This window comes from Chryseobacterium jejuense, from assembly GCF_900100075.1.
Lineage (GTDB): Bacteria > Bacteroidota > Bacteroidia > Flavobacteriales > Weeksellaceae > Chryseobacterium > Chryseobacterium jejuense.
Genome location: NZ_FNEG01000002.1, coordinates 57,672 through 115,342, shown reverse-complemented (window position 1 = coordinate 115,342; position 57,671 = coordinate 57,672). Strand labels below are relative to the sequence as shown.

Here is a 57,671-nt window from a genome sequence, read left to right as displayed (position 1 = left end):
AGAAAGAATGTTTGATGTGATGCTCAGATTCGATAAAGAGTATCGTGATACTCCTGAAAAGATGGGAAATATTCTGATCCCGACCCAGGATAATAAAAAAGTACCATTGAAAGAAATTGCAACCATTGATTATCATACCGGGCCATCATTTATTTATCGCGAAGGAAACAGCAGATATATTGGGGTAGGATTCAATATTGAAGGGCGTGATTTGGGAAGTACCATTAAAGAAGCCAAAGAAAAGGTAGAAAAAGAAGTAAAACTTCCGAAAAGCCATAAAATGACTTGGGCCGGTGAGTTTGAAAGTAAGGAAAGAGCAGCAAAGCAGTTGGCTATGGTAGTTCCTATTTCATTGGTACTTATTCTGATGCTGCTGTATTTCAACTTCGGGAATGTAAAAGATACTTTGATTTCCTCCATTACATTAGCCTTTGCATTCATCGGAGGGTTTTTATCCCTTTGGTTTACGGGAACCATCTTTGGAATCTCCGCAGGAATTGGTTTTATCATCCTTTTTGGAGTGGCTACTATTGATGGTATCGTTTTGATTGGAGTGATGAAGGAAAATCTTCAGAATAGAATGTCTCTTAAAGAAGCAATTTCTGATGGGGTAAAAAGCAGAATCCGTCCGGTTGTGATGATTGCACTAATGGGATCTATGGGACTTCTTCCGGCAGCCATGTCCAACGGAATGGGGTCAGAAATTCAAAAACCTTTAGCTATTATGATTGTAGGTGGATTAATTATCTGTATGCTGCTGTCATTTACCATATTACCAATTGTGTTCTATTATGCTTATCGTAAAAAGCATAAAGAAGCAATGTAGTTTCTTTTTATTTGTTCATTATTTGGCCGGGGTCCGTGAGGAAGATCCCGGCCTTTTTGTTTTCGTTTAAACTGTTTTCGCTGATTCCAGTATTTCAATATTCTTTACAATATCACTGCTTTCACATTTCTTAAGTTCTTTAAGCAGGGCAGGGGTGAGAATTTTTGGATTTAAAATTTGGGTAGCAACCTGTGCTGCAGCATAATCCACGATGTTAATTACCTGGTCTCTCAGAAAATTAGGTGTATTAGATGCAATGATGGCTGTTGCCCATGAAGTATCTCTCGCTTTGGAAATGGCAAAATCTAAAATAACATTGTCTTTCCCATTGGAAAGCTGATCGATGAGTTGTACCGGATAACATATTTTGTTCAGAGAATCCTGTACTTTCTGATTGATGGATGCAATTACATTATTAATATTCTCAAAATCCTTTTTTAAGGGATTGATTTTTCGGTATGGCATAATAGAAGCAGCAGAAACCCCAAGATCAAGATTAATATGGGCGTTCATCCCAAGAAAAATATGCTGTAATATCAGCAGATTTTTATTTTGGGTTGCTTCAAAGGCAATGTACCAGGAGTTGGTGCATTTTTTACCCTTGCTGTAGTTCTCCCATGCTTCAAGATAACGTTGTGCAAATGCAATATCCAATAGGGTCATTCGGGGATTGTCTTCGAATTTTTTTTGTTGAATTCCTTTTAAAACCTGAGCGGTCATAATACGGTAAGTACAGGCGAAATATCCAGCAGGACTTTTATTTTCTTTACACCAGATAATGATTTCATCAAGTCTTTTCAGAACTTCTTCAATAGTTTTCATGGTAGGTTTTGTTTACTTAAAGATATAAAAAAAGTGAGCTGGAAAGCTCACCTTATTTGTTATTTGTCAGATTATGGAGTGACTGTAATTGGACCTGGAAATGGTTCAAGAACCAATGGTTTGCATCTTGCAGCTGGTTCACATCTTCCCCCCATACATATAAAATTAGTCATAGTGGTTGATCCGTCGGGGCATCTGATCATGCCTTCACCAGGGCATCCTCCGGGACATTCTGGCAGATGTAAATATCCACCAAATACCTCTTTCAGATCTGTTCTCGAAAGTGGAGATAAGTTTGTTTTTTTCATGGAATTGATTTTTTAGTTTATGGTGTTTGTAACTTACTTATATTCAGTTTTGTAAGTTTATTTTTGATATAGCTAAAGTAATGAAAAATAATTCTTTATACTAGGAGATATTATTAAATTAAATGCTTTTGTTTATTTATATTTGTTTGGAATATAAATAATTAAGTAATTATTGGCGTGTTTAATTCTAAATAAAAAGCAATAATCAAAGAGATATCCGAAAATCTTAAAGAGTAGGAATAAAACCCAAAAAGAATGGCTATGAAAAATTTAAAAAACTTAAACAGAAAAGATTTGAAAACTGTTTTAGGAGGGGTCGCTTCAGAATGTGAAACTCCTGTAGATGGAATGTGTCCGGTAGGCTTTACATTCTGCAGTAACCCTTATTGTTGCTATCCGGTGAGAAGACCACATATCTGTATAGACTAAAAATAAAAAAATCCCTCAATTGAGGGATTTTTTTTAATTTGTTGATAATTGTTTGGAATTTAGCTAATTAAAAAATAAATTGTATATTTATTTTTAGATAAAGAGAAATAAAAGAGGAATCCGAAAATCTTAAAGAGTAGGAAGCTAAAATTAAACTAAATAACTATGAAAAATTTAAAAAATTTAAACAGAAATGAGTTGAAAACTGTTTTAGGAGGTGCTGCAGCTGTATGCCTGGTACCAGTGGATGGAGGATACTGCCCGGCAGGTTATACATACTGTAGCAATCCTTATTGTTGCTATCCACCAAGAAGACCGTTTATCTGTATGGACTAGAAATAAAGAATCCCTCAATTGAGGGATTTTACTTTATTTTTAAGGATTATCTTTTGAAATTTCGTCATGATATTTCAGATACAGAGGCAGAGCTGCTGAACCGTACCAGGGAAATATTTCATAACTGAAAACTCCGGCCTGAACTGCAGGATCCGTTTTCACCCATTGCTCAGCTTCTTCCTTAGATTTTGTATTGAAAATAAACATTCCGCGGTAATTTTCCTTATTCTTCTCCAGAAAAGGTCCTGCTACCACGATCTTCCCTTCATTAGCCAGTTTACCAATATTTTCCATATGCCCTTTCATTAAAGAACCCATTTTGGCTTTATCTTCAATTTTTGCAGTTCCTGTTGTAAGCATTACAATAGTATAAGGCTTCATTCCGTATTGGTCTGCTCCCAGTGAAGTGGCCAGTTCTTGGTTGAATTTGGGTTTATCGATCTTCTTCTCCTGGGCAAAAGATAATGTGAATGTAATTAGAGAGAGTATGAGTAGTATTTTTGAAACCATAATATTTATTTTTATAAAGATAATAAAACCTTATAAGTTTGGGTTGAAAAAGTAAAAGCGGCAGTTTACTGCCGCTTTATCAATATATTTTATGGTATATTACTTCTTAATTGCTTTCAAAGTTTTTACACTTCCATCTTCCATTTGAAGACCAATCAGGTAAAGACCTGAACCTAGATCAGAAAGATTAATTTCATTGCTTGCTTTAAGTGTTTTCAATTGTCTGCCAGCAACATCTGTTACAGTAACTGATTTCACTCCTTTTGTATCAGAAATGTGTAAAATATCTTTAAATGGATTAGGGTAAATAGAAATTTCTGCTTTTTTGTTTACTCCCACTTCAGAGGTTGCCAATGAAGCATCAGTCACAGTAATAGTATAGTCTTCTACTTGCCCTTCACTTACATCAGCGCATGGGTTTGATAATTCTGCTCTTACAGAGGTTGTTGAGTCGTTAAATTGATATTTAACTCTCATTCGGGTATTACCTAAAGTAGCATTAGCCGGTACTGGAATACTTTTATTAGCAGTAATCGTACCACCTAATGCTGCTGCGCCCCCTGCAAAATCGGAGGTTACAAAATAGGCTTCTCCAGCATCAGTGAAGCTTCCGTTCTGGTTCCAATCTATAAATACTGTAAATCCAAAGCGGTTATTGGTTCCTAATCCGGCTCCCTGAAGAGTGATTGGATAAGCAGTGCCTCTGTTTACCGTAGCTATTTTACTAGTGAAATTCTCATGGGCAACTGTTGTTGATGTAGATGGATTAGTCATGTTGCTAAACTGGATATTAGATATGGAGTAGGTTCCAAGTTTAGAGGTAAGAGGTCCACAATAAGGAAGAAGTGCATTAGTTCCAATTGTGAAAGATATTTCCTGGCATCCTGAAGCATCCCCTAAAGAATTAGTTGGAGTAACAGTTACATAAAGAGGTGTATTTTGTGGGAAAGCACCGGCAAGTGTTGGAGTGAAGGAGGTATCTGAGATAGTTCCCGAATAAATATTTGAGCCTCCTGATGTGGTCCCAATTTTTAATTTATACGATTCGGCTCCTGCTACGGTACCCCATGTAATTTTTGGACGTACAGAAACACCTGTTGCACCGCTGATAGGACTGCTTATTGTAGCACAGGCTGGAGCGGCAGTTACTTCTTGTTTAATACGTATATTGTCTATAAAACTATAAAAATCATAGGTAGTTCCTGTAGTTCCTAGCGTCTGTATTCTCAACTTGAAATTTCCATTTACATTTGCGCTTTCCGGGATTGTCCCTGTAAACGTTGCACAGGAAGTGTCTGTGGTTGCAAGGGTAACTGGACTTCCCACAGGTGTATAAGTAGTTCCTCCATCAGTAGAATAGGCCACATTTAGAGTGCCTCCTATGATACTGGCAGTATCATAAGCAAGTATAGAATACGAAAAAGTGATGTCAATTTTTTTACCATTAGCCGTTAGAGTTGAAGGCTTGGTATAAACTAAGTTAACAGTTCTGCTTGAAGTACCACCACCCCATACTTCCGCTCCTATAAATCCATTACCATCACAGGCGGCGGAGCCTGTATAAACACCAGCGGTACCAGTATACCCTCCGCTTATTACAAATGCTGGGTCTAGAGCATTTTCAAAGCTCTCTGTGACTAAAATCTGAGCACTGCCCATTATTGACAATGCTGTGAAACTCAAGAATAGTAGTTTTTTCATAAAATAAAGTTTTTGTTTTTCCGAATGTAACAATATTTTATGTAATTAACAAATAAACACGAATTTTAACAATTGATAATCAACTATTTATTGAATTATTAGTTTTGTTTGATAATTTTTAACACTTTGGGTTTTGGCTTGAAAGTATTAAAAAATGTAATAGTGCAGGAGCTTTGCTTTACCTGCACTAATTATTATAGAGACGTTAGACTTTATTTTTCTATAAGTGCCAGAGAAATAGGATGATGATAATTTTTATTCATCATTTCAGGCTATAGTTAATCTTTTATTCTTAAAAATTCTTTAGCCAGTTCAATCATCTTTGGGTCACCCGTATATTTTCCATGTTCATCAGAAAGTTTTACCGTAGGAATCCATTCTTTATTAGGAGCTTGTACACCGATAAGTTTCATGACTATATTCATCGGTTTTAAGCCAACATCATTGGTAAGGTTGGTTCCTATTCCGAAAGATATACCTATTTTCCCTCTACAATAGTTGGTAATTTCTTCTACTTTTTCAAGATTTAAAGCATCTGAGAAAATGATATATTTAAACATCGGATTAATGCCGTTTTTTTGATAGTGGGCAATAGTTTTATCTGCAAATTCAAGGGCGTCACCACTGTCGTGACGTACACCATCAAAAAGCTTAGCGAATTTTTTATCAAACTGCTGGAAGAAAACATCCGTAGTGTAAGTATCTGAAAGAGCAACTCCCAGATCACCTCTGTAAACGTCTACCCAATGTTCCAAAGCCATTTCATTAGCCATTTTAAAGCCATATTCAGCAGCGTGGAACATAAACCATTCGTGAGCATGAGTTCCGATAGGTTTTACTCCATATTTCATAGCAAAATGTACATTGGAACTTCCGATGAAGGTAGAATCTTTTTTCTGTGTCAAAGCTTCCATTACCAGATTTTGTACCTTATAAGAATGTCTTCTTCTTGTTCCGAACTCTGCAAATGTTACTCCAAGCCGGCCCAAAGAATCTGCTTTCTCAATGGTTTTGCTCATCACTACTTCATTGGAGTCTCTCTCCATATGATTCATTTCATAATGTAGTTCACTTATTAGTGCCAATAGGGGAACTTCCCAAAGAATTGTTCTGTACCAAAGACCTTCAACAATGACAGAAAGATCTCCACCTTCCTGACGAATTTTAACTTCAGACGGATCATAGTGGTAACCTTCCAGGAAGTCCAAATAAGGAAGATCAATATAAGGGCATGTTCTGGCCATGAATTTTTTTTCATCCTTGGTAAGTTTAAGTTCGGCCATTTTATTAACAGCTTCTCTTAATGCCACATCAAAACCTTCCGGAAAATGGTGTTTTCCTCTGTTAATGAATTCATATTTAACAATAGAACTAGGGAAAAGTTTTACCACTGCATTCTGCATGGTTATTTTATAGAAATCGTTATCTAGGATAGAGTTGAGTCTTACGTCGTTCATGATATGTGTAATTTTAACGCAAATATAAAAATTAAAAATAAAATCGCCTAAATGTAAGGCGATTTTTTTGAAATATTTTGATGATCTTATCGGTTTATTTCCCCAAATAAGAATTGTACATCCAAACTTCTTTCTCTTGCTCGGTAATGTAGTCGCTCATCTGAGAGTTGGTACCTTCATCACCTGCCTGATCTGTAATGTCTAAAAGCTCTCTCTGAAGATCAATCACAACTTTGAATGAATTTAGAATTTGTTCAACACTTTTAGTCCCATCAGTTACTTCTTTGCTTTCTTTGATGGTGGCTACTTTTAAATAATCTGAGTAGTTGTGTGCAGGAGTCGCTCCTAAGGTCAGGATTCTTTCTGCAATTTCATCAATTTTTAAAACTAAGCTATTGTAAAGTTCTTCAAACTTTGGGTGAAGCGTAAAAAACTGATCTCCTTTGATATTCCAGTGAGAACCTCTTGTGTTCTGATAAAATATAGAATAATTGGCTAAAAGTGCATTTAATTTTTCTGCTATTTTCTTGCAATCGGCTTCTTTAAGCCCAATAATACTCGCGTTTTTCATAAGTTTATCTTTTATATATCTCAAATTTACGAAATATCATGCCGAATAACTCCGTATATCAATAGATGATAACTATAAGAAAATTTTTTAAAATAGTTTGGAAGTATTAATATTGCAAATGATGAAGGTTTTACCTGTAATAAGAAGGGGAGGACTGAAATCACTGACTGAATTTTCAGCCAATCAATGTTTATATTTAATTTTAAGATGGGAATAATTCGAAATATAGGGTTACGCAGTTTCTTACTGTCTTTTACCCTTTTTTTTTCAGTATGTCTGTTGTATTATATTAATTCTGTTCTGAAAACTGACGGACATTACATCTATCTACTGGATGATGCCTACATTCACCTTGCAATGGCGAAGAATTTTGCATTGTATGAAGTATGGGGAATGACAAGATATCAGTTTTCCTCTACTTCCTCTTCTCCATTATTTACCTACATACTGAGTGTCTTGATTAAGGTTTTTGGAAACAACGATCAAATTCCGCTATATTTCAATGTTATCTTTAGCATTGCAACTCTTTATGTTCTTTCTGAATATTATGCAGAAGTTTTTAAAGAGGTTAAAAAAACAGTTTTAGCCGTACTTTTTACGACATTCTTTATTGTGCTTCCTTTGAATATTCTTTCAGGGATGGAACATGTTTTCCAGATCTTTTTGTTTGTTGTTAATATCCTTTGTCTTTCCCATTATAAAGATAGGAAGCTTGCTGTATTTGGTTTTTATTTCAGTTTGCTGTTAATGGGATTAGTCCGCTTCGAAAGTATGTTTTACTTCGTAATTCTGGCTTTTATGTTTGTTCTTGTCAGAAAATGGAAGGAGGCATTATTCATTTTACTGCTGGGATTCATACCTATCATAGCATTCTGCGCTTACAATTATCAGCAGGATGGTTATTTCTTTCCTAACTCAGTAGTGGTAAAAGGAACAAAATTAAGCCTTGATGCAAATGTTTTAGGACAGCTTAAAGTGATTTTGCTGGATAATCTTTTGCTGAATATTAGTTTTTATAAAATAGGTTTTTTTCCTCTCTTGTTGTGTGTAATATTCATTTACAGAGATGTTAGGATGAAAACATTCAGAGAAGTTTTAAAAGATAACTTTTTATTAATTGTATTCTCACTGGTAATGATCTGTCATGCTATGTTTGCCGATTTAAAAGGACTCTTACGATATGAAGCATATATTCTTACAGGTTTTTGTATGGTATTAATACTAAAATGTAAAGATCTGTTCTTCAATTTTACTAATTATATTAGAAAAGAAAAGCTGGTAAGTTTGCTTATTGCGGCAAATGTTTTTCTTATGCTATATAAATGCTGTGTGGCTCATCCTATAATGAGTAATGGAGGAAAAAATATTTATGAACAGCAGGTGCAATCTGCAAAATTTTTACATCAGTTTTATAATACTTCTAAGGTAGTAGCCAATGATATTGGAGCGATCAGCTATTTTACGAATATTCATTTATTGGATATTGCCGGTCTTGCTTCTGTAGAAACAATTCATTTTAATGAAAATAAAAAAGGGTTTGATCAAAAATTCGGGAATTTTCTTAGTAAGTATTGTCTGGATCATCAATACGATATTGCTGTTGTATATGAAGGTTGGTTGCAAGGTTATGTTCCTTCTTATTGGAAAAAAGCAGGCACTTTAAAAATTGAAGATAAGATAACTGTAGCAAGACTGGAAGTTTCTATATATTCTATAGATACGAAGAACCTGGAAGAACTGAAACAAAATATCAAAAAATTTGATTGGAATAAAAACGTTACCGTTACAATTATAGAATAGATACCAATGATAGTCTTCTTTTCAGATGTTCTTTATTTCCCGTTTTGTTGATTTTCTTCTTAAATTCTTAAGGAATAGATAACAATTTGTTAATAAACCCGGAGATTGAGTTTTCTAGCTTTGCACTCGAAATATAATATAAAGTAAAAAAGCTATGAAGAAGTTTTTCCTGTATTCTGTCTTATCATTTTTTCTGTTTTCATGCAGTAATAATGATACAGAAGCACAGATCATTAAAGACCCTAAAGTTGAAAGTAAATATCAGACTAAAAATGTAATTCTTCTTGTTGTTGACGGCCCACGTATTTCTGAAACATGGGAAGGTACCAATAAAGAGAATATCCCTAACAGGGTTAACCTATTGAATCAGGGTGTTTTCATTAGTAATTTTAAAAACAACGGTACTACAAACACCAATCCAGGACATAGTGCTATGTGTTCAGGAGTATATGAGAATATCGTTAATGACGGAACTGAATTACCAGGATATCCTTCTGTGATGCAGCAATGGTTAAAGTTTACCGGAGCAGATAAAACAAAAGCATGGGTGATTGCTTCCAAAGATAAACTGGAAGTTTTAAATGATTGTAAACTGACAGACTGGAAAGGAAAGTACCAGCCAAGTGTAGATTGTGGAGTAAGTGGAAACGGATCAGGATATAGAGCTGATGCTGTTACTATGACCAATACGAAAGAGATCATGAAAAAGTATAGTCCGAATATGATTGTGATCAACCTTAAGGATGTAGATTCATATGGACATGATAATAAGTATAATGAATACATTCAGGCCATAAGAACAACAGATGCTTCTATTAAAGAGATCTGGGATTATATTCAGTCTCTGCCTGCTTATAAGGATAAAACAACTTTAATTGTTTCTAATGATCATGGAAGACATTTGGATAGTAAAGGAGGATTCAGAAACCATGGAGATGATTGTGAGGGATGCAGACACATAGAGTTTTTTGCCATGGGACCTGATTTTAAAAAGAATACAACTATCAGCACAGGAAACTATGAGCAAATTGATATTGCAAGTACAATGGCAGAACTTTTAGGAGTTCCTGCACAATACATGAAAGGAAAAATAATAAAGGATGCCTTTAAATAAAACTTTGATTTTTTGATACTAACCTCCATTACTTAAAATGATTCAATAACATAAAAGTAATGGAGGTTTTCGGTGGTTTTGGAAACAAATGGATAAAATTTCTTGTAAAATAAAATTCCATAACTGCTTGTCAATTAAAAAAATATTATTATTTTTGCACCCTAAAATAAAAAGCAATTAAATGCCTACTATTCAACAATTAGTAAGAAAAGGAAGAGCCACGCTTGCCAAGAAGAGCAAATCGGCTGCCCTTGATTCTTGTCCACAAAGACGTGGTGTATGTACGAGAGTATATACAACTACACCTAAGAAACCTAACTCTGCACTTAGAAAAGTTGCAAGGGTAAGACTTTCTAACGGTAAAGAAGTTAACGCCTATATCCCGGGCGAAGGACATAATCTTCAAGAGCACTCGATAGTATTGGTTAGAGGCGGAAGGGTGAAAGACCTACCGGGAGTACGTTACCACATCGTAAGAGGTGCATTAGACACAGCTGGTGTAAATGGAAGAACTCAGAGAAGATCTAAGTACGGAGCTAAGAGACCTAAACCAGGACAAGCTGCTGCAGCTCCTGCAAAAGGAAAGAAAAAATAATCATTAAATAAGGTACAAAAGCAATGAGAAAGACAAAAGCGAAAAAAAGACCGTTGTTACCAGATCCGAAATTTAATGATCAATTGGTAACGAGATTCGTAAACAACTTAATGCTTGACGGTAAGAAGTCAATCGCATTCAAAATTTTCTATGATGCATTAGAAATCGTAGAAACTAAAAAAGGAGAAACTGAGAAAACAGCACTTGAAATCTGGAAAGATGCATTAACAAACGTTATGCCTCACGTAGAAGTACGTTCTAGAAGAGTAGGGGGAGCTAACTTCCAGATTCCTATGCCAATCAGAGCTGATAGAAAAATTTCTATGGCAATGAAATGGTTAATTAGCTACTCTAAAAAGAGAAATGATAAGTCTATGGCTTTGAAATTAGCTAATGAAGTTGTAGCTGCTTCAAGAGAAGAAGGTGCAGCTTTCAAAAAGAAATCTGATACTCACAAAATGGCGGAAGCTAACAAAGCTTTCTCACACTTCAAATTCTAATCTGAAATGGGAAGAGATCTTAAATTTACAAGAAATATTGGTATCGCTGCTCACATTGATGCAGGTAAGACTACCACTACAGAAAGGATTTTATTCTATACAGGTGTAAACCACAAAATTGGAGAAGTTCACGATGGTGCTTCTACAATGGACTGGATGGAGCAGGAAGCGGAAAGAGGTATTACTATTACTTCTGCTGCAACTACTTGTTCTTGGAACTTTCCAACAGATCAAGGAAAACCTTTAGCAGATACTAAACCTTACCACTTCAACATCATTGATACACCAGGACACGTTGACTTCACTGTAGAAGTAAACAGATCTTTAAGAGTATTAGATGGATTGGTATTCTTATTCTCAGCAGTAGATGGAGTAGAGCCTCAGTCTGAAACAAACTGGAGACTTGCTGACAACTACAAAGTTGCTAGAATGGGATTCGTAAACAAAATGGACAGACAAGGTGCTGACTTCCTTAACGTGGTAAACCAGGTTAAGAGTATGTTAGGATCTAACGCAGTTCCAATCGTTTTACCAATCGGTGCTGAAGAAGATTTCAAAGGAGTTGTAGACTTAATTAAAAACAGAGCGATAATCTGGGATGAAGCTGGACAAGGTGCTACTTTCGAGGTAGTTCCAATTCCTGAAGACATGAAAGATGAGGTTCTTGAATATAGAGAGAAATTAGTTGAAGCTGTTTCTGAATATGACGAAACTTTGATGGAGAAATTCTTCGAAGATCCGGATTCAATTACAGAAGAAGAAATCAATGCTGCATTGAGAGCTGCTACTATCGATTTATCTATTATCCCAATGACTTGTGGTTCTTCATTCAAGAATAAAGGAGTACAGTTTATGTTGGATGCAGTATGTAAATACTTGCCTTCTCCATTGGATAAAGATGATATCAAAGGTACTGATCCAAGAACAGACGCTGAAATTACAAGAAAACCAGACGTAAACGAGCCTTTCTCGGCTTTAGCATTTAAGATTGCTACTGACCCATTCGTGGGAAGATTAGCATTCTTCAGAGCATACTCTGGAAGATTAGATGCAGGTTCTTATATCTTGAACACTCGTTCAGGAGATAAAGAAAGAATCTCTAGAATCTATCAAATGCACGCTAACAAGCAAAACCCAGTAGAATATATTGAAGCTGGTGATATTGGAGCTGCGGTAGGTTTCAAATCTATCAAAACTGGTGATACAATGTGTGACGAGAAAAACCCAATCATTCTTGAATCGATGGTTTTCCCTGATCCGGTAATTGGTATCGCTGTTGAGCCTAAAACTAAAGCTGACCAGGATAAAATGGGTAACGCTTTAGCTAAATTGGCTGAAGAAGATCCTACGTTTACGGTTAGAACTGACGAAGCTTCTGGACAAACGATTATCTCTGGTATGGGTGAGCTTCACTTAGATATCATTGTTGACCGTATGAGAAGAGAGTTCAAAGTTGAAGTTAACCAAGGACAACCTCAAGTAGAATACAAAGAAAACTTAACAAGAGTTGCTCAACACAGAGAAGTTTACAAAAAACAATCTGGTGGTAAAGGTAAATTTGCTGATATTGTATTTGAACTAGGACCTGCAGACGAAGGTAAAATTGGTTTAGAATTCATCAATGAGATCAAAGGTGGTAACGTTCCTAGAGAATTTGTTCCTGCAATTGAAAAAGGCTTTAAAGCTGCAATGAAGAACGGTCCTTTGGCTGGTTTCGAAGTTGAAGGTATTAAAGTTATTCTTAAAGACGGATCTTTCCACGCAGTGGATTCTGATGCTCTTTCTTTTGAAATGGCTGCTAAATTAGGATTTAAAGAAGCGGGACGTGCTGCTAAGCCAGTAATTATGGAGCCTATTATGAAACTGGAAGTTGTAACTCCAGAAGAATATATGGGTAACATCATTGGTGACCTTAACAAAAGAAGAGGTACTATCAGTGGTCAGGAAGAAAAGAACGGTGCTGTTGTAATCAAAGGTTCAGTTCCACTTTCTGAAATGTTTGGATATGTTACTACTCTAAGAACACTTTCATCAGGAAGAGCTACTTCTTCTATGGAATTAGAGAAGTATCAAGCTACTCCACAAAACGTTGCTGAAGATATCATAGCTAAAGCAAAAGGTTAATTTTTAAATTAAAGAAATGTCACAAAGAATCAGAATAAAACTAAAATCTTACGATTATAACTTAGTAGATAAGTCTGCTGAGAAAATCGTAAAAACGGTAAAGGCTACTGGTGCTGTTGTAAACGGCCCAATTCCATTGCCAACGAATAAGAGAATCTTCACAGTATTGAGATCTCCGCACGTAAACAAAAAAGCAAGAGAGCAGTTCCAATTATCAGCTCACAAGAGACTAATGGATATTTACTCTTCTTCTTCTAAAACTGTTGATGCTCTAATGAAATTAGAACTTCCTTCAGGTGTAGACGTTGAAATTAAAGTGTGATAACTGCATACTTTGCAATGATTATACAATCCGTTCCTTTTTAGGAACGGATTTTTTTTTGTATAAAAACCTTCTTTTATATTCCGAAACGAAATATAAAGTATAATCATACAATCACTTACCTCTTTTTTAAATGCATTTTTTTTGATTTTATTATTGGTATTCATCAGGTAATATGGAAAGGTAATATTCAATGTATGAATAAGTCTGTTAGTATATTGTAAATACAATTGTGACAGCATTGTTGATCTCATATTGTCTGCTGTTAGCAAGGTGAGATATGTCACCTTAGTTTATTTATTTAGAATTATTAAAAATAATAATTTTGCAAAAAAGTTATCAGATGAATAAAGTAGTATCCTTTTCTCTGCTATTATTAGGTGGGGTTTTTGCAAATGCACAGAAGACAAATGATTCAATTAAGCATAAGAAAATTGAAGAAGTAGAACTTTTTGGTGAAAGAAAAAAACAGCCTGAAGGTCTTGAAGCGATTACAAGACTTCCATTGAAGCCCAGAGACCAGATCCAAAGTATCTCAGTGATTTCTTATAAAGTAATTGAAGATTTGGGAGGATTAACAGTGACTGACGTTGCTAAAAATGTTCCAGGAGTTACTCAGTTTGGTAGTTATGGAGGTATCAGAGAAAGTATGTCTATTAGAGGGTACAGAGGAGTTCCTGTTTTGAAAAACGGAGTTCAGATGGATTCAGATTTTCGTACAGGAGCAATGCTTACTGATATGCAGGGAGTAGAAAGTATTCAGGTGATAAAAGGTTCTGCAGCTGTTACACAAGGTATTGGTGATGGTCTTGGTTCTGCAGGAGGGGTAATAAATGTAGTGACAAAAGTTCCTAAGTTTATTAATCAGACTAATGTAGGTTTCAGATATGGAAGTTGGGATTTCTTTAGACCAACAGTTGACTTCCAACGAGTATTAGATTCAGAAGGAAAAATAGCAGTAAGATTAAATGCTGCTTATCAAAATAATAATAGTTTCAGAAGATTTGTTAATACAGATCGTATCTATGTAAATCCATCCATTGCAATCCGTCCGGATGATAAAACCGAAATTGTTGTTGAGATGGATTATATGCACAATAATACCACACCAGACAGAGGAACGGTAAATCTTGCAAAAGGAGATGTTGAGGCAATTTATAAGATGCCAGGAAGAAAATTCCTAGGTTTTTCTACTGATAACGCAAAAATTGAAACATTTAATTTCTCAACTACAGCCACAAGAAAGCTGACTGAGAAGTTAAAGTTAAGAGCTGCTTTTATGAGTTCTTCTTACCAGTCTGAAATTGTTGGTGCAGCGTTAGCTCCTTTGAAAAAAAATAATCCAACAGAATTCCGTAATAGAACTTTAACCAGATCCGATAGAGAGGATTTGAATAAAGTATTTCAATTTGACTTCATAGGAGCAGATGTGATGACCGGGTTTATGAAACATACCTTTCAGGTAGGTTTCGATTGGAAAGAATCGAATGTTACAACAACTTCATATAAAGCAGTAGATGTTGATCAGATCAATGTTTTGAATGAAATTAACAATATTCTTCCTACTGGGGTTGAAATAAAAACATCTACAGCTAGCTCTGTTAATACAGTAGCTCCAACTATGGGATTAATGGCACAGGATGTTATTACTTTCAATAAATATTTAAAAGCTCATTTAGGACTTCGTTATAGCAGATTGATTGGTTCTGATAAAGAAACAGACTTTGCTTGGAATCCATCATTTGGAATTATGATTTCTCCAATTGAGAATATGAATATTTTTGGTTCCTACACAAGTACTACTGCTCTAAGAAATTCCAATAACCAGTTAGCAACAGGAGGTACCGTTGGGGCATCTACTACTAAACAGTGGGAAGCAGGGATCAAATCAGATTGGCTTAATGAGAGGTTAAGATTTAATGTTACTTACTTTAATATTAATACAGACAATCTTTCATACGAACTGTTGGGAAGTAATGGTCAGGGAATAGGGAAATATGCTTTTGCTGGAGATCTAAAAAGACAAGGAGTAGAGGTTGAATTAATCGGTAAAATTCTACCTAATCTTCAGGTTATGACAGGATGGGCATTTGTAGATGCTCAGTATCAGGACAGTCCTTCATTTGTAAATGGCTCAGCTCCGATAAATACACCGAAACATACTGCAAATGCATGGTTAAATTATAAATTTAATACAGGAGTTTTAAATGGATTTGATATAGGGGCTGGAATTTATTATGTAGGAACTAGACCTGTTGATGATTATAAGACTGAGGCAATAATAGATAATGGACACGTGAATGGAACGCAGCCTGGTGAAAGACCATTTAAAATGCCTGATTATACTACCGTTGATGCTCAGATAGGATATACATTCAAAAATGGAGTAGGATTAAGAGGATTCTTCAATAATATCTTTGACTCAGTAGGATATAACTCTTACTTCAGAGGTGGGTATATTGACCAAATTCAGCCTAGAAACTTTGCCGTACAGGTAAATTATAAATTCTAATCAACAAATCAACATTTATGAAAAATATCAAAACATTATTTTTAGCATTGGTTCTTGGAGCTGCAACAATGTCTTGTTCAGGCGACAAAAAGAAAGGTGTAGATTACAACCAATTTAAAACGGAAGTGAAACTTACCCCTGAACAGGAAAAAAGCTTTGATGAGATCACCGCAAAATACCAACAATTGCAGGAGCAAAACTTTCAGGCTGCAAAAGCTCAGGGCGGGAATATGGACCGTGTGGCATTGGGAATTAAAGGAGAAGAACTGAGAACTCAGCAGGCTGTTGAAATGGCTACAGTGTTGGATGTTCCACAAATGGAAAAGTTCAACAAATTTGTTGATGAAAATGCCAGAAAGAGACCGAGATATGACAATGCTCTATTGGAAAGAATAAAATCTGAAGCTCAGCTTTCAGAAGACGAATTCAAAGTGGTAAATGCAGCAAATGATGCTTTTGAAAAAGCATTCAGTGATGCACACGATGTATATCATGGAAATAATGATCTTGCTAAAGAATACTGGGGAAAATTTGATGCGCAGAGAAAAGCTGCCATTCAAAAAGCACTAACTCCGGAACACTATACAACGTTCGAGAAGATTGTAAAAGAAATCCAGTTCAAAGGAAGAAAATAAACGATATTAATACTGGTTTAGAAAGGAGGAATTACTACAGAATCTTTTCTCAAAATTTGTATTAACTTTTTAATTTATTCATATCAAATTAATTTTGTAAACATTAAGATGGCTCAACCATCTTAATGTTTTTGTTATAATACCCTATGAAAACATTGTTTAAAAGCCTTTACAGAAAGAAACGAAAGAATGAATCTGTCATTAAATATCTAATGTGGATCATTCACCTTTGGCTGGGGCTTTTATCATGTGTCATTGTTTTTATAGTATGCCTTAGCGGTTGTCTTTATGCTTTCAAAAATCAGATCATTGATTTTACGAATAGAGAGAAAGTCTATATCAGTAAGACTTTTATTCAGGTAAAGAATCCGGATCTTATCCAGGCAGAATTACTCAAGCAAAATAAAGAATTAACCTCATTGCTGATTCCGGATGATAAAGGACGCAGTTATGTAATTGGATATCGTGAAAATAAGTTGGATAAAAGTACGTATTATAACCAATATACCGGGGAAATTTTAGGCCAGCCCGTAGTAGGATCCAGCCGTTTTTTTGAAATCGTTTTGGATATTCACAGAAACCTGATGATGGGAAATGCAGGTCGCCAGATTCTGGGAGCCGGAGTATTGATGTTTTGTGTATTACTGATTTCCGGTCTGATTCTTTGGCTGCCAAAAAAACTTAAGTTTCTGAAACAGGGATTAACCGTAATGTTCCGGGCAAAATTCCAGCGTGTGAATTATGACCTTCATAATACCCTTGGTTTTTATACCTTCCTGATGTTATTCTTCATGGCTGTTACCGGATTGTATATAACTTATCCTTGGGTGAAAAATGCACTTATTGTAAGTTTAGGAGGATCATCCATTGATGCTATTTCAAAAGATAAAGACAGTAGCGATGATGCATTTGGTGGGCTGTTGGAAGATATGCTCCAGAAGCAGGATGAAAAGAAAAACCTCAAAGACTCCGAGTCAGCATCCATTGATAAAATTGTACAGCTGGCAGATCAGCATCTTCCTTATTCTGCTGTTACCAGTATAGAACTCCCTAATAAAGATAATCCGAGATACGTTGTCATTAAAACCAATACCCAAAATTTTCTGGGAATAATGCTTCCGGATGAAGTCACTTTCGATAAAACCGGAAATTTCAAAACTAAGGAATTGTTCTCAGGTAAGTCGTTGAATAAACAATTTACTGCTTTAGCCAAGCCATTGCACACTGGAGAAATTATGGGATTACCGAGTATTATTCTTTATTTCATCGTTTCATTAATTGGTTGCTCTTTGCCTGTTACCGGGTTCCTGATCTGGTGGCATAGATTTAGAAAAATGAAGTAGGAGAGGTACTCCTGATGGGTGAAATTTCTTCATTTCTTGATAGTAAGAATATTTTATTGAATACCTTCAATGGCCTTATGCACAACAGTACTTCCATCCTTCAACTTCCAGTTGCCAACCTTATTTTCAATATTCTTTTCACTTGTTCAGGTTAATTGTATACATTTAATATAAAATAATCTAGACTATGAATCACAAAAATAACAATCTCTTTGAAAAATTTTCAAACTGGGCTGTAAAGTTTACAGGAAGCCAGTATGCTTTTATTGGAGCAATATTTGTGGTTGTAGCCTGGGCTGTTACAGGACCTTTTTTTCACTATTCAGAAACCTGGCAGCTGGTTATCAATACAGGAACCACAATTATTACTTTTCTTATGGTTTTCCTCATTCAGAAAGCTCAGAATAAAGACTCAAAAGCTATACAGATTAAACTTAACGAACTCATTGCAGCTCATGAAAAGGCTAGCAACAGGATTGTAGATATTGAAGATCTTACGGAAGCGGAATTAGATCAGCTTCATCATTATTACGAAAATCTAGCTCAATTCGCTAAAAAAGATGTAGATATCCATACTTCCCACTCCATAGATGTTGCACAGATAAACCAAAATTATAAGCACGAATTCTTTAAAAGAAAACATGAAGAATGGCTGCAAAAACAGGAACAACAAAGTAAAAGAGAATGATTTTTCATTCTCTTTTTTATTTAAAATCTGTCTATCGTATGATTCAATTAAAATTGTTAAATTTATGTTAAACTAAAACTGAAAAACCAAACACCATGAAACTAAAATTTAACCTTTTAGCCCTCATATTAATATTGGGACTAAATTCAATTGTTTCCGCACAGCAAGACAAAGAATTAAAGCTTTATAATCTCTATTACCTTAGTAAGGTTATTAATTCTAATAATCTGAAATCTGATCAAATTAATGAAGTATACGCTAGCCTGGTGGCAAATTTAGGAAAAGCGAAAGTTGACTTATTAGCAAAAGATTATAAATCTACTGATGATCCCACGAAGAGAAGCTACATAGGTAATTTTCTTGTTAATAGAAATACACTAAATGAATTAACGAGAAACGATATTATCATGTTATTTAATGCTGGTAAATTTGATAAATATGCTGATGATAAAGTAATAGTTAACAACATTGAAAAGGAATTTACATCTTTAACATTAAGAAGGGAAGTATTAAGTAAAAAAAAAGATGAATTGAAACTAATAAAGTCTCTTTTTATAAATAAGGACAGTATACAGTTTTCTCAGAAATTGAGTACTCAAACTAAAACTTTTGAAAACTTATTTAGTAAAGAGGGGCTTAAGATGTTAAAGGATAATTCATTTCGACTATTTATTAAACAAGCTGATTTATCAAAATTAGAAGATAGTCTAAATAGGAATAAAAAAGATAGTGTAGATTTACAAAAACAGTTTGACAAGTATAAGAAAACAGTAACTCTATTTGCAACTGCATATGTAGATAAACAAAAAAGTTCTGAAACTGAGAGACCTTTTAATAATTATTTAGAGGCCTCCCAAAGCCAAATCACTATTAATTCAATTGTTCAGGCTGCACAGCAAAGGACCTCCGCTCAGAGTTTCAATATACCATCAGAATCTCAGATGATCGAAGCAATGGCTATTTTTCTAGCCAACAGAGCAAAACAGGAAACTTTGATCTGGTTTATGGATCAGGTGAGAGAGAGACTCAATAATCCACTTGTTTTTGAAGCATTTCCGGAAACAGCTAAGCTTCTTGCAGGACTTGAAGACTATAAAACCCCTAATTTTAGTAGTTCGTGGCGCTACGCAATTTCTTCAGATTTTATAAAGATGCCTGTGAGTATAGCTGAAAGTAAATGGGTAGAGGAGTTCTTAGTTAAGGATGTTAATAGAAGGAAAGAACTGTTAACGAGTATTAGTTTCGGTGCTGATTTGAATAGGTTGATTTCTGAAAGATATAATTATAGAGATATTGTACGGTATTTTTATATGAATCCTAAGTACAAGGATAACGGAGATGAAATAAAAAAGTATCTTAATCAGTCAATATCTATGCTATATATTTTAACCAATGAGCTCTTTGCGGTAGATATAATAGATAGTAAAAGTTCCTACAGGCTCCTTTCTTTTGAAGAAATTAACAGCTTAAGAATAGATCAATGGAATGTACTGCTAGAGCTAATAGAACTTAAATATGGATCAGAGCTAAGACATATTAAATTTTCAAACTATAAGAATGATGAAAATAATAAAAACCAACTTGCTAAATGGATGGGGAACCTTTTGATTACCCTCAGCCAGTTTGATAAAATAAATAAAGATTCACAAACTGCGCTGGATAGTAATAAAGAGAAAGAGGAAAGGTCAAATTATAATTTTTATAGTGTCTGGAGAATTACTGAGCAGATCATTAGTAATATGGACGCTAATCAATATTTAGTAACAGGAAATTCATCTACCAAGCCTTCAATACAAATAGAGGTCTTAAAAGATGGTATTGGAATATACGAACAGATCCAAATCAAAAATTTTGTAGCAGCAGCCAAAAAAGTACTAAATATTATTGATAAGATAAATCAAGATACTAATAACCCTTTACTGCCTTTTTCGTTTAATTTGAATGAAAAAATAGTTCAGGTAAATAGCGAAAATATTAAATTTTATAACATAGATAAAAATCCCTTTTTAACGATAAGTCAAAAATTTGACAATAATAATCTTGAATTAATATTACGATATGAAGATAAGAAGGAGAATGATACTATTCAATTTAATCAAATTTCTAAATTGCAACCCTTCTTTAAATATATATCAGATGTTAAAAGTGATAACTATACTTTATTAAATGAGCTTGATGATAGGTTTGATGCATTGATTACCCGAGTGGCAGTTAACGCAAAGATTGATAAGATAAATGCTATACATTTACTTAATACATTGTACTTATTGAAAAATGATAAAGACGGTAAAGAAAAAATTGTTGCACTTTTAAAAAGTACGGGTACATCTTATCTTCAGCAGCCAAAATATAGCAAAACAGTAGATAAATTAAAATTGAAGTATCAGGATCAACTCCTTAAACTCACCTCATTTTTTGGAGATGTTTTGTCCGCGAAAGACGAGCATGAATTGGCAAATGTTATTGACTCTCATGCATTGCCTCCAACTTCCTATAAACTTAAAAGAAGAATGGCACATTCTATTGACTTGAATGCTTATGTAGGTGGAAGTTTCTCAGGGTTGCTAACCAATGGAAATACTTCTTTGAAGAAGCAGTTTACCGGTGAAATTATTGCGCCAATTGGAGTGGCTTTTACATGGTCTTCAAAAGGACCGAAGGCAGATAATTTTGGTTTTACCGTTGATGTTATTGATTTGGGAAATATAGTGAACCATTATTTAGTATCTTCTACAGAAGATTATCCGAAAGACGTTCATTTTTCTGAAGTTTTCAGCCCTTCGGTGAGTCTTATTTATGGTATAAGAAATAGTCCTTTTGTATTATTTGGAAGCGTAAAGCTTCTTCCGTTAAAAACCATATATACAGACGATGGACGACTTATTAACAATAAAACATTCGATGCTACTGTGTTCAGTGTAGGAGTGAAAATAGATATTCCATTAATCAATTTATGGTCACGAGATCAGGATAGATAATAGAATGTAAAAATGATATGGTCAATATCAACAAAAAAAGGAATCGTAATGATTCCTTTTTTATTTGAAGTAAGTAACTTTTTGCTTTAACTCCTATCTCATGAAGTAGCTGAAATAGCTACAGCTTCCCATCAGGCTTTTGGTAGTTTCAGCATCTGAATACTGTGCCTTCAGCTGAGCAAAATAGGTTCTGTATTTTTGATTCTTCAGATTGTCCATTTCCTTCTGGCGGGCATCCTCTTTTTCAGACCATTTCGGGTCAGAATAATCAAAATCTTTTGGAGCTTTGGCTTCATACTGATAATATTTACCCTGTTCGGCACTTGCCATCTGGAATAGAATTCTGGCTTTCTCTTCTTTATTGTTCGAAAGCTTAAGCGCTTTTTGGTAATAGTTGATGGCTAGATCAAAATTATCAGGTTCAATATAGGAAGTATCAAGGAAGTTCTTATAGTAATACTTGTAAGGATTTCCTTTATCATTATTCCAGAAGTAGTATTTTCCACCATTGCTGTTATCAATATCCATAACGAATACATGACGGTAATATCCTAAAATGGAAGTATTGTATAGTAGGTTTCCGATAAGTTGATTCGCTCTTGCTGCCTTTTCATCCTTACCATTTCCGATTTTCTTAAGCTGGATCAAAACATCTGTCAGTTCCAGTTTATTCATATTGTCTTTGATGAAAGGGAATTCAGTATACCCCTCGGATTTCATAGATTCAGCATCTGGACTTTGGTAGCTTTCCCATACATTATGTCCGAAAACAAGCCCTGGAATATTATTGAAACCATTATATTCAGAAGAAGCATATTGTTTTTGGGTAATCTTTTGACCGTCTTTTTCAGTCCAGTCATAATTCTCCCTTGGAATTCCGCCAAACTTCTGAACCTTTTCATAATAAGATTTAGCTTTTTCAAAATCTGCAAGTCTCACCGCTCTGTCACCATAGATGGTATTGAAGAATGCATCAACATTTCCTACGCTGTCCATATTTTTAGCAATGATCTGTTGCTCAAACTGGGTTTTGTTTGGCTTTCTGTAAAACTCTTCAACACTTTTCACCAGACTTGAGTTCGGGTTGTACTGAAGGTCAGAAAGCTTATTATTCATCAGGAATGATTTTCCATCTTCTCCCTGAAGGAAGTAACGGTTGGCCATTACATCTTTTAAGAAATCAGCTGTGGAAGGTGCCGTTCCGTAATAATCATAATCACTGTTGACATTAGCCGTATCCTTTTTAACCTCTTTTTCCACAAAATATTCAGCATAATCCTTCATCAAGTGATCTTCAAAAGCAGCATCCACTTTAGGTTGCGAAACAATATCATTCAGAACCTTCATCCTTTTGATTTCTTCCAGATATTCAGGATTGGTTGTTTTGATGTTGTTCAGGATCTCAGTACTTTCCTTATAGTCTTTCTTTAAAAATTTAAGGTAAGCATCGGCAATCTGCCAATATTCATCTTTTGATTTCTCTTTAGCTTTTGAAGTGAACTTTTCAAGGTCATCACGATAATCTTTCGTGTTATCCTCATATCCACCATATCCTGTAGTGTAGAAAGGAATTCTGTTAGGGTTATTCAGTAATTCATCATCACTCTGGCTAGCTTTACTTCCATCACCGGATGGAGCAGATGTAGAACCTCCGAAAAGATTTTTAAAGAACCTTACAATTTTCTGCCATAAAGAGACTTTCTCTTCTTTTACCTCTTTTACTTCCGTTGTTTTTTTATCGGAAGTGGCTTCTTTTGAAGTGTTGTTTTCAGTATTTCCTCTATAAACAGACACTCTGCCATAGGCATCGGAAGTATAATAATAGGTCGGAAGATAACTTCTTTCCAGTTCATTGATACTTCTTACTGCCATTACCTTCAGGATCTCAGAATCAGGATTAATGTCAAACATCTTTTCCATGATAGGAATGGGGTTGTTGAAATCCTCATATCCTAAAAGGAAATAAGCCATGTTTTTTTCCTCATTCGTATTGGCCCTTTTCATAATATTACTGAAAGATGCCGTGTCTGAAAGTTTCATAGAAATAAAAGCAGATTCCTTACGGCTTTTACTATTCATAAAGACCTGAAAGAAATTCCAGTTGGCATCACCATTCATTTCTAATCCTCTTTGGGCACCGGCCAACTGATCCAGAGCCATATAATATACCGTACCTTTTAGCTTGATAGGTTCAACATATGTTTTGAAAGCCTGTAGTGCTGCATCATAGTCTCTGGTATAGTGGTTCAGACGTACAAGCTGATATCCGTAACGTTGCTTGATCTCAGGATTTCTCGCTGCATTGTACAAAGAAGTTAGAGCGGCGATTGTTTTATTATTATCAAGAGAGGTGGCATTTTTCCTGTTCTCGTCTCTGTTATAGTAAAACGAGTTTTCACTTTCAACATAATTGATGCTCATGAAAGGTTCCAGATATTTGGCCTCAATCAAATAATCAATTCCTTCTTTATATTTTGAGTAAAATCCTGTTCCCAGTTTTTGTAAAAGTGGGTTGGAAGGAGTTCCGTTTTTAAGAGCATTAAGATCATTCATGCTTACCTTATACACCAGACTTTGGGTCTCGGCATAATTAAGCTGATTGTTAAAATACTTTTTCCAAGTTTCAATATTATCATCAGGAATCATAGATGGATTGTAGTCACCAAAGAATCTTGAAGAGTAGGTATGAAGAAAAGGAAGATAAGACTTGTCCTTAATAATACTTTGTGTAAAAAGATTGAAGTATTCATAATCCGGATCCGACCACGCACAGGCGTTGGAATTCGTATAGAAAAGAGATACAACCGCAAGTGAAAGAATATACTTTTTCATAGGGTTTGTAGTGTTTTTTTTAGTTTTTTTATAGTTGTTTTGTAATCAATGGTGCTGGCAGAAAATAGGATAAAATGCTGAATCTCTATTCTCTGTCTTCATCTATGCCAGATTTAAAATTTTCGATCTAACACAAATTTACTATCTAATTGATAATAAATAATATTAAAATGCGGGATTTTTTTCTGAAGGAAATGAGTTACATCTTCTAACTGTTCCTTCGATATTTCTTCTACCTTAATGGTAAAGCCCTTGTTCAGATAATTTCCGAAATAAAAGCCGTCTTTCAGTATTTCAACCTTATATTCGGAGATCTTTTTAAAGTTGGGATTTTCAAGATCCTTTTTAGACAAAGCATTGATGAGTTTATGCTTATCCAGATGATTTGTGATTATTCCCCATGAATAAATTGGGAGCGCAACTTCAACTTTCTTAACAGGATAATCTTCCATTCTGGCAAGGTAACTTTTCAGAATATTTACATCCAGGATAGAATTTTTGTCTGATTTATCTAATGGAGAAGAAGTAGAGTAGCACATCAGATAAACCTTATTTACCGGTGGAATTCCTGTCTGCTTTTTATCTTTAACCTGATGAAGGCGTAACGTACAGGTTATTTCCTTCCCTGAAACTTTTTTGAGCTCCTTCAGAAATTTAAAATAATCATCCCGTGTACCGGCAGTCCAGTCACAGTCAATCTGAATTTCATTATTGATCTTTAAATGATATTCCTCTGCTTTTTTTTGAACCAAATGATGAATACCCTCAGCCAGAAACTTGATTTCGTCTTGGGAAATCCCCAGCATCGTCTGGTTGGTGATAAAAACCGTAGGTACAATCTGCTTATCTGTCTGAAAACTCTGATCTTTTGTAATAACGGCAACAGGCTGAAACTTTCCGCCTGCTTTATCAACATCAAAAAATCTTGTGTATAAATAAGGAACGGTTGCTTGATCTAAAACTTTCTTCTCTTGCTGATCCAGTTTCAGATTCGTTTTCCAATAATAAAATGTATAAGGATGGTTCTCGTTTTTACTGCAGGAAACAATAAAAAATAAAACCCATAAAATATTTAGAATTTTCATGCGTAATGGTAGATGATTAATCTCTTAAAAGTAAAGATATTTGTACAGATCGTAAACCGTAAAATCCAGGTGATCTTGTATTCTTGTAATATTAAAATTACTCTAAAAGAATAGCTATATGTGATTATTCGTATAATTCACTTTCGCAATTACAGGTTTCATTATCTATACTTTCCCTGGAAGAACAGCAGCCTTCAAGGGTCTTGGTTTTTCCTTTTTCATCGGTAAGATAAATCTTGTCCTTATCAAATTTTAATAGAAAGGTTTCCTTGTATTTTTTGAATTCTACTTTCATTACTTTATTGGCTGCATATTTTCCTGCATTTACTTCTTCTTTTGTTTCCTTTCCATTGGCTTGATTTACCTGAACATATCCAAAATGTACATCTCCATTTTTTTTCACATCCAAATAATAATGTGGAGTTCCCGTTCCGCTATAGCCTTCCAAAATATCAAAACTTCTATGTCCCACAAAAGGAACATTTACCTGCGCCAGACTAAAAATACTGATGCATAGAATGATTAAACTGAAAATTTTTTTCATATTCTTTTTTTTCAAAGGTAAAGATATCTGCTGAACTCATAAATAGTGGAATCCCGGTAATTTTAACCAAACAAAAAGACCACTCTAAAAAGAGTGGTCTCTATATAATTTAGTTTAAAAATCTGATTTAAAAAACTGTTGCAGCCAGTTGAATTCTCGCATATTTATTAGATGGATTCCACATGGCCATCATAGAAACAGGTAAACTGTAATGATCCGTAATTTTAAGAACTTTTCCGGCTTTTACCCCTACGTTCACGATATCGAAGTTGTTTTTTCCATTTCCATATAAAAAGGTATTCCCATTTAATGAAAACCCAGCTCCTACAAAAGCATCCAGATTTACTTTCTGTCCGCTGATTACAGGATAGCTAGCCTGAACATAAGTAGAATATCTGTTCTTTTTATAGCTTCCGTCAGGTTCCAGAATTACTTCTCCTGCATTAGCACCTCCATACAACATAATGTCTGCTTCAATATTGATTGGGAATGAAGGTCCAAAAGTATAGTTGGTTCTTAAATCAATAATATGGGCTGTTCTTCTTTGCGAATAGCTGAAGATATCATCTGCAGCAACAGCCGTATTGATGTTTCGGGAATTATAAAGATCCCATAATCCAATATAAAAACGTCCGTTAGAATATTGAACATAATAATTGATCTCTTTATAATGCGTATTATCCTTATCATCGGCAAGAGCAGAAGCTCCCCATATTCCCACTTTCCATTTCTTTTCCGCATCCAAAGCATATGAAAGATTTCCCATCACTACAGGTTTGTCTGTAATAATTAGCCCTCTCCACAAATGGTTGTTCTGAATGTTGGCCGTAAAATCTAATCTACCTTCTTTGGTTTCCTTAGGCTCACTGCTTTCCTGTGAAAATAACCTTCCTGCACCTAAAGTAAGCAGCAAGATTCCTTGTAATATTTTCATCATCTGTATTTTTATTTTAATGTTATGAATAATAATGCAGCAATAACAGCTCCTATTACAGGGCCTATCACAGGAATCCATGCGTAACCCCAGTCACTGCTTCCTTTTACCGGAAGAATGGCGTGCATGATTCTTGGAGCAAGATCTCTGGCAGGGTTAATAGCATATCCGGTAGTTCCTCCTAAAGAAAGTCCTATTACCCAAACAAGGAATGTTACAGGAATAGCTCCTATAGAACCCAATCCTACTTTTGCATTAGGATCTACCTGTACATTAATACTTGGATCCGAAAAGTGGAAAATAACAAATACCAGTACAAATGTTCCGATAATTTCGCTGATAAGATTAGACGAAACTTTTCTGATCGCCGGACCGGTACTGAAACAAGCCAGCTTTGCCCCTTCATCCTCTGTAATAGCAAAATGATCTTTATGGAATAACCATACTAAAAAAGCCCCCAACATACCTCCAATCATCTGAGCCGCGATATAAGACGGAACCAGATCCCAAGCAAACTTTCCTGCAGCAGCCAGCCCAATCGTAACGGCCGGATTCAGGTGGGCTCCACTTATTGGCCCAGCAACGGTTACCCCTACAAAAACGGCTAATGCCCAGGCGGTGGTAATAACAATCCATCCGGAATTATTTCCTTTGGTATCCTTCAAGACAACATTGGCTACAACGCCGTTGCCTAACAAAATAAGAAGCATCGTCCCGATCACTTCTGCGATAAATGGAGTCATATGTGTATTTTTAAGGTCGTGAATTAATCTTCAATCCAGCTTTGAGCACGGGATACAGCTTTGTTCCATGAGTGAACCATAGCATCTACTTTTTCCCTTTCCAATTGAGGATGGAAATCTTTGTCTACAATCCATTGCTCCTGTATCTCATCAATATTTTTCCAGTATCCTACAGCAAGACCTGCTAAATAAGCCGCTCCTAATGCTGTTGTTTCTAATGTTTTTGGTCTGGTGATTTTGAATCCGAAAAGGTCAGACTGGATCTGCATCAATAGATTACTTGCTGAAGCACCGCCATCCACTCTTAGTTCAAGACTTGCTCTTCCTGAATCTGCTTCCATAGATTTTACAATATCATATACCTGGAATGCAATACCTTCCAAAGTTGCTCTTGCAATATGTCCGTCAGTTGTACCACGCGTAATTCCTACAATGGTTCCGCGAGCATACTGATCCCAATGTGGAGCACCTAAACCTGTAAGGGCAGGAACAAAGTAAACACCGCCGTTATCTTCAACTGAAGCAGCCAGATCATTGACTTCGTCAGAAGAGTGAATAAGTTTAAGACCATCTCTCAGCCATTGAATAGCTGCACCGCCTACAAATACACTTCCTTCCAATGCATAATTAACCTCTCCGTTAATTTTCCAGGCAACAGTTGTTAAAAGATTGTTCTTGGAAGAAACAGCTTCTTTTCCTGTATTCATTAATAAGAAACATCCTGTTCCATAAGTATTTTTTACCATTCCCGGACTGGTGCACATTTGGCCAAATAAAGCCGCCTGCTGATCTCCAGCAATTCCTGCAATCGGAATTTTGGTAGAGAATAGAGTAGTAGCTGTTTCACCATATACTTCACTGCTTTGTTTTACTTCAGGAAGAATAGCTTTAGGAATGTTGAATAGTTCCAATAAGTCATTGTCCCATTCCAACGTGTGAATATTTAAAAGCATAGTTCTGCTGGCATTCGAAACATCCGTGATAAACATTTTTCCACGGGTTAATTTCCATACTAGCCAGGTATCAACAGTTCCGAAGCATAGTTCTCCAGCTTCTGCCTTCGCTCTTGCTCCATCTACATTGTCAAGGATCCATTTTAATTTGGTAGCAGAGAAATAAGCATCCAATACAAGACCTGTTTTCTCCTTGATAGTTTCTGCGTGTCCCTGTTCTTTCAGTTCATCACAATATTTGGAGGTTCTTCGGTCCTGCCATACAATAGCATTATAAATAGGTTCTCCACTTTCTTTATCCCAAACTATGGTAGTTTCACGCTGGTTGGTGATACCGATAGCAGCTACTTCCAGTCCGGAAATGCCTGCTTTGGCAATAATTTCTGCAGCAACGGAGATTTGTGATGACCAGATCTCATTAGGATCATGCTCTACCCAACCCGGAGTAGGGAAGATTTGTCTGAAGTCCTTTTGAGATACATATTTGATCTCTCCGCTATGGTTGAATAGAATCGCTCTGGAGGAAGTAGTTCCCTGATCCAAAGCGAGGATTAACTTTTCATTCATATGGTGATTAATTAAGGTTGATAACTTTAGGTGAATAAGGAGTTAGTAAATATCCTTTTGCCAATTCAATAAATTCATTTTCCTGTTGCTGAGCCCATTCTTCAGAATATCCTTTTTCCTCAGCAATAATTCTCGCAACATTGTGCGCGCTGTCTATGGCAGCTCTTGCATCAAGAAATAACAGACGAGCTCTTCTTGCTAAAACATCTTCAATGGTTTCTGCCATTTCATTTCTTGCAGCCCAAACTACCTCTGCTACAGTAAATGGATGGTCAGGATGTATTTTTTGTGAAAAACGTGGATTGCTTTCCTGTAAAGCCTTTATCGCAGGAATGTCAGATCCGTATACATATAAATGATTGGTTCTGTCTACCTGTTCAGGTTTTACATTTCCATGAATAGACATGTGTTCTGTTTTAGAAGTGCTATTACCCAGCTTGTGAACTTCCATTGCTTTGTCAATAGTATCTTCAGCCATTTTACGATAAGTAGTCCATTTTCCGCCAATGATGGAAATTAATCCGGTGTCAGATGCAATAACCTTATGGCTTCGGGAAACTTCTTTTGTGCTCTTGCTTCCATCTTTTGGAGCCGCAAGAGGACGAAGTCCGGCAAAAACAGATTTTACATCATCGCGGGTTGGTTTTTTAGAAAGATATTGTCTTGCCGTATTTAAAACAAAACTAATTTCTTCTTCCAAAGCACGAGGCTCAAAACTTTCGTTTTCCAAAAGAGTATCCGTAGTTCCTACCAAAGCTCTGTCATGCCAAGGCACAACGAACAATACTCTTCCATCAGAAGTTTTCGGAATCATGATGGCATCATCACTTTTCAGGAATGATTTATCCAATACCAAGTGAATCCCCTGACTAGGTACTACAAGTTTACCATGTTTAGGGTTATTCATATTAAGGATGTCGTTGGTGAAAACACCGGTGGCATTAACAACCACTTTTGCATGAATCTGATATTGCTGTTTGGAGATCTGATCTTCAGCAACCACTCCAATTACTTTATCCTTATCATCCTTCAGAAGATTCACAACCTTTACATAGTTTACTGCACTTCCTCCTTTTTCAATAATGGTTTGAGTTAAGTTGACTGCAAGTCTCGCATCATCAAACTGTCCATCCTGGTAAACAACACCACTTGCTAAGTGATTTTGTTCAATAGTAGGAAGCTTTTCAATAGTTTTTGACTTACTGATGTATTTCGTTTTACCCAAACTTAATTTTCCTGCAAGGAAATCATATACAGAGAGACCTATTTTATAATAGATTCCTCCCCACCAGGTATAATTAGGAATAATGAAAGATTGATTCTTTACAATATGTGCTGCATTTTTGGCTAAAAGACCTCTTTCTTTTAAGGCCTCCTTCACCAAACCTACGTCTCCTTGTGCTAAATATCTTACTCCACCATGTACCAATTTGGTGCTTCTGCTGGAAGTTGCTTTCGCAAAGTCATGAGATTCAAGCAATAAAGTTTTGAATCCTCTGCTTACTGCGTCTAATGCTGAACCTAAACCACTGGCTCCTCCTCCTATGACAATAAAGTCCCATTCTTTTACATTGGTTAATTTACTGAGTTCTTCGTTTCGTTTCATAAATGTTTCGTTTATGTTTCGTTTTCAAATATATAAATTAAAAATGAAAGCAAAAAGAAAATAAATGAAATTTTAAAATAGGAAATAGCTATGATTTGAAAATGCCTTTTATTACTGAGGGTGACGCGATTGCGTATGGTTTTTAAAAGCAATAAAAATCTAAATGTGAAAAAAAAACGGTAATTTTGATGAAATGAATAAAATGGAGAAACTGATACCAAGACATGATGAAATATTAAAAGAGCTGGACGAAAAAGGACATGTTCTTGTTCAGGATCTGTGCGAAAAACTAAATGTTTCTTCAGTTACGATACGAAAGGATCTGAACTATCTCGAAAGTCTTGGGCTTCTTTTTAGAAATCATGGGGGAGCAAGTAAACAAGTAAGATATGCCTATGAGAAAAATGTAGGAGAGAAGGAAAATATTAATGTGGAAGCGAAACAAGCCATTGCTAAGGCTGCACTTTCGCTGATTCAGGAAAATGACTGTATTATATTAGCATCAGGAACTACCATGCATTATCTTGCAAGGATGTTGATGAACTTCGGACCGCTTACTGTATTGACCTCTTCATTAAGGGTAGCTATTGAACTTTGTAATAATCCTAATATTAATGTCATTCAATTAGGAGGAGAGGTGAGGAAGAGTTCAACTTCAATTGTAGGATCTATTTCGGAAGGTATTCTTAAGCAGTTTTCCTGTAATAAACTTTTTCTGGGAGTAGATGGTATTGATCTGGAGTTTGGAATCAGTACTTCCAATGCTGCCGAAGCTCACCTTAATCAGGTTATGATTGATTGTGCAGATAAAACGGTGGTTCTTGCAGATTCTTCAAAACTGAATAAGAAAGGTTTTGGTAAAATTGCTTCACTGGATCAGGTGGATTATTTGATTACGGATGATGGAATTGCCGCCGAAGATCAGGTCCGACTGGAGGAAATTGGGGTTAATGTGATGAAATAATCTCCGCCAATTCTTTAAATCTATATAATAATAGGTCAAAATATAAAGCCCATGAGTCATCATGAGGCTTTTCTTTTTTTATAGATTGCTCTAATTATATAGTTTGATTTTTTCTGAGAGGGGGGAGATTACGTGTTTCTTGTTTTATTTAAAATGGAAGAATGGATTTTTTATGCTGAAAATTGTGAAATGTTTCATTATCCTATAGTTATGGCATTTTTTTTGTTGATAGCTGTTGGCTTTGAATTGCTGGAATTAGCAATGAGGAAGAAATGTGTATTTTTTATATTAGATTCAATTTTGGAAACCGGTTATTTTTTCTGAAAATGATCTAAATGATTAAAAATCAAAATATTTTACTCAAAATATTTGTCGGTTACAAAATTATTCATAAATTTGCACACTCATTTTAGGAGCGTAGTGTGCCTATATCAAAAGTAGAAATCACTTCAGACTTCCGAAAAATGGAAAAAAATAAAGGATAAATTTTATTATAATATAAACAATGTCAGGTATTATTGGTAAAAAAATCGGTATGACGTCTTTGTTTAACGAAGAAGGAAAAAACATTCCTTGTACAGTTATTCAAGCTGGTCCATGCTCGATTTTACAGGTCAGAACCTTAGAAGTTGACGGTTATTCAGCTGTTCAATTAGGTTTCGATGACAAGAGTGAGAAGAACGTTGGTAAAGCGTTAGCTGGTCATTTTAAAAAGGCTGGTTCTGCTCCTAAAGCTAAATTAGTAGAATTCCACGATGGATTCTCAGATGCTAAAGTAGGAGAGGAAGTGAAAGTTGATCTATTCATCGAAGGTGAATATGTAGATGTAACAGGAACTTCTAAAGGTAAAGGTTTCCAAGGTGTTGTTAAAAGACACGGATTTGGAGGTGTAATGCAGGCAACTCATGGTCAGCACAACAGACTTAGAGCTCCAGGTTCTATCGGTGCTGGTTCAGACCCTTCAAGAGTATTCAAAGGGATGAGAATGGCTGGAAGAATGGGAGGTGAGCAGGTAACTGTTCAAAACCTTCAAGTGTTAAAAGTTGATCAAGAACAAAATCTTTTAGTAGTAAAAGGTGCTGTTCCGGGAGCTAAAAATTCTTATGTAATTATCAGAAAATGGAACTAGTAGTATTAAATACATCAGGAAAAGAGACCGGAAGAAAAGTAACTCTAGACGAAACAGTATTCGGAATTGAGCCAAATCAGCACGCGGTTTACTTAGAAGTTAAACAGTACCTTGCTGCACAAAGACAAGGAACTCATAAAGCAAAAGAAAGAAGCGAAATTACTGCTTCTACTAAAAAGCTTAAGAAGCAAAAAGGATCAGGATCTGCTAGATATGGTGATATTAAATCTCCAACTTTCAGAGGTGGAGGTAGAGTATTCGGACCAAAACCAAGAGACTACAGATTCAAATTGAACAAAGCTCTTAAGAGATTAGCTAAGAAATCTGTTTTATCTCAGAAAATGAGAGACAACAGCATTAAAGTTTTAGAAGATTTGAGCTTTGGTGCTCCTAAGACTAAGGATTTCATCAATGTATTAAATGCATTGGAACTTAACGGTAAGAAATCATTATTCGTTCTTCCTGAAGCTAACAAGAATGTGTATTTATCTTCAAGAAACTTACCTAAAACTAAAGTAATGAACTTCAACGAAATCAGTTCTTACGATTTAGTAAACGCTGGTGAGATCATTTTCTTAGAAGGTGCAGTTGAAAAATTCCAGGAAAATTTAAAGAAATAAGTCATGTCTATTATTATTAAACCAGTTATTTCAGAAAAGGCTAACTACCTTACAGATTTAAGAGGTACTTATTCTTTCTTAGTTAACCCTAAGTCGAATAAAATCCAGATCAAAAAAGCTGTTGAAGCAGCTTACGGTGTAAAAGTAGCAGACGTTAACACAATGATTTATGCTCCGAAGGTTTCTTCAAAGTACACTAAAAAAGGTCTTCAAGTAGGAAAGACAAACAAATTGAAAAAAGCGGTAATCAAACTTGCTGAAGGTGAGGTTATCGATATTTTTGCTGTAAATTAATTATTAATTATAAATAATAGTAATGTCTGTTAGAAAATTAAAACCTATCACCCCGGGACAGAGATTCAGAATTGTAAACAATTTTGAAGAAATTACTACCAACAAACCAGAGAAATCTCTAACAGTTGGTATTAGTAAGTCAGGTGGACGTAACCAAACTGGTAAAATGACCATGCGTTACACCGGAGGTGGACACAAAAAGAAATACAGAATTATTGACTTCAAGAGAAACAAACCAAACGTTGAAGCAACTGTAAAATCTGTAGAATACGATCCAAACAGAACTGCATTTATCGCTTTATTAGAATATGCTGATGGAGAGAAGAGATATATCATCGCTCCAAACGGTATCAAAGTTGATCAGAAAGTAATTTCTGGTGACAGTGTAGAGCCAAATGTAGGGAACGCAATGAAGTTGAAAAACATTCCATTAGGTACTGTAATTTCTTGTGTTGAAATGAAGCCTGGTCAAGGTGCAATTTTAGCAAGAAGTGCTGGTTCTTCAGCTCAATTGACTTCTAGAGATGGTAAATATGCAATCATCAAATTGCCTTCAGGAGAATCAAGAATGATCCTTACTGAATGTTATGCAATGATTGGATCAGTTTCCAACTCAGATCACCAATTGACTGTATCAGGTAAGGCTGGTAGAAGCAGATGGTTAGGAAGAAGACCTAGAACAAGAGCGGTTGTAATGAACCCAGTAGATCACCCAATGGGAGGTGGTGAAGGACGTTCTTCAGGAGGTCACCCAAGATCTAGAAACGGTATGCCGTCTAAAGGTTACAAAACTAGAAAGAAAAACAAAGTGTCTAACCGTTACATCGTATCTAAAAGAAAATAATTATGGCAAGATCACTTAAGAAAGGACCGTTCATTCATCATACTTTAGATAAGAAGGTTCAGGCAAATATAGAGTCTGGTAAGAAGACAGTTATCAAAACTTGGTCTAGAGCATCGATGATCTCTCCGGACTTCGTAGGACAAACTATTGCTGTACACAACGGGAAATCTTTTATCCCAGTTTATGTTACAGAAAACATGGTTGGTCACAAGTTAGGCGAATTTTCTCCAACAAGATCTTTCAGAGGTCATGGTGGTAACAAAAACAAAGGAAGCAGATAATCATGGGATCAAGAAAACAAGATAGTTCAATCGCAAGAAAAGAAGCTAACAAAGACGTTGTAAAAGCTTCATTAAATAATTGCCCATCTTCTCCAAGAAAAATGAGATTAGTAGTTGATATCATTAGAGGAGAACAGGTAGATAAAGCTCTTTATATCCTAAAATATTCAAAGAAGGATGCATCTAACAAGTTAGAGAAATTACTTCTTTCTGCTATGGCAAACTGGCAGGCAAAAAACGAAGGTGCTGATATTGAAGAAGCAAACCTTATCGTTAAAGAAATCTTCGTGGATAGTGCAAGACAATTGAAGAGACTAAGACCAGCTCCACAAGGTAGAGGGTATAGAATCAGAAAAAGATCTAACCACGTTACATTAATCTTAGGTAATAAAGAAAATTAATCAAGGTATGGGACAGAAGACAAATCCAATTGGTAATAGATTAGGTATCATCAGAGGATGGGATTCTAACTGGTTTGGTGGAAACGATTATGGAGACAGAATCGCAGAAGACTACAAAATCAGAAGATACCTTGAGGCTAGATTATCTAAAGGTGGTATTTCAAAAATTTATATTGAGAGAACACTTAAATTAGTTACAGTTACAATTACTACTGCTAGACCGGGACTTATCATCGGTAAAGGAGGTCAGGAAGTTGATAAATTGAAAGAAGAATTGAAGAAACTTACAGGTAAGGATATTCAAATCAACATTTTCGAAATCAAAAGACCTGAATTAGATGCTGTACTAGTTGCTGATAGTATTTCTAAGCAAATTGAAAACAGAATTTCTTACAGAAGAGCTGTTAAAATGGCAATGGCAAGTACTATGAGAATGGGTGCTGAAGGTATCAAAGTTCAAATCTCTGGTAGATTGAACGGAGCTGAAATGGCAAGATCAGAATCTTTCAAAGAAGGAAGAATTCCATTGTCAACTTTCAGAGCTGATATCGATTACCACTGGGCAGAAGCTCACACTACTTACGGTAGATTAGGAGTGAAAGTTTGGATCATGAAAGGTGAAGTTTACGGTAAAAGAGAACTTTCTCCACTAGTGGGACAACAGAAAAAAGGAGGTCAGTCAGACAGAGGAAACAGAGGAGGAGACAGAGACAACAGAAGACCTAGAAAAAACAACAACAATAACAATAATAATTAAAATTTTAGATTAGAAATTTTGAATTTTAAATTACCGTTACTTTTTTAAAATTAAAAAAAATCTAAAATCTAAAATCTAAAATCTAAAATTTAGAAATTATGTTACAACCAAAAAGAACCAAATTCCGTAGAGTTCACAAGATGAAGATGAAGGGGAATGCCCAAAGAGGTAGTCAACTTGCTTACGGAACTTTTGGGATCAAAGCAACTGAGGGGGCTTGGATCACTGCAAGACAAATTGAAGCTGCTCGTATTGCTGCGACAAGATATATGAAGAGAGAAGGTCAACTATGGATCAAAATCTTCCCAGATAAGCCAATTACAAAGAAACCAGCGGAAGTACGTATGGGTAAAGGTAAGGGTGCTGTTGAATACTGGGTAGCTGTAGTAAAACCAGGTAAAATTATGTTCGAAATCGGAGGTGTACCTTACGAAATCGCTAAGGAAGCTTTAAGACTTGCTGCACAAAAATTACCAGTAGTTACTAAATTCATCGTTGCTAACGATTTTGTTAAACCTCTATAATCTTTGAATACAATGAAAAAAGCTGATATTAAAAATTTAAGCGCGGGTGATATTCAAGCTCAATTAACTGAAGCAAAAGCTCAATATTCTAAATTGAAGTTGGCTCATGCAATCAGCCCAATTGAAAACCCGATTCAAATCAGAGATTTGAGAAAAGCAATCGCAAGACTAAACACTGAGTTAACTAACAAACAATAATTTCATTTTACAATGGATAGAAATTTAAGAAAAGAAAGAATCGGAGTGGTTTCCAGCAATAAAATGGAAAAAACTATTGTTGTTAGTGAAACTACAAGAGTAAAGCACCCGATGTACGGTAAATTCGTTTTGAAAACGAAAAAATATACTGCACACGACGAGAACAACGAATGCACAGAAGGTGATACAGTTCTTATCCAAGAAACTAGACCTTTGAGCAAGAGCAAGAGATGGAGATTAGTAAGAATCATTGAAAAAGCTAAGTAATAATGTTACAAACAGAATCAAGATTAAAAGTTGCTGATAACACAGGTGCTAAAGAAGTACTAGTTATTAGAGTTCTGGGAGGAACCAGAAGAAGATATGCTTCAGTTGGTGATAAAATCGTTGTTACGATCAAAGATTCTACACCATCAGGAAACGCAAAAAAAGGTCAGGTATCTAAAGCTGTAGTAGTAAGAACTAAAAAAGCAGTAAGAAGAAAAGATGGTTCATACATCAAATTCGACGACAATGCTTGTGTATTACTAAACGCAGCGGGAGAAATGAGAGGAACACGTGTTTTCGGACCTGTTGCTCGTGAGTTGAGAGACAAAGAATATATGAAAGTCATTTCATTAGCTCCTGAAGTACTTTAATTTTTAAAATTTTTTAAAGAAATGTCAAAGTTAAAAATAAAAAGAGGAGATAACGTAATCATTACTACTGGTAAGAAAGATATCAAAGGTAAGACTGGTGAAGTTATTGAAGTGATTAAGAAAGAAGGAAGAGACCCTAGAGTAATTGTTGCGGGACTTAACATCATCAAAAAGCACGTTAAGCCTTCAGCTTCTAACCCTCAAGGAGGAATCGTTGAAAAAGAAGCTTCTATCCATATCTCAAACATAGCTTTAGTTGGTAAAGACGGAAAAGCTATCAAAATCGGTTACAAAATCGAAGGAGATAAGAAAGTAAGAATCAACAAAAAAACGGGTGAAACTTTATAATTTGAATTAACATGGAATTTATAGCAAGACCCAAAAAAATATACAGAGAGACAATTGTTCCTGCAATGATGGAAGAATTCGGGTACAAGTCAATTATGCAAGTACCTAGATTAGAGAAAATCGTTGTATCACAAGGTTTAGGAGACGCTACTGCAGATAAGAAAATTATCGATTATGCTGTAGAAGAACTTACAAACATCACAGGTCAGAAAGCAGTAGGTACGATCTCTAAGAAAGACGAAGCTGCATTCAAACTTAGAAAAGGTATGCCTGTAGGTGCTAAAGTAACTTTGAGAGCTCACAGAATGTATGAGTTCTTAGACAGACTTACTTCTTCTGCTTTACCACGTATCAGAGATTTCTCTGGTATCAAAGCAGATGGTTTCGATGGTAGAGGTAACTACAACTTAGGTATTACTGAGCAAATTATCTTCCCTGAAATCGTAATTGACAAAGTGAAAAAAATCCAAGGGATGGACATCACTTTCGTAACTACTGCGAAAACAGATAAAGAAGCTAAAGCATTATTAACTCACTTCGGTTTACCATTTAAAAAGAACTAAGAAATGGCTAAAGAATCAATGAAAGCGCGTGAGCGCAAAAGAGAAGCACTAGTTGCTAAATACGCTGCTAAAAGACAAGCTCTTAAAGAAGCTGGTGATTACGAAGGACTTCAAAAATTGCCGAAAAATGCTTCTCCTGTAAGATTACACAACAGATGTAAACTAACAGGTAGACCAAGAGGATACATGAGAACGTTTGGTATTTCCAGAGTAACTTTCAGAGAAATGGCTAACAACGGTCTTATCCCAGGTGTAAGAAAAGCTAGTTGGTAATAATTACTAATTAAAAATCGGGACAATTAAGTTGTCGAGATACTAAAGAATAATAATATCAGACCGAAGATTTCTGACGTCTGATATTGTTCTCTTCAAGTCTTTTCAAAACTGATTGTTCTTTAACCAATAATTTATAAAAGAAAAATGGTAACAGATCCAATTTCAGATTTCCTAACAAGAGTAAGGAACGCACAAAGCGCAGGCCACAAAGTGGTGGAAATTCCTGCATCGAAAATCAAAAAGGAGATTACTAAGATCCTATTTGATCAAGGGTATATCTTAAACTACAAGTTTGAAGATAACGCTGTTCAAGGAGTGATCAAAATCGCTTTAAAGTACGATAAGCAAACTAACAAACCTGCTATTAAGTCTATCCAAAGAGCTTCAAGACCAGGTTTAAGACAGTACAAAGGTTCTACTGAACTTCCAAGAGTACTAAACGGTTTGGGTATTTCTATCATCTCTACTTCTAAAGGAGTAATGACTGACAAGAAAGCTAGAGAAGAGAAAGTAGGCGGTGAAGTAATCTGCTATGTTTATTAATTTTTAATCAGAGGAAAATGTCAAGAATTGGTAAAGCAATTATAACAATTCCAGCTGGAGTTACAGTCACTGAAAATAACGGTGTAGTAACTGTAAAAGGAGCAAAAGGAGAACTTTCTCAAGAGCTTACAGCAGGAATTACTTTAGAACAAAAAGATGGTGAACTTAATGTAAACAGACCATCTGATTCTAAGCAACACAAAGCGCTTCACGGTTTATACAGAGCGTTAATCAACAACATGATTGTTGGTGTAAATACAGGTTTCGAAAAGAAACTAGAACTAGTAGGGGTAGGATATAGAGCTTCACACGCAGGTCAAAAACTTGAGTTAGCTTTAGGATTCTCTCACGGTATCGTATTAGAACTTCCTAGCGAAGTAAAAGTTGATACATTGACTGAAAAAGGTAAAAACCCAATTATTACTTTAACGTCTCACGACAACCAACTTCTAGGAATGGTAGCTGCAAAGATCCGTTCTTTCAGAAAGCCTGAGCCATACAAAGGAAAAGGTGTAAGATTCGTAGGAGAAATTGTTAGACGTAAAGCTGGTAAATCTGCTTAATAAATTATAAGTATTATGGCATTAAGTAAATTAGAAAAAAGAATAAGAATCAAAAGAAGAGTAAGAGGGAAAATCTCTGGATCTTCTGAATTGCCAAGATTATCTGTATACAAAAGTAATAAGGAAATTTACGCTCAGTTAATCGACGATAAAAATGGTAAAACTTTAGCATCAGCTTCTTCTAGAGAAAAAGGTGTAGACGCTAAAGGTACTAAGACTGAAATTTCTGCTGCTGTTGGTAAAGCTATCGCTGCTAAAGCTATCGCTGCAGGAATCGAAAGTATTGTATTTGACAGAAACGGTTTCGTATATCACGGTAGAGTAAAAGCTCTAGCTGATGGTGCGAGAGAAGGTGGACTTAAATTCTAATCATTAAATTTCGGAAAATATGTTAGGACTAGATAATATAGAAAGAGTAAAACCGGGAGGATTAGAATTAAAAGATCGTCTCGTAGCTGTTAACAGAGTAACAAAAGTAACTAAAGGAGGTAGAGCTTTCGGATTTTCTGCTATTGTTGTAGTAGGGAATGAAGAAGGTATTATCGGTTTTGGTTTAGGAAAATCTAAAGAGGTTGCTTCTGCAATTGCTAAAGCAGTTGAAGACGCTAAGAAAAACCTTGTTAAAGTTCCTGTAATGAACCACACTATTCCTCACCAAACTACTGCTAGATACGGTGGTGCAGATATCTTCTTAAGACCTGCTTCTCATGGTACAGGACTTATCGCAGGTGGTGCGGTAAGAGCGGTATTGGAATCAGCTGGTATTCACGATATCCTTTCAAAATCTAAAGGATCTTCTAACCCTCATAACGTAGTGAAAGCTACTTTCAAAGCGTTATTAGATATCAGAAGACCTGAAGAGATCGCAAGAATGAGAGGAGTTTCTCTAAGTAAAGTGTTTAACGGTTAATAGATAAAACAATGGCAACAATTAAAGTAAAGCAAGTAAGAAGCGCTATTGGTAGAACAAAAACCCAAAAGAGAACGCTTGAAGCATTAGGATTAAAAAAACTTCACCAAGTTGTGGAACATGAAGCGACTCCTTCTATCTTAGGAATGATCGCTGCTGTAGGTCACTTACTAGAAGTTCAAAAATAATTTTATAAAAGAGAAATTAAAATGAATTTAAACAATATACAACCAGCAGCAGGTTCTACATTCAATTCAAAAAGAATTGGTAGAGGACAAGGTACTGGAAAAGGAGGTACTTCAACAAAAGGACACAAAGGTCAGAAAGCTAGAGCTGGTTATTCTCAGAAGATCGGTTTCGAAGGTGGACAGATGCCTTTACAAAGAAGATTACCTAAATTCGGATTCAAAAACGTAAACAGAAAAGAGTTTAGAGGAGTTAACCTTGATACTATCCAAACTTTAATCGAGAACAAATCCATCACTGGAGAGATCACGAAAGAAGTTTTAGTAGCAAACGGGATAGTTTCTAAAAACGAATTAGTGAAAATTATGGGTAGAGGAGAATTGAAATCTGCGGTTTCAATCTCTGCTGACAAATTCACTAAATCTGCTGAAGAGCTTATTGCTAAAGCAGGTGGAAAAGCAATTACCTTATAATACTTACTAATGAAAGAATTTATACAAACACTTAAAAATATTTGGAGTCTTAAAGAATTGAGAGATAAAATTCTCTTCACTTTAGGTATTATCCTTGTGTATAGATTCGCATCTTATATCTCACTTCCCGCAATTAACCTTGCAGAGGTGGGAGATCTCTTAGAGCATTATAAAAATCAAGGCGGTAACAAGCAAGGAGCAGGTCTCCTTGGCTTGCTTTCGTCGTTTACGGGGGGAGCTTTCAGCCACGCTTCCGTAATGGCGTTAGGAATCATGCCTTATATTTCTGCTTCTATTATTGTTCAGTTGATGGGGATGGCTATTCCTTATCTTCAGAAGCTTCAGAAAGATGGAGAGTCAGGTAGAAATACATTGAACCAAATTACAAGATGGTTAACGATTGGGGTTTGTCTGGTACAAGCACCTTCTTACTTAACTTCTATTACTCAATTATTCTTACCGTATGCTCAATTCCAATCTGCATATTTTGTAGAACCAAATTCAATCATGTTCTGGCTGCCAAGTATTGTTATCCTGGTAGGTGGTTCAGTGTTTGCAATGTGGTTAGGTGAAAAGATTACCGATAAGGGAATCGGAAATGGTATCTCTATCCTTATTATGGTGGGGATTCTTTCAAGATTACCTGAGGCATTCGTTCAGGAGATGGCCGTGCAGAACGGAAAAGGAGGAATGGGATCTATCATGATCCTTATTGAAGTATTATTCTGGATGTTGGTTGTTCTTTTAGCAGTGATTTTATCAGTGGCTGTTAGAAAAATTCCAATTCAGTATGTAAGCAGAGCTCAAGCAAGAGGAGGTGTAAACAAGAATCTTATGCAGGGCGCGAGACAATGGATTCCATTGAAAGTAAATGCTGCTGGTGTAATGCCGATTATCTTTGCTCAGGCATTGATGTTCGTACCAGGACTATTAACAAAATTCGATGAGTCTAACACTTTTCTTGCAGGTTTCAAGAATGTTTTTAGCTGGCAGTACAATGTATTGTTTGCGCTATTAATTATTATCTTCTCGTTTTTCTATACTGCAATTACAATTCCGGTGAACCAAATGGCTGATGATTTGAAGAGAAATGGAGGTTTAGTACCGAAAGTAAGACCCGGAAAAGAGACAGCAGATTATTTAGATGATATTTTATCAAAAATTACCTTGCCAGGTGCAATTTTTTTATCTATCTTTGCAGTCCTTCCAGCAATTGTGCATGGAAGCTTTGTTCAGACAGATGCGTTTGCCCTATTTTTCGGGGGAACGTCACTATTAATTATGGTAGGTGTAATTTTAGATACAGTTCAACAGATTAATACATATCTGCTGAACCATCATTATGATGGCTTAATGCAGTCTAAACTGTCTAGAACGACTGGATATTAATTTATGGCAAAACAAAAACATATTGAACAAGATGGCGTTATAACGGAAGCACTTTCGAACGCTCAGTTCCGTGTAGAACTAGAGAATGGGCATATACTTATTGCTCATATTTCTGGTAAAATGCGAATGCACTATATTAAACTTTTACCTGGTGATAAGGTAAAACTAGAAATGTCTCCTTATGATTTAACAAAAGGGAGAATCACATTTAGATATTAAAACAATTAGCCAAATGGAATTCTCATTCCATTTGGCATTTGTAAAAAATAAATACTATCAAAATGAAAGTAAGAGCATCAATTAAAAAAAGAAGCGCTGATTGCAAAATCGTACGCAGAAAAGGTGTACTATTCGTAATCAACAAGAAGAACCCAAAATTTAAACAAAGACAAGGTTAATTAAATTATGGCGAGAATTGCAGGTATTGATTTACCAAAAAACAAAAGAGGAGTTATCGGTTTAACTTACATTTATGGTGTTGGAAGAAATACTTCTTCTGAAATCCTTAAAGCTGCCGGTATCAGCGAAGACAAAAAAGTCAACGAATGGAATGACGATGAATTGGCTGCCATCAGAACTTATATCTCAGAAAACGTAAAAGTAGAAGGAGAATTAAGATCTGAAGTGCAATTGAACATTAAGAGATTAATGGACATAGGATGCCAACGAGGAATACGTCACAGACTTGGATTACCTTTAAGAGGCCAGAGAACGAAAAACAACTCTAGAACCCGAAAAGGAAAGAGAAAAACTGTTGCTAACAAGAAAAAAGCTAGTAAATAATCGTTAGGAATTATGGCAAAACAAACTAAAGTAGTTAAGAAGAGAAAAGTAAAAGTTGAAGCTATTGGTGAAGCGCATATTCAGGCTTCTTTCAATAACATCATCATTTCTTTAACAAATAAAAACGGAGAGGTTATCTCTTGGGCTTCTGCCGGTAAAATGGGATTCAGAGGTTCTAAAAAGAATACTCCATTTGCTGCTCAGATGGCAGCTGAAAATTGCTCTGCTGTAGCTCACGAAGCTGGTTTAAGAAGAGTAAAGGTGTTTGTGAAAGGTCCAGGTGCAGGTAGAGAATCTGCTATCAGATCTATTCACAATTCAGGAATTGAAGTTAGCGAGATCGTTGATGTGACTCCAATGCCACACAACGGATGTAGACCACCAAAAAGAAGAAGAGTTTAATTTTTAGAATTTACCCATTATGGCAAGATATATTGGACCTAAAACTAAGATTGCTAGAAAGTTTGGTGCTGCAATCTACGGAGATGACAAAAACTTCGAAAAGAGAAAAAACCAACCGCCAGGACAACACGGTCCTAACAAAAGAAGAGGTGCTAAAAAATCAGAATATGCAGTTCAGTTAGCTGAAAAACAAAAAGCTAAATATACTTACGGTATTTTAGAAAGACAGTTTGCTAACTTATTTGAAAAAGCACACAGAAGCAAAGGAGTAACAGGGGAAGTTCTATTACAACTTTGTGAATCAAGATTGGATAACGTTGTATACAGATTAGGTTTTGCTAAAACTAGATCTGGTGCAAGACAATTAGTTTCTCACAGACACATTACTGTGAACGGAGAGATTCTTAATATCCCTTCTTACTTGGTAAAAGCTGGTGATGTAATCGCTGTAAGAGAAAAGTCTAAGTCTCTTGAAGTTGTTACCAATGCATTGGCTTCTAAGTCAAACTATGAGTGGTTACAATTCAACGATGAGAAGAAAGAAGGTACCTTCATTTCTGCTCCTGAAAGAATCCAAATTCCGGAAGACATCAAGGAGAACCTTATCGTCGAACTTTACTCTAAATAATTTTTTAATCAAATTTTTGCTCAACCCAATAATATGGCAATTTTACAATTCATAAAACCCGATAAAGTAATTTTACTTAACTCTGATGAATTTAAAGGTCAATTTGAATTCAGACCTTTAGAACCAGGTTTCGGGCTTACAATCGGTAATGCTTTGAGAAGAGTGTTGCTTTCTTCTCTGGAAGGATACGCTATTTCATCTATCAAAATAGAAGGTGTAGAGCACGAATTTTCAACCATTCCAGGAGTAATCGAAGACGTTACCGAAATTATTCTTAACCTAAAGCAGGTTAGATTAAAAGCTTCAGCAGAAGGCCAGGCTAACGAGCAGGTTGTTGCTAAAGTTTCAGGTCAAACGATTATTACTGCTGGAGATTTAGGAAAATCGATCAACGGATTCGAGGTTTTAAACCCGGATTTAATGATTTGTAACCTAAATACTGATGTAACTTTCGAAATTACTTTCAATATTGAAAAAGGTAGAGGATATGTTCCTTCAGAACAAAATAAGTCAAACAATGCACCTGTAGGTACTATTGCTATTGACTCTATTTTCACGCCGATCAAGAAAGTACAGTACAGCATTGAAAATTATCGTGTAGAGCAAAAAACAGACTACGAAAAACTTGTATTAGATATAGAAACTGACGGGTCTATTAGCCCTCAGAATGCTTTAACAGAAGCTTCTAAGATATTAATTTATCACTTCATGTTATTCTCTGATGAGAGAATCACGCTTGAAACTGAAGCTGTAAAAGCATCTATCCAATATGATGAGGAAACTCTTCACACAAGACAATTACTTAAGTCTAAATTAGCAGATATGGATCTTTCTGTAAGAGCCCTTAACTGTCTAAAAGCAGCTGAAGTAGAAACTCTTGGAGAATTGGTTTCTTACAGTAAGTCTGATTTGATGAAATTCAGAAATTTTGGTAAAAAATCTTTGACAGAACTAGAAGAATTAGTGCATTCAAAAGGTCTTAACTTCGGTTTCGACGTTGCAAAATATAAGTTAGACGCTGATAAATAATTAATAATGAGACACGGTAAAAAATTCAATCACTTAGGAAGAACTTCATCTCACAGAAGTGCGATGCTTTCTAATATGGCTTGTTCTCTAATTGAGCATAAAAGAATCAACACTACTGTAGCTAAAGCTAAAGCTTTAAGAGTATATGTTGAGCCTCTATTAACAAAAGCAAAAGAAGATACTACACATAACAGAAGAGTAGTATTCTCTTACCTTCAAAATAAATTTGCGGTTGCTGAATTATTCAGAACTGTAGCTCCTAAAATCGCTGAAAGAAACGGTGGTTATACAAGAATCATTAAGACAGGTTTCAGACCAGGTGATGCTGCTGATATGGCTCTTATCGAATTAGTAGATTTCAACGAGCTTTACAACCCTAATGCTGAAGAGAAAAAAGCTACAAGAAGAAGCAGAAGATCTACACCAGCTAAAGCAGCAGTTGTTGCTGATGCTCCAGTAGTAGAAGAAAAAGTAGAAGAAGCTAAAGCTGACACTACTGAAGAAAAAACTGAAGAATAATAAGTTTTACACTTCAAAATATTTTAAAGGAGCTTGTAGTTTACTACAAGCTCCTTTTGTTTAAAAACTATAACTATGAAAAAAATATTACTTTTGACAGCAATACTATGCTGTATTTTATTTTCCAGCCAGTCATTGAATACGGATTGGCAGCTTACTACACCATTTTTAAAAGGAGAGAGTGTGATGAAGATGGAAATTTTACCAGATGGAAGTTACTTGGTAAAAAAAAGAAACGATTATGATGATCTGTTGATCACTGAAAATGATGGTAAAACATGGCGTCAAATCAATGAGATGAGTAAGGTAAGAGATTTTACGATTCATAACAATAGAGGATATGCTGTAATAGGATTCGATCTGATCGTTACTGATCCTAAATTCTCTACTCCGGGTACTTCTCACCCCCTGCCTAGTTCCTATTTTCCTCAGGCATTGTTTGTTCTCAATGATAACACCATTTTCATTAGTACCTACAATAGTAAAATCATGAAATCTACAGATGGCGGGGTAACGTGGAATATCTATAGTGTACCTACTGTTTATGCAGATAAAATTACCAGTTTATTCTTTACAGATACAAATACAGGATATTGTGTGAATGAGGGAACAGCCGGTAATAGCTTTATTTTTAAATCAACGGATGGAGGTCAGACCTGGATTAAGGTAAGTGAAATCACTGGTAAATTTTGGAAAGTTATTTTTAAGAATGCACTAAACGGTATTGCTACTCTGGATGATGGAACTACCAAATATACATTGGATGGTGGAACTACTTGGATGACTGCAAATATTCCTTGGCTAAATGATATTAAGGTTTATAATAATGAATTCGTCGCTGTTGGACTTGGTATTCCAAACAAATTATATAGAACACTTACAGGGGAAGTATGGGATTCAACTCTTATCTATCCTTCTTCATACTATATCTTTACTTCTCTGGCAGTAAGTGGAGGAAAATTTCTTTTGGGTACAGATAATGAAACAAGTGATGAAATAAACCATTCTATTTTTAAAAGTACAGATCTTGTTAATTGGATTCCTACAAATGTCAAATGGATTCTTCGCGGAGGCTTAATGTATAATAATGCTTATGCATCTAAACATTTGGCAGCAGTGGGAGGTTACGTCTCAGTAGATAAAGGAATGACCTGGAAGTATATGCCTTCTAATGTGCCCATCGGTCCTTTAAGTATACTTTCTAACGGTAAAGGAATTGGAATTCGTAATAATTCCTATGAATTTTGGAGAACACAAAATAGCGGTTTAACATGGACTGCCCAAAATATTCCGTATCCTTTAACAGGTGCACTTGCAATGAAACCTAATGGTGATTTCGCAATAGCAACGAGAGGAGACAATGCAAATTCTTATAAAGGATATGTTACTACTTACAATGCAACTACAGGATGGTCAACTCCTTTTGAAGTAGGACGACATGTGAGAGTAATGAAGTTTGTGGATAACAATGTAGGATTTCTTCTTACTAGTGAAAAAATGATGAAAACAATTGATGGTGGTATAACTTGGACCGTCATTAACTTTCCGGGAGTATTTGATCAACCCAGAGATATTGTTTTTGGAAATTCATCAAGGATATATGTAGGGCAGTACTGTTCTGTTGATCTTGGAAACACATGGTTTATAAATAATAACTGGACATCATCGTTTAAAGATTTTGAAATTTTTGATGATGGCATGGGTTATGGAGTCTATAAAGGGGGTGTTTGGAAAACAACAAATTATGGAGTATCCTGGCAAAAAATATTGGAAACCAAATTATTATATTTGACCGGAGCAAATATGGGGAAGTTCGCCATTAATAAAGACTATATAATAGGAACAGCATCGTATGGATTTTATGCATTGGATTTGGTAAACGGAACTTTGTCGACCCATGATGCAAGAATCGAAACCAATCATAAAATGAGAATTTATCCCAATCCTACTTCTTCTGTTTTGTTTTTTGATAGTAATAAAGAACAAATAAAGAATATCGTAGTAGTTGATATGGCAGGGAGAGTGTTCAAGAATATAGATTCTCCTAAAGGAAGCTCCATAGATATTTCTGATCTTGCGAAAGGAAACTACTTTGTAAAAATTACTACCCATAGTAAAACATACCTTGAAAAGGTAATTAAAAAATAAAATAAAATCCGTTCAGAATTCTGAACGGATTTTATTTTTATCCTAGATATAGTAATCAAAATTTTTTACTATTAAGCTAATTTAAATCTTAGTTCTTTTTAACGGAATGATATTGTTCCCTTGTTCCAAATGAAGACTGTCTCCTTTTACCCTTACTGTCATGTCATCTTTCTTATAGATGGTTTCGTCTCCTTTGGTTTCTGTCTTAATAAGGGTGAATGTTTTCTTGTTGCTGGTAATGGCCACTGTACTTTCTTTCGGATCATTTTTGAATATTACTTTCACCAATGTACCATCAGTGGCTTTATATACAAAATCCGTTTTTTCAGTTTTCTGACCGTTAACGTCAACTGTTGATGAACTCTGGGTTACAGAATCAACTTTTCCGTTGTTATCCGTAACTACTGTTGTTGAGCTGTCTGTTTTAATGATACTCTTATTTCCACCTTCACTTTTTTTGCAGCTGATTACAGTTAATGTAAGAACAGCGCCCAGTGTTAAAAGACTTTTTTTCATGATTATATTATTTGATATTCAATATGATTTTTACCTTTTAATTTTACAAAAATCATGCCTTACAATATGATAAATTTTTGCTGTTTTTTACACAAATAATTTCTCTTTTTCTTTTAATAATACGAAAATCATCCCCTAGTTTTAGTAACGAAATCATTATCAGTACCATGATAGATTGATTTGTTAAAATTTATTAAAAAAATAAGGTTTTGAAACAGAAAAATAATTAATTTTAATAAGATCAAAAGCTAACCATAACGATACACTCAAACTTAAAGATTACCCAAAAGTGTAATTGACTCCTATCTGTTTTCTGTTGAAATTTGCTTCAAATAAAAAGACATGAGCATTTCCATCGCCATAGTAGAAGACGAAAAAAACTACAACAATGCGTTGAAGAAGGTGATCAATTATCAACAGGATATGAAAGTTGTTGCCCAATTCTTCGATGGCAATGATGCTTTGAAAAACCTTCCTGACCTTTCCCCCAATGTTGTGATGATGGATATCCAGCTGCAAGATATGCTGGGTATTGAAATCATTGAAAAGCTCAAAAAAGAAATGCCGGAAACCCAGTTCATCATGTGCACCAGTTTTGAAGATGATGAAAAGATTTTTAATTCTTTAAAAGCAGGGGCTATGGGATATCTTGTTAAGGGAGAAAGCATGGATAAAATTCTTTCGTCAATCCGGGATGTTTATAATGGAGGTGCTCCCATGAGTTTTTCTATTGCCCGAAAAGTATTGCAGCATTTTGAAAGAAAACTGCCCGAAATTAAAGGCTTGGAAGAACTTACAAATCGAGAAAAGGAAATTCTTGAATTGCTCTCACAGGGACTTCTTTATAAAGAAATTGCCGATAAAAAGTGTATCAGCATAGATACCGTGAAAAAGCATGTTGGAAATATGTACAGAAAACTCCACGTCAGTAATAAAGTGGAGGCTATTAATAAATTTAACCATTTTAAAAACTGAGACATTATGAAAACCAAACTATCAGAACTTTTTTTTGAACCGGCAATAGAAGAAATGCCAAAAATTCTTCTTCAGGCTTTTGCTGTAACTCCTATTCCGGAGGGTGATTTTATCAAATTAACAGATGAATTTAAACTTTTAAAAAATAAAGATGAAGTTTCTTTTATTGATTCTATTATAGTTGACAAGACACTTATCGATATTATTTTAAAGTCTTCAAAAAGAAATGCCAATTTCTGCTTTATAGAAAGAGAAAACAATATTTCTTTAATGCTCCATTTATCAGATCTTGTTGCATCTCTTGATTCAGGGGATGAAGTGTATAGTCTGGATGGAATCGAGATTGGGGGAATGAAAGTATATAATCTGGTTAAATCAACAACACCGATTGACTATCTTAATGAAAAGAAAAATTATGAATTGGGACTTGGAGATTATATTAATGGAAAGACGAACATGGTTAATACCCGAATTGTATCTTATGAAAAAGATGATATAGCTTTATTTAATTTTAATTCCTCTAAATATTATTCTGCTATATGGGATCATTTCAAATATGTAAAAATAAGTTTTATTATTTTTAAAAGAATAAAAGAGTCAGTTCTTGATGCTGAATATAAAAAACGGCTTGGCAGGCTTTCCATCGCGATGCAATATTGTTTTGAAACTGAAGATGGTGGAGGCACGGTAATTTCTCTTAGCAACCCTTCTGATATAACCAGTTTATGGCCTTAACCATATTTTATTATATATATTGCTGCAGTTTATTAACGCTTACAATATTATTTTTTACTTTGGGAATAAGAAAGAAATTTTATTCCCAAAGTTTCTTTTTTATATACCTGTTAGCAACCTTATTAGTAGATGTTGTAATGGGCTTTGCAGAAAAAATATTAAAAGTAGATGAGCCGAATGCTATACGTTTTAACTTTTATATTATCTTCTCTATTTTATATTTTAACTATTTGTATTGGGATAAGAAACGGTGGAATATTTTTCTCATTATTCTTTCAGTATTTTGTTTTTTCTTTATCTATATATTGAAAATAGATCTTCTAAATAATATTTTCGATTTAAGATTAGGTTTCATTATCTCGTTCTATTATATAATTGTTTCGCTATCATGGTTGCTGAAAAAGAATTATTATTTTGATGGAGAGAAAATTATAAACAATCCACTGTATTGGATCAGCCTGTCACAAATTGTTTGGGCTAGCTTTTTTATTCTACGAACAGTTCCCATGTATTATTTTAATGATTCCAACAAAAGTATTCTAAGCTTTAGTAAGATTCTTTTTATTGCAGGAAATTATATTAGTATTATATTATACACTTGTGCTTATTTTAAATGGAAAAAAAATAGTTATGCCAGACAAGATTAAACTTACTATACTTTTAATAAGTATTATTATTGTTTTTATAGTTATAAGTCTGGCTTTTATAACTTATCTGTTTAATAAAAAAAGATTGCTTTTTTTACAAGAACAACAACTCAAAGAAGCAGAACACCAAAACCAGCTTCTCCAGAAAGAGCTCGAAAAACAAAAAGTCATAGAACAGGAGCGTGAACGCATTTCTCATGATATGCATGATGATCTTGGGGCAGGTATTTCAGCTCTTAAACTTCAGGCAGAATTCCTGAAACAAAAAGCTACTGATGACGATTTACAGTGCGATATAGATGAACTTCTTAAAACGTCTGAAGAAATGAATACTTCTATGCGAGAAATGCTTTGGAGCCTAAATTCGGGAAATGATACATTGGGAAGCTTTGTTGATTATGCTATATTATACACTGGAAACTTTTTAAAGAAAACAAAAGTGATCCTTCATTCAGAATGTGAAGGTATTATTTCTGATACTCCAATTTCTACTGAGCTGAGACGTAACCTTTTTTTATGCTTAAAAGAAGCGGTTAATAATGTATACAAACACAGTCAGGCAAATGCTTTAAAACTTTCATTCTCCCAAAACGAAAATAAGCTCTTAATAACTATTCAAGATAACGGGATAGGTATTCCTGATAATCAATCACAAGGAAACGGACTTCGAAATATGAAAAGAAGAATGAATGAAGTAGAAGGGGAGTGTAATATCCTTTCTACAAACTCAGGAACCAGCCTGACCTTTGAAGTAAAATTATAGTTTTCTCTGACTTTTTATGAATAGCACCATTTCTAATGATGCTTTTTGTTTTTACAATCACCCTTTTGTGTAATTGACAGATGTATTTTTTAGAAGGAACTTTGAGTTAATAAAACCAATAGCCATGAAAACTCAAATTTTTCTTCTGATTTTAATAATATTATTAAATTCTTGTAGCGCTTACGATAACAGCTTTACAAAAAATAAAGCTGTTATGGAAAATGATGTAATCTATGCTGACGATTATTATTACTCACAGGCAGTTAATGAGTATGATGCGGTGAAAAATATTCTTTTTGGACTGAGTACTAGAGATCAAAACAATGCTATTTCTTTAATGGGGAAAATACTTGAAAATGGAGTGTCAGCAAAAGAAGAATTATTGAAAAAAGGATTTATTAACTGTATTTTCATAGAACCTAGTAAACTAAAAGATTTAGATGCTGGTTTTCAGTTCAAGCAATATTTTTTTACCAGCAATAATAGAGCTGCTTTGAATGCTTTTGGAATCGCAAACGTTTCTGCATCTAAAAAATTAAGCTATTTAGTCATAGATTATCTTCAGTATAAAGATATTATGTGCTATAAACTTCCTACGATACGTTATGCAGTGGGAATTCGTGCTGAATTTACGATTCATGATTCCAATATTATATTTAAAGGAAATGGGATTGGATCATTGGCGCAATTGGCAATGGATGTTGAAAGTAATAAAAAGAAAGTAGATATTTCTATTAAAACGATTGGAATTACCGGACTTCAGTCGAGGGTTCCACTTCCTGAAAATAATAATTTTGATATTTCTACATTCGCTGATTTTAAGGCTGTATTAACTTTTATCAAGACAATGAAAGATGGAGATGCTGAAGGTGAAATTACATTTGCTCCACAAATCATCCCTGTCTTAGATAAATATAGAAGTAACTTGGAATCTTCAGTGTATGCAAATATTGAAAAAATAGATTTGTTGAAGAAGAGTATTGAAAATGCAAAACTTGATGAGGAAGAAGAATGGAAAAGAGAAGTGATAAAGAATTTGAAAGATGCTTCTAAAGAGTTATATAATTTGGAAGTCACTCGTATTCGTAATAATAAAGAAAGATTGGTTAATTATTCCAAATTTATACAAGATAATTCTTCTGTAAATAGTCTTATAAGGCTCGATAGTGTGGCTACAAATATTTTTAAAAAACCAGTAAATGATACAAAGCCTAATGAAAAGGATATTATAGGAGCAGCAATATATCAGTTGAGCCTTAATAAACTTTTAAAAGCAAAAGAAATAGTTTCAGACTGTAATGGTGAAGACTGTGATAAAGTAAAACAAAAATTAAATACTGTTCCTGTAAATGGTAAGCAGATTAACTTAAAAAAGATCAGTGAAGAGCTAGAAAATAAATATACAGATAAAACAGAGATCAAAAATATTAAGAATGAAAAATGGCTTTATATATGTACCGTTGATAGAAATTCTCTTGTTCAGGAATCTATTATTAATGAATTAAAAGTTAATGATAAGTATGATTTAAATATGCAGAGCAAATATTCAGTAAATACAGATGCAAATATTAGAGATAATCACCCTGAAAAAAAAGAAGATGATTGGATGAAAGGGATAATTATAGATGTTTTAAAAGAAAATAAAACATTCACCATACAGGAAATAACACGTATTCCAGGAGGGAATAATGAAACTTATATTTGGGCGAGAATTCTTTATTGATATTCTTTAGATTATTTGAAAAGGTAAAACACAAATGACTCTCCAGTATGATAAGATCTGGAGAGTTTTTTTAGTGAAAATCGTACTCATTAATTTTCTGATTTAAGACAATGTAATTCCTCGGTTTATCATAATATAAATTAACTAAAATTTAACTTCGATTTATTTCAAAAAGATCCACCGAAATACCCCTAAAAGTTAAATTTTGATTAAATTTGTCTAAACTAAAAAAAATAAAAAATGAGTGCAATTTCTTACATAGAAGCAAGACAGATTTTAGATTCTAGAGGTAATCCTACCATTGAAGTGGATGTATTTACAGAAAACGGTGCTATGGGTCGTGCAGCTGTTCCTTCAGGAGCATCTACAGGAGAACATGAAGCCGTAGAACTACGTGACGGAGGTTCAGAATACCAAGGAAAGGGAGTTTTGAAAGCTGTTGAAAATGTAAAAGAAGTAATTGCAGAGAATTTAGTTGGACAGCCGGTTTTTGAACAAAACTATATCGATCAGATCATGATTGAGCTTGACGGTACCCCTAACAAAGGAAATTTAGGAGCTAATGCAATCCTTGGTGTTTCTTTAGCAGTAGCAAGAGCTGCCGCTGCAGAACTGGGAATGCCTCTATACAAATATGTAGGTGGTGTAAATGCAAATACACTTCCTGTTCCAATGATGAATGTAATCAACGGTGGATCTCACTCTGATGCTCCTATTGCATTCCAGGAATTTATGATTATGCCGGTAAAAGCTGATTCTTTCTCTCACGCATTGAGAAAAGGAACAGAAATTTTCCATAACCTGAAATCAATCCTTAAAGGAAGAGGTCTTTCTACAGCAGTAGGAGATGAAGGAGGTTTTGCTCCAACTTTCAACGGAACTGAAGATGCTTTGGATACCTTACTTCAGGCGATCGAAAAAGCAGGATATAAGCCTGGTGACGATATTATGTTGGCATTAGACTGTGCTGCTTCAGAATTCTATAAAGACGGAACTTACGATTACAGAAAGTTCGAAGGAGATAAAGGAGCTCACAGATCAAGAGAAGAGCAGGTTTCTTACCTTGCTGAATTAGCAGCTAAATATCCTATCATCTCTATCGAAGATGGTATGCAGGAAGATGACTGGGAAGGATGGAAAATGTTAACTGATAAAATCGGGGACAGAGTACAGCTAGTAGGTGATGATTTATTTGTAACTAATGTTGATAGATTATCAAGAGGAGTAAAAGAAGGAATTGCTAACTCAATCCTTGTAAAAGTAAACCAGATTGGTTCTCTTTCTGAAACAATGGCAGCTGTACAGATGGCTCAGAACAACAAATTCACTTCAGTAATGTCTCACAGATCTGGAGAAACTGAAGATTCTACCATCGCTGATTTAGCAGTAGCTATGAACTGTGGTCAAATTAAAACAGGTTCAGCTTCAAGATCAGACAGAATGGCAAAATACAACCAGTTGTTAAGAATTGAAGAAGCTCTAGGTGAAACTGCAATTTTCCCAGGTTTAGAAGCATTTAAAATTAAAAGATAATTGAATTTATAAATAACGGCAAGCGATAATTTTTGTTTGCCGTATTTTATGGAAAGTGGTATATTTAAAAAAAATAAATAAATAATGTCAGACAACAAAGTAATATTGAATTACGACGGTAATTCTTATGAATATCCAATCGTGGATAGTACTATCGGAGACAGAGGGATTGATATTTCGAAATTAAGAGACCAGACAGGTTTAATCACTCTGGATTTAGGTTACAAAAATACAGGAGCTACTATTAGCGACATCACTTACTTAGACGGAGATAAAGGAGAATTATTCTACAGAGGTTATCCAATTGAGCAAATTGCTGAAAAATCTAACTTCACAGAAGTAATGTATCTTTTATTACATGGAGAATTACCTACTCAGGATCAATTTACTTCTTTCGACAACAACATTAAAAAATATAACTTCATCGCAGACGAAATGAAAAAAATCATTGATGTTTTTCCTCGTTCTGCTCACCCTATGGGAGTTTTATCTTCTATGACTTCTGCTTTAACAGCTTTCAACCCGAAGGCAGTTAATGTAAACTCTAAAGAAGAAATGGATCACGCTGCTGAGCTTATGATCGCTAAGTTCTCTCACCTTTGTGCTTGGACGTACAGAAAAACTCAAGGTTTACCATTAAACCACGGAGATAACAACCTAAGCTACGTAGAAAACTTCTATAAAATGGCATTCAGATTACCAAATGCTGATTTCGAAATGGATCCGGTAGTTGTAAATGCTTTAGATAAATTATTAATCCTTCATGCTGACCACGAGCAAAACTGTTCTACTTCTACAGTAAGAATGGTAGGTTCTGCTCACACAGGTCTTTTCGCTTCTATCTCTGCTGGAGTATCTGCACTTTGGGGACCACTTCATGGTGGTGCAAACCAGGCTGTAATCGAAATGCTTGAGCTTATCGAAAAAGATGGTGGTGACGTATCTAAATATGTTGCTAAAGCGAAAGATAAAAATGATAGCTTCCGTCTAATGGGATTTGGACACAGAGTTTACAAAAACTTCGACCCAAGAGCGAAAATTATCAAGAAAGCTGCTGATGATATCCTTACATCATTAGGAATCCAGGATAAAGCTCTTGACATTGCAATGCAGTTAGAAAGAGTAGCTCTTGAAGATGAATACTTCATTGAAAGAAAACTATATCCAAACGTAGACTTCTATTCAGGTATCATCTACAGAGCGTTAGGAATTCCTACAGAAATGTTTACAGTAATGTTTGCATTAGGAAGACTTCCAGGATGGATTTCTCAGTGGAAAGAAATGAGATTGAAAGGAGACCCAATCGGAAGACCAAGACAGGTTTACCAAGGTGCTCAGGAAAGAAACTACATCGATATCGCAAGCAGATAATATTTGCTTCTATCATATCAAAACCCAAAGCTTGCTTTGGGTTTTTTTGTTTTCTGATTGAAAAAAATATATTTGCTATTCAATAGGGGTGGTTTTAACCAAAATTTAAAATAACAATAAAAAAATATTTATCTTGTTGAAATCGAATTCAATAAATGATTAAATTTACTCTTGCAGAATATAAAAAAATAAAAATTAGTAAATCATGACCTTTGGACAACAGCTGTTATTTTTCTTTAGTGCTGTAGGAGCTTTCAATGGGCTCTTGCTGGGGATTTACCTGTTGTTTATCAAAAAGCTGAAATACTTGCCGGATTTTTTCTTAGGACTTCTTTTATTGATGTTAAGTACAAGAGTTGGGATTTCAGTATGTATGTATTTCTATCCTGACCTGCCAAGGATTATTCCACATTTGGGGTTATCAGCATTGTTTTTTACAGGACCAGCTTTATATTATTACATAAGATCTTCCTTTCAACAGAACCAATTTGATGTGAGGAATTGTAGGAAAGTATTCGGAATCCTGACGCTTATTTTGGGAGCTGTCGGATTACTATATTTATTTTTTCCGGTTACCTGGGAAAATTATTTTGGAACTTTTATCTATACTGCTTGGTCGGTATTTGTATTTATTACGGTGTATCAATACTATATTTTTTCAAAACAGAAGATTGTAAGTCACAATAAATTTGTTCTTCCGGTTCTGTTGAGTAATGTTATTATATTTTTGACCTATCAGCTGATTTCTACAGGTTGGATACAGGTCTACTGTGCGGGAGGAAGTTTGGTTTTTTCGTTCGTTCTGTATGCTAACTTTTTAATTTTATTCAATAAAAAATATCATCAGGTTGCTGTAAAAGAAACCAATAACAGGTATTCTAATAAAAAGATTTCAGAAGAGCAGGCAGATAATTTTGTTTCCAGATTAGAAAGACTCATGGAGACTGAAGAACTCTATAAAAATGCCAATCTTAAATTAAGTGATCTTGCTTCCCGAATGAATATGTCTGCTCATCAGCTTTCCCAACTGTTGAATGATAATTTAGGAAAAAGTTTTTCCATTTACATCAATGAGTACAGGATTAATGAAGCCTGTGAAAAAATAGAAAATGGTTCCTATTTGAAAATTGAAGAGATTGGTTATGAAGTAGGATTTAATTCTA

Annotated in this window: 65 protein-coding genes (2 of these 65 cut by a window edge); 51 read left to right on the top strand and 14 right to left on the bottom strand. The window is 35.0% G+C overall.

Annotated elements, in window-relative coordinates:
* Positions 1-826, top strand: partial view of an efflux RND transporter permease subunit gene (locus BLS98_RS06155; protein WP_089734655.1) — the 3' portion only. Its footprint begins 2,273 nt before the window's first position; only the last 826 of its 3,099 coding nucleotides appear in the window; the start codon falls outside the window, past its left edge; it ends in the stop codon at positions 824-826.
* Between the two features lie 66 nt (positions 827-892).
* Here the strand turns inward: BLS98_RS06155 and BLS98_RS06150 are convergent, their stop codons facing one another.
* Entirely contained in the window at positions 893-1,648 is a 756-nt protein-coding gene (locus BLS98_RS06150; RefSeq protein WP_089734653.1) for a DUF5995 family protein, read from the bottom strand.
* Positions 1,649-1,719: 71 nt separating this feature from the next.
* Positions 1,720-1,956: a hypothetical protein gene (locus BLS98_RS23230; protein ID WP_146752538.1), complete on the bottom strand. Its 237-nt coding sequence runs from the start codon at positions 1,954-1,956 to the stop codon at positions 1,720-1,722.
* A gap of 261 nt (positions 1,957-2,217) precedes the next feature.
* Between BLS98_RS23230 and BLS98_RS23225 the strand changes: the two genes are divergently transcribed.
* Positions 2,218-2,385, top strand: a complete 168-nt coding sequence (locus BLS98_RS23225) for a bacteriocin-like protein (RefSeq protein WP_167356180.1) — start codon at positions 2,218-2,220, stop codon at positions 2,383-2,385.
* A 165-nt stretch (positions 2,386-2,550) separates the two neighbouring features.
* Entirely contained in the window at positions 2,551-2,721 is a 171-nt protein-coding gene (locus tag BLS98_RS23220) for a bacteriocin-like protein (RefSeq protein WP_167356179.1), read from the top strand.
* Positions 2,722-2,760: 39 nt separating this feature from the next.
* On the opposite strand, the gene BLS98_RS06140 is transcribed toward BLS98_RS23220, so the two are convergent.
* The 4 genes from BLS98_RS06140 to BLS98_RS06125 form a co-directional block, all read right to left on the bottom strand.
* A complete protein-coding gene (locus BLS98_RS06140; RefSeq protein WP_089734649.1) occupies positions 2,761-3,231 on the bottom strand; it encodes a YciI family protein in 471 nt (156 codons plus the stop codon).
* Positions 3,232-3,330: 99 nt separating this feature from the next.
* A complete protein-coding gene (locus tag BLS98_RS06135) occupies positions 3,331-4,932 on the bottom strand; it encodes a GEVED domain-containing protein (RefSeq protein WP_089734646.1) in 1,602 nt (533 codons plus the stop codon).
* Between the two features lie 278 nt (positions 4,933-5,210).
* Positions 5,211-6,389: a nicotinate phosphoribosyltransferase gene (gene pncB, locus BLS98_RS06130; RefSeq protein ID WP_089734644.1), complete on the bottom strand. Its 1,179-nt coding sequence runs from the start codon at positions 6,387-6,389 to the stop codon at positions 5,211-5,213.
* 94 nt (positions 6,390-6,483) lie between these two features.
* Complete coding sequence (locus BLS98_RS06125) at positions 6,484-6,960, bottom strand: Dps family protein (RefSeq protein WP_089734641.1); 477 nt, start codon at positions 6,958-6,960, stop codon at positions 6,484-6,486.
* A 207-nt stretch (positions 6,961-7,167) separates the two neighbouring features.
* Between BLS98_RS06125 and BLS98_RS06120 the strand changes: the two genes are divergently transcribed.
* The 11 genes from BLS98_RS06120 to BLS98_RS06070 all read left to right on the top strand — a co-directional run bounded on the left by BLS98_RS06120 (position 7,168) and on the right by BLS98_RS06070 (position 21,571).
* Positions 7,168-8,760 carry a hypothetical protein gene (locus BLS98_RS06120; RefSeq protein WP_111994872.1) on the top strand — a complete coding sequence of 531 codons (1,593 nt, stop codon included), beginning with the start codon at positions 7,168-7,170 and terminating at the stop codon, positions 8,758-8,760.
* A 154-nt stretch (positions 8,761-8,914) separates the two neighbouring features.
* Entirely contained in the window at positions 8,915-9,874 is a 960-nt protein-coding gene (locus BLS98_RS06115; protein WP_089734637.1) for a sulfatase-like hydrolase/transferase, read from the top strand.
* A gap of 181 nt (positions 9,875-10,055) precedes the next feature.
* Entirely contained in the window at positions 10,056-10,469 is a 414-nt protein-coding gene (rpsL, locus tag BLS98_RS06110; protein WP_002983146.1) for a 30S ribosomal protein S12, read from the top strand.
* Positions 10,470-10,492: 23 nt separating this feature from the next.
* Positions 10,493-10,969 (top strand): 30S ribosomal protein S7, encoded by a 477-nt coding sequence (gene rpsG, locus BLS98_RS06105; RefSeq protein ID WP_089734635.1) that lies wholly within the window; start codon positions 10,493-10,495, stop codon positions 10,967-10,969.
* Between the two features lie 6 nt (positions 10,970-10,975).
* Positions 10,976-13,093: an elongation factor G gene (fusA, locus tag BLS98_RS06100; protein ID WP_089734632.1), complete on the top strand. Its 2,118-nt coding sequence runs from the start codon at positions 10,976-10,978 to the stop codon at positions 13,091-13,093.
* A gap of 16 nt (positions 13,094-13,109) precedes the next feature.
* Complete coding sequence (gene rpsJ / locus BLS98_RS06095; RefSeq protein ID WP_002661363.1) at positions 13,110-13,415, top strand: 30S ribosomal protein S10; 306 nt, start codon at positions 13,110-13,112, stop codon at positions 13,413-13,415.
* A gap of 343 nt (positions 13,416-13,758) precedes the next feature.
* A complete protein-coding gene (locus BLS98_RS06090; protein ID WP_089734630.1) occupies positions 13,759-15,927 on the top strand; it encodes a TonB-dependent siderophore receptor in 2,169 nt (722 codons plus the stop codon).
* A gap of 17 nt (positions 15,928-15,944) precedes the next feature.
* Positions 15,945-16,562, top strand: coding sequence for a hypothetical protein (locus tag BLS98_RS06085; RefSeq protein WP_089734628.1), 618 nt, complete (start codon positions 15,945-15,947; stop codon positions 16,560-16,562).
* Between the two features lie 146 nt (positions 16,563-16,708).
* Positions 16,709-17,905: a PepSY-associated TM helix domain-containing protein gene (locus tag BLS98_RS06080; protein ID WP_089734625.1), complete on the top strand. Its 1,197-nt coding sequence runs from the start codon at positions 16,709-16,711 to the stop codon at positions 17,903-17,905.
* Positions 17,906-18,092: 187 nt separating this feature from the next.
* Positions 18,093-18,593, top strand: a complete 501-nt coding sequence (locus BLS98_RS06075; protein WP_089734623.1) for a low affinity iron permease family protein — start codon at positions 18,093-18,095, stop codon at positions 18,591-18,593.
* Positions 18,594-18,688: 95 nt separating this feature from the next.
* Positions 18,689-21,571, top strand: a complete 2,883-nt coding sequence (locus BLS98_RS06070) for a hypothetical protein (RefSeq protein WP_089734621.1) — start codon at positions 18,689-18,691, stop codon at positions 21,569-21,571.
* A 93-nt stretch (positions 21,572-21,664) separates the two neighbouring features.
* On the opposite strand, the gene BLS98_RS06065 is transcribed toward BLS98_RS06070, so the two are convergent.
* The 7 genes from BLS98_RS06065 to BLS98_RS06035 form a co-directional block, all read right to left on the bottom strand.
* Positions 21,665-24,403: a hypothetical protein gene (locus tag BLS98_RS06065; protein WP_089734619.1), complete on the bottom strand. Its 2,739-nt coding sequence runs from the start codon at positions 24,401-24,403 to the stop codon at positions 21,665-21,667.
* Between the two features lie 113 nt (positions 24,404-24,516).
* Positions 24,517-25,488, bottom strand: coding sequence for a hypothetical protein (locus tag BLS98_RS06060; protein WP_089734617.1), 972 nt, complete (start codon positions 25,486-25,488; stop codon positions 24,517-24,519).
* A gap of 124 nt (positions 25,489-25,612) precedes the next feature.
* On the bottom strand, positions 25,613-26,032 hold the full coding sequence (locus BLS98_RS06055; RefSeq protein ID WP_089734616.1) for a hypothetical protein: 420 nt from the start codon (positions 26,030-26,032) through the stop codon (positions 25,613-25,615).
* A gap of 127 nt (positions 26,033-26,159) precedes the next feature.
* Positions 26,160-26,969, bottom strand: a complete 810-nt coding sequence (locus BLS98_RS06050) for a hypothetical protein (protein ID WP_089734614.1) — start codon at positions 26,967-26,969, stop codon at positions 26,160-26,162.
* An 8-nt stretch (positions 26,970-26,977) separates the two neighbouring features.
* Positions 26,978-27,709, bottom strand: a complete 732-nt coding sequence (locus tag BLS98_RS06045) for an MIP/aquaporin family protein (protein ID WP_089734610.1) — start codon at positions 27,707-27,709, stop codon at positions 26,978-26,980.
* Between the two features lie 23 nt (positions 27,710-27,732).
* Complete coding sequence (gene glpK / locus BLS98_RS06040; RefSeq protein ID WP_089734608.1) at positions 27,733-29,229, bottom strand: glycerol kinase GlpK; 1,497 nt, start codon at positions 29,227-29,229, stop codon at positions 27,733-27,735.
* A 7-nt stretch (positions 29,230-29,236) separates the two neighbouring features.
* Complete coding sequence (locus BLS98_RS06035) at positions 29,237-30,835, bottom strand: glycerol-3-phosphate dehydrogenase/oxidase (protein ID WP_089734606.1); 1,599 nt, start codon at positions 30,833-30,835, stop codon at positions 29,237-29,239.
* 202 nt (positions 30,836-31,037) lie between these two features.
* On the opposite strand from BLS98_RS06035, the gene BLS98_RS06030 reads away from it, so the two are divergent.
* The 30 genes from BLS98_RS06030 to BLS98_RS05885 all read left to right on the top strand — a co-directional run bounded on the left by BLS98_RS06030 (position 31,038) and on the right by BLS98_RS05885 (position 48,245).
* Positions 31,038-31,799, top strand: coding sequence for a DeoR/GlpR family DNA-binding transcription regulator (locus tag BLS98_RS06030; protein WP_167356178.1), 762 nt, complete (start codon positions 31,038-31,040; stop codon positions 31,797-31,799).
* Between the two features lie 505 nt (positions 31,800-32,304).
* Complete coding sequence (gene rplC / locus BLS98_RS06025) at positions 32,305-32,928, top strand: 50S ribosomal protein L3 (RefSeq protein ID WP_045491158.1); 624 nt, start codon at positions 32,305-32,307, stop codon at positions 32,926-32,928.
* On the top strand, positions 32,919-33,548 hold the full coding sequence (rplD, locus tag BLS98_RS06020; protein ID WP_047096820.1) for a 50S ribosomal protein L4: 630 nt from the start codon (positions 32,919-32,921) through the stop codon (positions 33,546-33,548). Before rplC ends, rplD begins: the two co-directional genes overlap by 10 nt.
* 3 nt (positions 33,549-33,551) lie before the next feature.
* Positions 33,552-33,842 (top strand): 50S ribosomal protein L23, encoded by a 291-nt coding sequence (gene rplW / locus BLS98_RS06015; protein ID WP_089734604.1) that lies wholly within the window; start codon positions 33,552-33,554, stop codon positions 33,840-33,842.
* A 22-nt stretch (positions 33,843-33,864) separates the two neighbouring features.
* Complete coding sequence (rplB, locus tag BLS98_RS06010; RefSeq protein WP_089734602.1) at positions 33,865-34,686, top strand: 50S ribosomal protein L2; 822 nt, start codon at positions 33,865-33,867, stop codon at positions 34,684-34,686.
* 2 nt (positions 34,687-34,688) lie between these two features.
* A complete protein-coding gene (rpsS, locus tag BLS98_RS06005) occupies positions 34,689-34,967 on the top strand; it encodes a 30S ribosomal protein S19 (RefSeq protein WP_002983209.1) in 279 nt (92 codons plus the stop codon).
* Positions 34,968-34,969: 2 nt separating this feature from the next.
* A complete protein-coding gene (gene rplV, locus BLS98_RS06000; protein WP_045491150.1) occupies positions 34,970-35,368 on the top strand; it encodes a 50S ribosomal protein L22 in 399 nt (132 codons plus the stop codon).
* A gap of 7 nt (positions 35,369-35,375) precedes the next feature.
* Entirely contained in the window at positions 35,376-36,125 is a 750-nt protein-coding gene (gene rpsC, locus BLS98_RS05995) for a 30S ribosomal protein S3 (RefSeq protein ID WP_034694675.1), read from the top strand.
* A gap of 98 nt (positions 36,126-36,223) precedes the next feature.
* Complete coding sequence (rplP, locus tag BLS98_RS05990; protein ID WP_042720939.1) at positions 36,224-36,649, top strand: 50S ribosomal protein L16; 426 nt, start codon at positions 36,224-36,226, stop codon at positions 36,647-36,649.
* Between the two features lie 12 nt (positions 36,650-36,661).
* A complete protein-coding gene (gene rpmC, locus BLS98_RS05985; RefSeq protein WP_089734600.1) occupies positions 36,662-36,847 on the top strand; it encodes a 50S ribosomal protein L29 in 186 nt (61 codons plus the stop codon).
* A gap of 12 nt (positions 36,848-36,859) precedes the next feature.
* Positions 36,860-37,114 (top strand): 30S ribosomal protein S17, encoded by a 255-nt coding sequence (rpsQ, locus tag BLS98_RS05980; protein WP_027371715.1) that lies wholly within the window; start codon positions 36,860-36,862, stop codon positions 37,112-37,114.
* A 2-nt stretch (positions 37,115-37,116) separates the two neighbouring features.
* A complete protein-coding gene (gene rplN, locus BLS98_RS05975; RefSeq protein WP_002661337.1) occupies positions 37,117-37,485 on the top strand; it encodes a 50S ribosomal protein L14 in 369 nt (122 codons plus the stop codon).
* Between the two features lie 21 nt (positions 37,486-37,506).
* Positions 37,507-37,833 (top strand): 50S ribosomal protein L24, encoded by a 327-nt coding sequence (gene rplX, locus BLS98_RS05970; RefSeq protein ID WP_045491145.1) that lies wholly within the window; start codon positions 37,507-37,509, stop codon positions 37,831-37,833.
* Positions 37,834-37,844: 11 nt separating this feature from the next.
* Positions 37,845-38,396, top strand: coding sequence for a 50S ribosomal protein L5 (gene rplE / locus BLS98_RS05965; protein WP_089734598.1), 552 nt, complete (start codon positions 37,845-37,847; stop codon positions 38,394-38,396).
* Between the two features lie 3 nt (positions 38,397-38,399).
* On the top strand, positions 38,400-38,669 hold the full coding sequence (gene rpsN / locus BLS98_RS05960; protein WP_002983233.1) for a 30S ribosomal protein S14: 270 nt from the start codon (positions 38,400-38,402) through the stop codon (positions 38,667-38,669).
* A gap of 147 nt (positions 38,670-38,816) precedes the next feature.
* On the top strand, positions 38,817-39,215 hold the full coding sequence (gene rpsH, locus BLS98_RS05955) for a 30S ribosomal protein S8 (protein ID WP_034694686.1): 399 nt from the start codon (positions 38,817-38,819) through the stop codon (positions 39,213-39,215).
* 17 nt (positions 39,216-39,232) lie between these two features.
* The gene (gene rplF, locus BLS98_RS05950; RefSeq protein ID WP_045491138.1) at positions 39,233-39,778 is read left to right on the top strand and encodes a 50S ribosomal protein L6; all 546 of its coding nucleotides are present in this window, start codon (positions 39,233-39,235) and stop codon (positions 39,776-39,778) included.
* 15 nt (positions 39,779-39,793) lie between these two features.
* Positions 39,794-40,147 (top strand): 50S ribosomal protein L18, encoded by a 354-nt coding sequence (rplR, locus tag BLS98_RS05945; protein WP_077413597.1) that lies wholly within the window; start codon positions 39,794-39,796, stop codon positions 40,145-40,147.
* Positions 40,148-40,166: 19 nt separating this feature from the next.
* The gene (gene rpsE / locus BLS98_RS05940; protein WP_045491132.1) at positions 40,167-40,688 is read left to right on the top strand and encodes a 30S ribosomal protein S5; all 522 of its coding nucleotides are present in this window, start codon (positions 40,167-40,169) and stop codon (positions 40,686-40,688) included.
* Between the two features lie 11 nt (positions 40,689-40,699).
* Positions 40,700-40,876 (top strand): 50S ribosomal protein L30, encoded by a 177-nt coding sequence (gene rpmD, locus BLS98_RS05935; protein WP_027371710.1) that lies wholly within the window; start codon positions 40,700-40,702, stop codon positions 40,874-40,876.
* Positions 40,877-40,897: 21 nt separating this feature from the next.
* On the top strand, positions 40,898-41,347 hold the full coding sequence (gene rplO / locus BLS98_RS05930) for a 50S ribosomal protein L15 (RefSeq protein ID WP_089734597.1): 450 nt from the start codon (positions 40,898-40,900) through the stop codon (positions 41,345-41,347).
* 9 nt (positions 41,348-41,356) lie between these two features.
* Positions 41,357-42,736, top strand: a complete 1,380-nt coding sequence (gene secY / locus BLS98_RS05925) for a preprotein translocase subunit SecY (RefSeq protein WP_045491124.1) — start codon at positions 41,357-41,359, stop codon at positions 42,734-42,736.
* Positions 42,737-42,739: 3 nt separating this feature from the next.
* A complete protein-coding gene (gene infA, locus BLS98_RS05920) occupies positions 42,740-42,955 on the top strand; it encodes a translation initiation factor IF-1 (RefSeq protein ID WP_034684855.1) in 216 nt (71 codons plus the stop codon).
* 62 nt (positions 42,956-43,017) lie between these two features.
* Positions 43,018-43,134, top strand: a complete 117-nt coding sequence (gene rpmJ / locus BLS98_RS05915) for a 50S ribosomal protein L36 (protein WP_007839480.1) — start codon at positions 43,018-43,020, stop codon at positions 43,132-43,134.
* A gap of 7 nt (positions 43,135-43,141) precedes the next feature.
* A complete protein-coding gene (gene rpsM, locus BLS98_RS05910; protein WP_034738759.1) occupies positions 43,142-43,519 on the top strand; it encodes a 30S ribosomal protein S13 in 378 nt (125 codons plus the stop codon).
* Between the two features lie 12 nt (positions 43,520-43,531).
* Positions 43,532-43,921 (top strand): 30S ribosomal protein S11, encoded by a 390-nt coding sequence (gene rpsK / locus BLS98_RS05905; protein WP_034694697.1) that lies wholly within the window; start codon positions 43,532-43,534, stop codon positions 43,919-43,921.
* A 19-nt stretch (positions 43,922-43,940) separates the two neighbouring features.
* Positions 43,941-44,549: a 30S ribosomal protein S4 gene (gene rpsD, locus BLS98_RS05900; RefSeq protein ID WP_045491111.1), complete on the top strand. Its 609-nt coding sequence runs from the start codon at positions 43,941-43,943 to the stop codon at positions 44,547-44,549.
* 33 nt (positions 44,550-44,582) lie between these two features.
* A complete protein-coding gene (locus BLS98_RS05895; RefSeq protein WP_089734595.1) occupies positions 44,583-45,578 on the top strand; it encodes a DNA-directed RNA polymerase subunit alpha in 996 nt (331 codons plus the stop codon).
* A 6-nt stretch (positions 45,579-45,584) separates the two neighbouring features.
* Positions 45,585-46,097 (top strand): 50S ribosomal protein L17, encoded by a 513-nt coding sequence (rplQ, locus tag BLS98_RS05890; protein WP_089734593.1) that lies wholly within the window; start codon positions 45,585-45,587, stop codon positions 46,095-46,097.
* A gap of 75 nt (positions 46,098-46,172) precedes the next feature.
* Positions 46,173-48,245, top strand: coding sequence for a T9SS type A sorting domain-containing protein (locus tag BLS98_RS05885; RefSeq protein WP_089734591.1), 2,073 nt, complete (start codon positions 46,173-46,175; stop codon positions 48,243-48,245).
* Between the two features lie 81 nt (positions 48,246-48,326).
* On the opposite strand, the gene BLS98_RS05880 is transcribed toward BLS98_RS05885, so the two are convergent.
* The gene (locus BLS98_RS05880) at positions 48,327-48,761 is read right to left on the bottom strand and encodes a hypothetical protein (protein ID WP_089734590.1); all 435 of its coding nucleotides are present in this window, start codon (positions 48,759-48,761) and stop codon (positions 48,327-48,329) included.
* Between the two features lie 342 nt (positions 48,762-49,103).
* On the opposite strand from BLS98_RS05880, the gene BLS98_RS05875 reads away from it, so the two are divergent.
* From BLS98_RS05875 to BLS98_RS05840, 7 genes are all read left to right on the top strand, one after another.
* A complete protein-coding gene (locus tag BLS98_RS05875; RefSeq protein ID WP_089734588.1) occupies positions 49,104-49,736 on the top strand; it encodes a response regulator transcription factor in 633 nt (210 codons plus the stop codon).
* 6 nt (positions 49,737-49,742) lie between these two features.
* On the top strand, positions 49,743-50,471 hold the full coding sequence (locus tag BLS98_RS05870; protein WP_089734585.1) for a hypothetical protein: 729 nt from the start codon (positions 49,743-49,745) through the stop codon (positions 50,469-50,471).
* Between the two features lie 564 nt (positions 50,472-51,035).
* Positions 51,036-51,881 carry a sensor histidine kinase gene (locus BLS98_RS05860; protein ID WP_228425459.1) on the top strand — a complete coding sequence of 282 codons (846 nt, stop codon included), beginning with the start codon at positions 51,036-51,038 and terminating at the stop codon, positions 51,879-51,881.
* Positions 51,882-52,005: 124 nt separating this feature from the next.
* On the top strand, positions 52,006-53,604 hold the full coding sequence (locus tag BLS98_RS05855) for a hypothetical protein (RefSeq protein WP_089734579.1): 1,599 nt from the start codon (positions 52,006-52,008) through the stop codon (positions 53,602-53,604).
* Positions 53,605-53,844: 240 nt separating this feature from the next.
* Positions 53,845-55,137 (top strand): phosphopyruvate hydratase, encoded by a 1,293-nt coding sequence (gene eno / locus BLS98_RS05850; protein WP_045491082.1) that lies wholly within the window; start codon positions 53,845-53,847, stop codon positions 55,135-55,137.
* Between the two features lie 84 nt (positions 55,138-55,221).
* Positions 55,222-56,508: a citrate synthase gene (locus BLS98_RS05845; RefSeq protein WP_089734577.1), complete on the top strand. Its 1,287-nt coding sequence runs from the start codon at positions 55,222-55,224 to the stop codon at positions 56,506-56,508.
* Positions 56,509-56,713: 205 nt separating this feature from the next.
* On the top strand, positions 56,714-57,671 hold the 5' portion of the coding sequence (locus BLS98_RS05840) for a helix-turn-helix domain-containing protein (RefSeq protein WP_089734575.1). 107 nt of this gene lie beyond the right edge of the window; 958 of the gene's 1,065 nt are visible here — the first part of the coding sequence; the start codon lies at positions 56,714-56,716; its stop codon lies beyond the right edge, outside the window.

Coding starts and splice junctions, on each gene's coding strand:
- BLS98_RS06150 (WP_089734653.1), bottom strand. CDS start 1,648: ATGAAAACTATTGAAGAAGTTCTGAAAAGACTTGATGAAATCATTATC.
- BLS98_RS23230 (WP_146752538.1), bottom strand. CDS start 1,956: ATGAAAAAAACAAACTTATCTCCACTTTCGAGAACAGATCTGAAAGAG.
- BLS98_RS23225 (WP_167356180.1), top strand. CDS start 2,218: ATGAAAAATTTAAAAAACTTAAACAGAAAAGATTTGAAAACTGTTTTA.
- BLS98_RS23220 (WP_167356179.1), top strand. CDS start 2,551: ATGAAAAATTTAAAAAATTTAAACAGAAATGAGTTGAAAACTGTTTTA.
- BLS98_RS06140 (WP_089734649.1), bottom strand. CDS start 3,231: ATGGTTTCAAAAATACTACTCATACTCTCTCTAATTACATTCACATTA.
- BLS98_RS06135 (WP_089734646.1), bottom strand. CDS start 4,932: ATGAAAAAACTACTATTCTTGAGTTTCACAGCATTGTCAATAATGGGC.
- pncB (WP_089734644.1), bottom strand. CDS start 6,389: ATGAACGACGTAAGACTCAACTCTATCCTAGATAACGATTTCTATAAA.
- BLS98_RS06125 (WP_089734641.1), bottom strand. CDS start 6,960: ATGAAAAACGCGAGTATTATTGGGCTTAAAGAAGCCGATTGCAAGAAA.
- BLS98_RS06120 (WP_111994872.1), top strand. CDS start 7,168: ATGGGAATAATTCGAAATATAGGGTTACGCAGTTTCTTACTGTCTTTT.
- BLS98_RS06115 (WP_089734637.1), top strand. CDS start 8,915: ATGAAGAAGTTTTTCCTGTATTCTGTCTTATCATTTTTTCTGTTTTCA.
- rpsL (WP_002983146.1), top strand. CDS start 10,056: ATGCCTACTATTCAACAATTAGTAAGAAAAGGAAGAGCCACGCTTGCC.
- rpsG (WP_089734635.1), top strand. CDS start 10,493: ATGAGAAAGACAAAAGCGAAAAAAAGACCGTTGTTACCAGATCCGAAA.
- fusA (WP_089734632.1), top strand. CDS start 10,976: ATGGGAAGAGATCTTAAATTTACAAGAAATATTGGTATCGCTGCTCAC.
- rpsJ (WP_002661363.1), top strand. CDS start 13,110: ATGTCACAAAGAATCAGAATAAAACTAAAATCTTACGATTATAACTTA.
- BLS98_RS06090 (WP_089734630.1), top strand. CDS start 13,759: ATGAATAAAGTAGTATCCTTTTCTCTGCTATTATTAGGTGGGGTTTTT.
- BLS98_RS06085 (WP_089734628.1), top strand. CDS start 15,945: ATGAAAAATATCAAAACATTATTTTTAGCATTGGTTCTTGGAGCTGCA.
- BLS98_RS06080 (WP_089734625.1), top strand. CDS start 16,709: ATGAAAACATTGTTTAAAAGCCTTTACAGAAAGAAACGAAAGAATGAA.
- BLS98_RS06075 (WP_089734623.1), top strand. CDS start 18,093: ATGAATCACAAAAATAACAATCTCTTTGAAAAATTTTCAAACTGGGCT.
- BLS98_RS06070 (WP_089734621.1), top strand. CDS start 18,689: ATGAAACTAAAATTTAACCTTTTAGCCCTCATATTAATATTGGGACTA.
- BLS98_RS06065 (WP_089734619.1), bottom strand. CDS start 24,403: ATGAAAAAGTATATTCTTTCACTTGCGGTTGTATCTCTTTTCTATACG.
- BLS98_RS06060 (WP_089734617.1), bottom strand. CDS start 25,488: ATGAAAATTCTAAATATTTTATGGGTTTTATTTTTTATTGTTTCCTGC.
- BLS98_RS06055 (WP_089734616.1), bottom strand. CDS start 26,032: ATGAAAAAAATTTTCAGTTTAATCATTCTATGCATCAGTATTTTTAGT.
- BLS98_RS06050 (WP_089734614.1), bottom strand. CDS start 26,969: ATGATGAAAATATTACAAGGAATCTTGCTGCTTACTTTAGGTGCAGGA.
- BLS98_RS06045 (WP_089734610.1), bottom strand. CDS start 27,709: ATGACTCCATTTATCGCAGAAGTGATCGGGACGATGCTTCTTATTTTG.
- glpK (WP_089734608.1), bottom strand. CDS start 29,229: ATGAATGAAAAGTTAATCCTCGCTTTGGATCAGGGAACTACTTCCTCC.
- BLS98_RS06035 (WP_089734606.1), bottom strand. CDS start 30,835: ATGAAACGAAACGAAGAACTCAGTAAATTAACCAATGTAAAAGAATGG.
- BLS98_RS06030 (WP_167356178.1), top strand. CDS start 31,038: ATGGAGAAACTGATACCAAGACATGATGAAATATTAAAAGAGCTGGAC.
- rplC (WP_045491158.1), top strand. CDS start 32,305: ATGTCAGGTATTATTGGTAAAAAAATCGGTATGACGTCTTTGTTTAAC.
- rplD (WP_047096820.1), top strand. CDS start 32,919: ATGGAACTAGTAGTATTAAATACATCAGGAAAAGAGACCGGAAGAAAA.
- rplW (WP_089734604.1), top strand. CDS start 33,552: ATGTCTATTATTATTAAACCAGTTATTTCAGAAAAGGCTAACTACCTT.
- rplB (WP_089734602.1), top strand. CDS start 33,865: ATGTCTGTTAGAAAATTAAAACCTATCACCCCGGGACAGAGATTCAGA.
- rpsS (WP_002983209.1), top strand. CDS start 34,689: ATGGCAAGATCACTTAAGAAAGGACCGTTCATTCATCATACTTTAGAT.
- rplV (WP_045491150.1), top strand. CDS start 34,970: ATGGGATCAAGAAAACAAGATAGTTCAATCGCAAGAAAAGAAGCTAAC.
- rpsC (WP_034694675.1), top strand. CDS start 35,376: ATGGGACAGAAGACAAATCCAATTGGTAATAGATTAGGTATCATCAGA.
- rplP (WP_042720939.1), top strand. CDS start 36,224: ATGTTACAACCAAAAAGAACCAAATTCCGTAGAGTTCACAAGATGAAG.
- rpmC (WP_089734600.1), top strand. CDS start 36,662: ATGAAAAAAGCTGATATTAAAAATTTAAGCGCGGGTGATATTCAAGCT.
- rpsQ (WP_027371715.1), top strand. CDS start 36,860: ATGGATAGAAATTTAAGAAAAGAAAGAATCGGAGTGGTTTCCAGCAAT.
- rplN (WP_002661337.1), top strand. CDS start 37,117: ATGTTACAAACAGAATCAAGATTAAAAGTTGCTGATAACACAGGTGCT.
- rplX (WP_045491145.1), top strand. CDS start 37,507: ATGTCAAAGTTAAAAATAAAAAGAGGAGATAACGTAATCATTACTACT.
- rplE (WP_089734598.1), top strand. CDS start 37,845: ATGGAATTTATAGCAAGACCCAAAAAAATATACAGAGAGACAATTGTT.
- rpsN (WP_002983233.1), top strand. CDS start 38,400: ATGGCTAAAGAATCAATGAAAGCGCGTGAGCGCAAAAGAGAAGCACTA.
- rpsH (WP_034694686.1), top strand. CDS start 38,817: ATGGTAACAGATCCAATTTCAGATTTCCTAACAAGAGTAAGGAACGCA.
- rplF (WP_045491138.1), top strand. CDS start 39,233: ATGTCAAGAATTGGTAAAGCAATTATAACAATTCCAGCTGGAGTTACA.
- rplR (WP_077413597.1), top strand. CDS start 39,794: ATGGCATTAAGTAAATTAGAAAAAAGAATAAGAATCAAAAGAAGAGTA.
- rpsE (WP_045491132.1), top strand. CDS start 40,167: ATGTTAGGACTAGATAATATAGAAAGAGTAAAACCGGGAGGATTAGAA.
- rpmD (WP_027371710.1), top strand. CDS start 40,700: ATGGCAACAATTAAAGTAAAGCAAGTAAGAAGCGCTATTGGTAGAACA.
- rplO (WP_089734597.1), top strand. CDS start 40,898: ATGAATTTAAACAATATACAACCAGCAGCAGGTTCTACATTCAATTCA.
- secY (WP_045491124.1), top strand. CDS start 41,357: ATGAAAGAATTTATACAAACACTTAAAAATATTTGGAGTCTTAAAGAA.
- infA (WP_034684855.1), top strand. CDS start 42,740: ATGGCAAAACAAAAACATATTGAACAAGATGGCGTTATAACGGAAGCA.
- rpmJ (WP_007839480.1), top strand. CDS start 43,018: ATGAAAGTAAGAGCATCAATTAAAAAAAGAAGCGCTGATTGCAAAATC.
- rpsM (WP_034738759.1), top strand. CDS start 43,142: ATGGCGAGAATTGCAGGTATTGATTTACCAAAAAACAAAAGAGGAGTT.
- rpsK (WP_034694697.1), top strand. CDS start 43,532: ATGGCAAAACAAACTAAAGTAGTTAAGAAGAGAAAAGTAAAAGTTGAA.
- rpsD (WP_045491111.1), top strand. CDS start 43,941: ATGGCAAGATATATTGGACCTAAAACTAAGATTGCTAGAAAGTTTGGT.
- BLS98_RS05895 (WP_089734595.1), top strand. CDS start 44,583: ATGGCAATTTTACAATTCATAAAACCCGATAAAGTAATTTTACTTAAC.
- rplQ (WP_089734593.1), top strand. CDS start 45,585: ATGAGACACGGTAAAAAATTCAATCACTTAGGAAGAACTTCATCTCAC.
- BLS98_RS05885 (WP_089734591.1), top strand. CDS start 46,173: ATGAAAAAAATATTACTTTTGACAGCAATACTATGCTGTATTTTATTT.
- BLS98_RS05880 (WP_089734590.1), bottom strand. CDS start 48,761: ATGAAAAAAAGTCTTTTAACACTGGGCGCTGTTCTTACATTAACTGTA.
- BLS98_RS05875 (WP_089734588.1), top strand. CDS start 49,104: ATGAGCATTTCCATCGCCATAGTAGAAGACGAAAAAAACTACAACAAT.
- BLS98_RS05870 (WP_089734585.1), top strand. CDS start 49,743: ATGAAAACCAAACTATCAGAACTTTTTTTTGAACCGGCAATAGAAGAA.
- BLS98_RS05855 (WP_089734579.1), top strand. CDS start 52,006: ATGAAAACTCAAATTTTTCTTCTGATTTTAATAATATTATTAAATTCT.
- eno (WP_045491082.1), top strand. CDS start 53,845: ATGAGTGCAATTTCTTACATAGAAGCAAGACAGATTTTAGATTCTAGA.
- BLS98_RS05845 (WP_089734577.1), top strand. CDS start 55,222: ATGTCAGACAACAAAGTAATATTGAATTACGACGGTAATTCTTATGAA.